The organism is Desulfovibrio sp. JC010, from assembly GCF_010470675.1.
In the GTDB taxonomy this organism is placed as follows: Bacteria; Desulfobacterota; Desulfovibrionia; order Desulfovibrionales; family Desulfovibrionaceae; genus Maridesulfovibrio.
Map to the genome: position 1 here is coordinate 1 of NZ_VOIQ01000016.1, position 54,478 is coordinate 54,478.

Genomic DNA, 54,478 nt, shown 5'->3' on the forward strand with positions numbered 1-54,478 from the left:
TTCTCCAAAATAAACACAATTTTCCCTTCTGATCCCAAATCTGACTTTGGTCGCACAAACTTGAGCTTTTCAAATTAAATCGAACGGAAGAAAGCATAATAAAACCCCGCTTTCCGAGAAAAGCGGGGTTAGTCAGCAATCTGAGCCCGTCTTTTAATACAAAGACGGGCTTTAAATTTGTGAGCAAGAATCAAGACTTTTTTATTTTTTTACCCAGCCTTTTGCGCTCATGCAGCGTTGAAAGACTTTGGCTTCACCGGTGGATCGGCTCTGGTCGTGGCTGTAGGTCCTCCGGGGCAGGTCATTGTCCGGGGCGGCGTGGGTTCTTTTCTGGGCCCGTTCGCGGCACTGGTCACGGTCTGCTTGAAAACGTTCGCTTCTGTTTACGGACATATCAAGGGTCGGGTTCTGCCATGATGTGCAACCGGCCAGCAGAAGCAGTGCGGTAATGATTACATAACGCATGTTTAAGTCCTCGATCAGGCTTTTACAATGAAGCCCGCGTTTCTCAGGTTTTCTTTGTTGTAGGGAAATTCTTTTCCATCCAGCCCCAGCATGCTTCCCCCGGCTGCTTCTACTATGGCCTGCCCTGCAGCAGTGTCCCATTCCATGGTAGGGTTGAAGCGGGGATATTGGTGTGCTTTTCCTTCAGCCACAAGGCAGAATTTGATGGCACTTCCTGCCGGAGTCATTTCTTTTACATTCAGGGTCTCCAGATATTCGGCCAGTGCGGGAGCGGGGTGCGATCTGCTGCCGACAATATTAAGTCCTTCTCCCTCAGCTGGCGGGGTGGTGGAAATTGAGACGGGTTTTTCTCCCTTTCGGCTGACCTGTGCCCCGGTTTCAATGCTTCCGGTATAAAGCGTATCCTGTGTAGGGGCATAAACCACTCCCAGCACCGGGCGGTTTTCACGCATGAGTGCGATACACACGCAGAATTCACCGTTGTCTTTGATGAATTCCTTGGTGCCGTCCAGCGGGTCCACGAGGAAGAAATCCTTCCATAGTTTGCGTTCTTCATAAGGAATCTTGGTTCCTTCTTCCGACAGGACCGGGATTTCCGGGTATAGTTCTGCCAGATGTTTTGCTATAACCTTATTGGACGCAATGTCTGCTGCTGTAACCGGGGATTTGTCATCCTTGTTCAGGACGTCGAATCCCTTACTGCGCACTTCCATAATGGCAGCCCCGGCTTCGCGGGCGATATTTGAGAGATTTGTAATCATTTTCTTCATGGGCACAGCTGTACCAGACCTTGGTTGATGTGTCATCTGTTCCGTCTTGCCATGCTGTTAATTTTGACTTGCACGGCCTGCGCGCCTATCATTTGCTGTCTATAAAGGGGGAAAGATGAGTATCGATTTAAAAGTCAAGGAATTGCTGGCTGACCGTTTTATCCTTAAAAGCTTTGCTTCCGGTGAAAGTGTGCGTGTTGCTCCCCATGCTGCTATCCGTGAAATTTCACGGGACCTCGGGCTTGATCTTAATTGTGTTGAACGGGCAGTATTTTCCGTTGAAGCGGTTCCGGAGCGTTATGTCCGGAACCTTTCCACCTTCAGTGTTGAAGAGCAGCGCAGGTTGTTTTTTTCCAAAGTTGCCATGGTGGGGCTGGGCGGTCTGGGAGGGCATCTGCTGGAGTCTCTTGTGCGCTGCGGGGTGGGGCATATTGTTGCCTGTGACGGAGATGTTTTTGAGCCTTCCAATCTGAACAGGCAGCGGCTGGCTGCCGAAAATTCCCTGTACAGCAAAAAAAGTGATGCTGCTTTTGAGATGGCTCGCGAGGTCAATCCAGCTGTGTTTCTGGATGTGCGTTCCGATTTTATAGGAGCGGACGGTTTTGAATCGTTTATTTCCGGGGCAGATCTGGTGGCTGACTGTCTAGGAGGACTTGAGTTTCGGGAACCGCTGAAGAAGGCTGCTGCAAAGCTCGGTATCCCCATGGTGACTGCGTCTGTTGCCGGGTGGGCCGGAGTGGTTTCGACCGTTTATCCCGGAGACAGGTCTCCGGCGGATTTTTTCGGTTCGGATAACGGCTTGGAAGAGGAGTTAGGCACTCCGGTTTCTGCAATTACAACAGCTGTGGGAGTTCAGAGCAGCGAGATTTTAAAGATACTCAGCGGAAAAGGGGCAGTTCTTTCCGGTAAGGCCATTATGTTTGACCTTGGGAAAATGTATTTCGATACCGTAATGATCTAAAAGTAAGACAGATAGGGATAAAGTAAGGCTGTGAAGTAATTTCTATCGAAAGCTATTGTGTCATAAAGCTCGAAGCATGATTTAATTGTGCTTCGGGCTTTTATTTTGCGTAAAAAAACAGCAATTGTTGTTTTGTAGTTGTTTATATTAAAGTATTTTACTATGTGATTAGTGTTATATTCGGCTGGTTAAACTGTTTTGTGTGAGTGTGTTTGTGTTCTTAAATGTTAATTCCAAATTTATGGTAAAACTTTTTAAAATATTAAATTGCATAAAGGTGTGCAAATAGGCTGATCTATTGGAAAAAATTTAAAATTATATAGACAGAATAGCTTTTTATATATATTTATACGTTAAATTTTGATTCTGAATCGAAAGTATACGTATGGAGGATATATATGAATGAGTCTTTTGAGGACGTTGTTACAGAAATTAATAGTATTTCAGAGGCTCTGGATTTCATAAGTGAATCCATTGAGTGTCATGCATCAGAGGGTAAAAAAATAAATCTCTGCGGACTTGCCTATCTGACCAGATTGCTGGGCGGCAGGTCTTCCGGTGCTGCTGATAGCTGCTGGGGGATTTGTACAGATAACGGTCAGGAGAAATCCGGGGGGCATGATTCGTAAATATGATCCTGTTTATACTACATTATCATTTTGAGTTGTGGTATTGTTCCGGCATACTCGGTTTGATGTTGACGTGATGGTCCAATTAATGTCTCGGAGGTTGCAGGTGAGTGATGATTCCCTTGTAAAGACGGATGAAGAGATTCCCAAAATTCTTGTAGTTGATGATTCTGCTACCATGAGGAATTTTTTGACCCGTGTTCTTGAAGGCGACTATGATGTGGATACCGCCTCCGATGGGGTTGAGTGCATTACTCAATATATGAAGGTTAAGCCCTGTGTCATCCTGCTGGATCTGCTTATGCCGGGTATGGACGGCTTTGCTGTTATTGAAAAAATTCGCAATGTAATAAAGGATCAGGAGGTCATCATCATTGTCCTCACCGGACAGGATGAGCAGGAGATCAAAGCCCGTGCATTGAACAGCGGGGCCAATGATTACCTTACAAAGCCTTTTCATGTGGTTGAACTCAAGGCGAGGGTGGGGGTTGCCATCAGACAGGTCATGCTGACCCGCCAGTTGCAGGCGGCCAATACCAGTCTGCAGAAAGCATATAATATTATTGACGACGAAGTTAAGCTGGTCGCCCGGTTGCAGGACAAGCTGCTGCCCACGGTCGTTCCGGTTATTGAAGGGCTTGATATCAAAAGCATGTATCGCCCTTCCGGACGGGCCAGCGGTGACTATTACGATGTCTTCGGCCTTGAAGAGGGTGTGGTCCGGGTGATTATGGCCGATGTCTCCGGGCATGGTCCGCAGGCAGCATTTATCATGGCCATCGTGCGTACGCTTTTCAAGGCTGATGGTGCCAACCACAATGATCTTTCCGACAGTCTGAACCAGATCAATTCCCATCTGCTGGATTTGATAGGCAAGGACAGTTACTTTGTTACCCTGTTCGCCGCTGATATTGATTTCAATAAAGGTGTGATGAAATATATGAGTGCCGGGCATTGCCCGACCCTTGTTATGCTGGACGGAAAGATGAGTGATCCTCTTGTTGCCGAGGTCCCGCCCTTTGGTTTTTTTCCGGTTGATGTAAACCTTTCTGAGTGCAGCTTTTCATCTTCGCTGCGACTGTTTTTGTTCACTGACGGGTGCTATGAGTGGCGTATGGCTGATGATTTTTTCAGCCTTGAGCCTTTTGTGGAGATCGCTGAGGAATTAATGCTTGAAAATTCACTGCAGCTGGACGGGCTTGAAGATATTCTTGAAGAGAAGACCGGTGTGCGGCCTGTTTTTGATGACGATGTTACCGCCCTTTCTATTAACTGGTCCGGTGCTGTCGGCAGTTAGGCTTGTGTAAATATTTTCCCTTTCAATGCTTTTAGTGCAACCATTATTTGGGTCCGGTGCAGATAGCCCATAACCAGCAGGACCAGTCCTGTAACTATGCCCGCTGTTCTGCGGTGATTATCGTCTTTGCCTTTCAGGTCCAGCCATTTTTGAAGAATAGCCTTTTTTCTTTTCCGGGGTATTGCCGCGATATATAGATTTATCCTTTTGATCAGTTTCGGGTTACGCTTGCTTACCGTGGGGTAAATGTCTCTGGTATATAATTTTTGCAGACATTGAAATCTGTCGGTAATGCCCAGAGTGTGCAACTGGTATGCAGCTACCGGAAAATCCGCAACGAACAGCTTCAATCTGCCTTCGGCGGCAGCATGATACATATCCCATGCGGAATTATAAATTATGAGCGGGGTAAACGGATATTTTTCCTGCATGAAAATTTTTGAATATCCGCCCTTGATGACCCCGCAGCTCTCTTTTCGGTTCAGTATCTTGCTCCCGACCATGTCTTTGGCTGCAAACAGTCCGCCTTGAATGTGAAAAATATAGTCTCCGAAGATCATTTCCCGGGCACGCGAACTGGAATAATACATTCCGGCATTAATGTCCGCGTCTCCATCTATGGTCTGCTGTACGGAATTCTTCCATGGCAGGAGCTTGAATTTTATGTCGATGCCGGATTGTCTGGACCATTCATTCCAGAAATCAATAAGAAGCCCGTCAGGTTCTCCTTCATCGTTGATGAATGAGATCGGGGGCATGCTCGAAGAGTGGGTGATGATCAGGGGGGAGGAAATACTTACTTCGGCAGGGGTCAAAAGAAAAACGACTGCAAGGATGATGAATAATTTGCTGAGTCGTTTTGTCATCGCACCGTCGTTTGTTTTGGTTTTAATAATATCGCTTTCAAAATCGGTTAATTAGCAATAATGTCTGGTTTAATCCACTAAAAATCCTTTTTTTGTGTTAGTTTTGGTCTAATTCCGGTTAGCTGGCAGTTGACAGTTCCATCAGCTTCGCAAAGCTTTCATCTATGGTCTGCTTGTCTTCAATCAACTGTTGCAGAAATTCATTGATGGCCGGAACCATCTGGATGGCGGTGTCGATTTCCGGGTTGGCACCTTTCTGATAGGCTCCGATATTAACCATATCTTCTACTTTGCGGAAAGTAGCCAGCTGCCCGAGAACCTTGCGCCCTGCGGCAACAATTTCTCCCTGCACAATATCTCCGCGTACACGGCTGACGCTTTTGAGAACATCGATGCACGGGTAGTGGCCCTGATCTGCAAGGTCACGGGTGAGTACGATGTGTCCGTCAAGGATTGAGCGCACCGCATCGGCAATGGGTTCGGTGAAGTCGTCACCGTCAACAAGTACGGTGTAGATTCCGGTTATGGAGCCGTGCTGGTTTTTACCGGCGCGTTCCAGCAGCTTAGGGAGCTGGGCAAATACTGACGGGGTATAACCGCCACGGGTGGGAGGTTCGCCTGCTGCAAGTCCCACTTCACGACCGGCCATGGCGAAGCGGGTGACCGAGTCCATCATCAGCAGGACATCTTTATTTAAATCACGGAAATATTCAGCAATGGCGGTGGCGGTGTATGCCGCACGCATACGGATGAGCGGGCTTTTATCAGAGGTGGCGATAACCAGTACTGAACGGGCAAGTCCTTCCGGGCCGAGATCGCGCTCAATGAATTCAACTACCTCACGGCCGCGCTCGCCAACCAGAGCGATAACATTGATGTCGGCCACAGTGTACCGGGCCATCATTGAAAGCAGTGTCGATTTACCGACGCCTGAACCGGCCATGATGCCCATGCGCTGACCTTTGCCCAATGTCAGCAATCCGTTAATGGCTTTAACTCCCACATCAAGCGGTTCATGGATGCGCGGGCGTTCCAGCGGGTTGGGAGGGTCACGGTGCAGGTCGTTGTATGCTTCGGGAATGATCGGACCTTTGCCGTCAATAGGTTCTCCGAAGGCATCCACGGCCCGGCCCAGCAGACTCATGCCTACCGGTATTTTGGGCGGGGTGCTGGAGTTTTCAATCAGGCTTCCGGGACTGATGCCGTGCATTTCCCCGTAGGGCATGAACAGGCAGGCACCGTCGCGAAAACCGACTACTTCTGCGGCGATGGGTGATTCTTTATCTTCGGGGATGAGGTGGCAGACCGAGCCCAGCGGGGCTTTGATGCCCTTACCCTCGGCAATAAGGCCGATAACCTTGCTGACCCGACCGTAGCTGCGGCAGGGGTCGATTGCGGAAAGAAGTCTAGTGCAGCCTTTCATGTCGGCCATGGTTATTCTCCTGTTCCGGGTGCCAGCTGACCGAGAATTTCCTGCACTCCTTCCCAGCGGGAGGTGACGGTGTTCTCAATCATGGCATCAGCTGCTTCAACAATAATTCCGCCGTTATCAATGGCCGGATCGGCTTTGATCCGCCACTTTGCGAGGTCGGGGTGTTCTGTCTTGGCATGTTCCAGCAATGGTCCGATTATGTCGCTGTCAGCAGGGGAGACTTTGATGACCAGTTGGGTCAGGGAGTCAATGCGGTTCAGGGCTTCATCAAGCAATGCGCCGAGAATTTCCTGCCTGCGGGATTCCATTTCCACGGCCAGTGTCTTTTCGATGACCATGAATACCAGCGAGATTGCATCTGCGGACTGGGCCATCATTATATTATGTGACTGGTCCTGAATAGCCTGCAGAGTCTGGCCCACGTTCTGGCTGAAGCCGATCATGTGCTGCTCGGCTTCCTGAGCTGCCTGCTGCTGGCCTGCGGCATAACCTTCAGCCTGAGCATTGGCTTTAATGGTTTCCGCCTCAGCCATGGCCTTGGCAATAATTTCCTTGGCCATGTTCTGGGCTTTAACCTTGACCCGCTCATAATATTCGCGGTCGGTGTCTTCGTTCCAGGTCGGCTTTTTCTTGCCTTCCATTTCCTGTATGGTCATCTCCTGAGTCTTGTTATTGGAATCAAGACCCATGATTACCCTACCGGTGTAGAACTTGTCTTCTTCTGCGTTAGACAAAGACATCTCCTGAACCTCTGCTGATCATGATCCGGCCCTCGTCCTCGAGGCGGCGGATGTTTTTAACGATATTCTGCTGTGCGCCTTCCACATCGGAAAGTTTCACAGGTCCCATGATTTCGAGGTCTTCGCGGATCATGTTGGAAGCACGCTCGGACATGTTCTTGAAGAAGAGCTCCTGTAAATCGTCGGAGGCACCCTTGAGTGCGGTGGTGAGCTCTTCGTTGGAAACTTCCTTGAGCAGTTCGCGGATCGCGCGGTCGTCCAGCCCCTTGATGTCTTCGAAAACGAACATGAGGTTCCTGATTTCTTCGGCCATCTGGGTGGATTCTTCCTCGATTTCTGAAAGAACTTCCTCTTCTGTGGAGCGGTCTACGGCGTTGAGGATTTCCGCTACTGCGGGTACGCCGCCCACTTTCTTGCCTTCCTTGCCGCCCATGGCGATGAGCTGACTCTGCAGCACCCGGTCCACTTCCATGAGCATTTCTTCTGCAACAGCCTCCAGCTTGGCAAGTCTCATGAGCACTTCGGCTCTTACGCCGCCGGGCAGGTTGGATATAAGGTCCGCTGCCTGATCCGGGTGCAGATGGCCGATAATGAGGGCCAGCGTCTGCGGGTGCTCGTTTCTGAGTATCTGGGCCAGAATCTTGGGGCTGACATTCTGGAGTTCCTGAAACGGGGCCGGGCCGCTTTCAAGGTCAAGTTTATCCAGAATGTATTTGGCGGTTTCCTCATCAAGGGATTTGCTGAGCAGCCTTTTGACCTGATCGGCTCCGCCCATGAGGAGTTCTGCACCGTATGCCAGAGTTTCGTTGAACTCTTTGAGTACTTCCAGAACCTGTTCTTTGGGAACTGAATCCATCTCCAGCATGGCTTTTGACACGTCGGCAATTTCCTGACGGTTCATGCGTTTGAAGGTTTCAGCAGTAAACTTGTCCCCGAGGGCAAGAAGTACGATTGCTGTTTTCTGGTTACCGGTGAACGGCGTAGACAATTTAAGCTGCCTCCTGCTGCTTCAGCCAGCTCTTCAGCACCTGCACAGCCTGATCCATGTTCTTTTCCGAGAGTTGCAGAGCCTGAGCCTTGGCGTTCTCCAGTCTACGTGCCGTATCAAGAGCCTCTTCGTCAAGGTCGCTTTCATCAATTGCGAGTCTTTCGCCTGCTTCGGGCAGTCCTGCGAATTCGTCAATCTCTTCTTCAGCCACACGGGGCTTGATCAGAGCCATGACTACCGGGCGTACCACGAGGATCAGGAAGAGGAAGATCAGGAGGCCGTTGAGGAAAGGCTTGCCGAGACGCTGTGCGTATTCGAGCATGGTGCGCATGAGGCCTTCGTCGCCGAACATATCCTGCATGCCGAAGGACATATTGGAAACCTCTACGATGTCACCGCGCACTTCATCATATCCTACTGCGGAGCTGACCAGTTCCCGGATGCGCTGCATTTCTTCTTCAGAGCGGGGTACGTAGGTCATTTCACCTGTATCGGGGTCTTTTACATATGTTCCGTCAACAACAACCGCTACGCTGAGACGTTTCAGTTCGCCTACAGGAACGATGATCTGCTGTTCTTCTTTGTTGATTTCATAGTTGGTGGTGCGGGTTTCACGGGTGGAGTCCTGAGTTGTAGCAGTTCCGGTGAAACCGTCACCGCGAAAGTTTGCTTCGGGTACGCCGCCATCTACGTTGGCGGTGCCGCGGGTGGTTTCTTCACTGGTCTGTTCAGAGCGAGCCACCTGACCGTCCGGATCGTATGCTTCTGTCTTGATGGTGCGCTGTCTGAAATCGAGATCCGCGTTAACCTTGGCAATAACTTTGTCCGGGCCGACGATGGGCATGAGCAGACGCTGGATGCGCTGTTCGATTTTTGACTCAAGGCCGGACTTGTATTCAAGCTGGCTGTTGGTGATGTTCAGGCCCAGTCCGCCGTCATCTTCAGGCTGGTAGAGAACCTGTCCGCGCATATCAGTAATAGTTACATGTGCGGGCTTAAGTCCCTCAACAGACATGACCACGAGGTTAAGAACACCCTTGATCTGCTTGTCGGCAAGTTTTTCGCCTTCCTTGAGCTTAAGTACTACGGAAGCGGAAGGATCAACCTGTTCTTCAATAAAGAGGGACTTGGAGGGAAGTACCAGATGGACTCTGGCCCGCTCAACCTGCGGAAATTCACTGATTGTACGTGCCAGTTCACCCTGCAGGGCGCGCTGGTAGTTTATTCGCTGAATGAAATCCGTCTGTCCGATCTGGACCTCATCGAAAATTTCATAACCGATTCCCTGACCGTGAAGTGCGCCTTCACCGGCGATTTTCAGACGCAGGTCGTAAACCCTGTCTGCGGGAACCAGAATTGTGGAGCCGTTGTCCTGAATTTTGTAGGGCTCTTTGGTGGACTGCAGGATGGAAACAACGCGGGATGCGTCTTCTGCGTAGAGCTTGGTGTAGAGGACCCGGTATTCGGTCTGGTTGAGCCAGAAAACCATGAGGATGAAGGCGATTACAACTGTAGCCGCCAGTCCGCCGATCATGATCCGCTGCGAAACTGTGCGGTCAGACCAGAAACCTTGAAACTTACTCAGATACTCGGTGATGAAATTTGGCATACTTAAACTCCTGACGATTTTTCATTTGTTTAAGCAACTTGTGGGCCAGTGGCAAGATGTTTTGTTATTTTATGTGTTTATGTCGTTTTTTTTTGAGGTAGAAAAGATGTGGTGAGAGCGAGTGACAAAAAAATGTCTAATCAAAATCGGGATGTATAAAAGCTACCACGGGACCCTTCCATGATGGAATTCCCGTGGTAGCGATATTTTTGTGACAGATAAAGGAGCGTGTCTGTCAAGTTTTCAGCAGTCTTAGAAAGGCATTTTCATGACTTCCTGATACGCAGTCATTACTTTGGTGCGTACAGTACTGGTCATGGTCATGGCAACGCTGGCTTTTTGCATAGAGATCATGAGTTCATGGACGTTCTGGGTTTTGCCGGAAGCAAATTCTTCGATCATCTGTTTTTTCTGGCCCTGCAGGTCGTTAACACCCTGGATGGAGTTGGTCATTGTTTCGGCAAAAGAGTTCGGCTCGGGCTTGTGAAGGTCCATGGTCTTGTCGAACTTTTTGTCAAACTTCTGCTGGTTCTGGATGGCATTGGTGTATGCCTGCATTGCTACGTTTCTAATGGACATATTTTGCTCCTTTTATCGAAAGTCGAAGATCCGTCGTTTAATCAGCAGCCGGATGCTACTGGCCCATTCCTATGCGCAGTGCGCGGTTGAACATTCTTTTGGCGGAGTCAACAGACTGCGCATTGGCTTCGTATGATCTGCTGATGTTGATCATGTTGACCATTTCTTCAACCACGTTGATGTCCGGATATCTGACGATTCCTTTTGAGTTCGCGTCCGGGTGGTTGGGTTCATATACTTCCTTGAAGGGGCGGGTGTCGGAAACAATGCCCCTGACGGTTACGCCGCGAAGCTGCTGATTCATCTGCTGGTTCATGGCGGTTTCAAAAGGGGAGAGTACAGGGCTGGACTCCATGGAAACACTTTTACGGCGGTAGGGGCCGCCCTCGGCTGTCCGTGTAGTCCTGGCGTTAGCCATGTTCATGGATACAACGTTCAGGTACTCCCTTTGGGCTTTCAGCCCTGAAGCTCCGATATCAAGTGCTGTGAAGAAGTTCATTATCTTGCTCCGCTCTGGATGATCTTGTTCATGCCCTGAAAATTCTTCCCGATGACCTGGGAGAGGGCATTGTAGTACAAGGTGTTTTTGGCCATGGCGACCATTTCTTTATCCATATCGACCCGGCTTTCACCGTGGATGACTCTGGGTTCGAAGTTGGAAAGAACATCCCCGGAAAATTTGTCTGCATCAAATGCATTGGGGATATGCATGTTGCTGGTTCTGGTCATTTTCCCTTTGGCATCAAGGCCCATTGCTTTTTGAAGGTCTTCTTCAAATTCAAGGCGTTTCTCCTTGTATCCTGGGGTGTTGACGTTAGCCAGATTGGAGGAGACGAGGTTTTGACGCTGGAGTCTCAGGTCGAGTACTTTGCCTGTCAATTCTATGTGGCTTCCGAAAAGTCCTTTCATTTTTATATCCTCCTGCAAAAATTTCCCGGTGTCCCCGTTGAGGCGGGAAACTTGTTGGTTTCGTTGTGATTTGTATTTAGCAAAAGGCGTTCCAAGTTTGTATCTATTTGAAATTACGGACTTAAAGTTGAAAATAAGATGTTTTGCGGGAGTGGGTGTCGGAAATCAGGCGCATCAATATATTCCCCATTATATAATGTAGGGATGTTGTTTTGGGTTTTGGCACGTGAAATGCATTAAATTTGGCAGACCCTTAGGGGTCGAAAAAAATGCCGCTTTGGATTGTCCGGCGGTAAATAAAATTTCCGGAGGGGAATTATGAGTCATTTAGATTATGAAATTAACAAGGAACTCGGTGAGTGTTATCTGTTCATGGGTGAACTGGATAAGGCTGAAGATTACTACAAGAAGGCTGCCGGCTCCAACGGCGTGCATCCCGATCCTTACATCGGTCTTGCAACCATCGCGGTTCAGCGTGGCGAGTATGACGCTGCCATGTCCCTGTACGAAAAAGCTCACCAGGTAGAAGCTACCGACAAGAGCTTTGCCGGTATGGGACTGATTCAGATGGAAACCTCCCGTCAGGAAGAAGCTTTTGAAAACTTTTCTCAGGCACTTGACAGCAACATCAGCAACATGGTTGCTCTTTTCGGTATGATCAGGATTGGTCACGAGGCTGAAAGAATGGCTGAAGCTGTTCCTTACCTCGAAAAATTCCTTGAAGTTGATCCTGAGAAGCACGAAGTCCGTTACTCCCTCGCAGGTCTTTACATCTGCATGGAGCAAAAGGACAAAGCTGTCGAGCAGCTTGAAATGATCCTTGAAAAGGATCCCGCAAATGAAGCGGCTAAGGAACTGCTGAGCCAGATTTAGCTCACACAGATCCTTTATATATAGCCGACTCCCCTCCCGGTTGGTCCCGTCCCTGTTCGTGTGGTTCGGGGACGGGGACCAGCTACCGGCGAGAAACTGCGGTCCGGAACTTGCCTTTACGGCATAAATCCGGCACAACTCCACAAAAACCAAACTGGAGATGTGTTATGGATATGTTGCCTGTAAAGCGCGGAGTGCTCAGTGTTACTGATAAATCCGGGCTTGCTGAATTTGCGGCTGAGTTGGCTGGCTTCGGTGTGGAACTCATCAGCACCGGCGGTACCAAGAAAATGCTTCTTGATGCCGGTCTTGAGGTCAAGTCTGTAAGTGATGTTACCGGCTTCCCTGAAATTATGGGCGGTCGTGTAAAGACCCTGCATCCCAGCGTGCATGGCGGAATCCTTGCGGACAAGGATAACCCGGAACACCTGTCGACTCTCGAAGAACATGGAATCGAGACTATCGATATGGTCTGCGTTAACCTGTACAATTTTGCCAAGGCTGTTAGCGAAGGGCAGGACCTGAGGAACGCTGTCGAGCAGATCGACATTGGCGGTCCCACTATGCTGCGTGCTTCAGCGAAAAATTTCCATTCCGTTCTGGTTGTCCCCAGTCCGGTACATTACCCCCGTATTCTTGAAGACATGAAGAAGAACGACGGCAAGGTTTCTCTCGCGCTCAGAAAAGATCTGGCCGCGGAGACTTTTGCGCTTGTCTCTGAATACGATTCCATGATTGCCAAATATCTGGCAGATCACGACGCTTAATGTTTTTTAGCGGGATGTCATTTTTATGGCATCCCGTTTTCTATTAATAATTGAAAGACAATCCTGTCTCAAAAGCGGCGAAGCCTTAATAAAAGGTTTTGGGATTCTTAAACCCTTTTGCAAAAGGGTTTGAGGCCCCCGGCAGGGCCGCCGGAGGCATAGCAATGGAGAATTCCCATAGCTCTTAAAGCCAAAGGTAATACTCAGGGTTTGAAGCCCAGTGAGTTGAAACGCATCAACCGTCTCGCGGACCGCCGTTACAACGACCCCAACGGGTTCACCAACGAGCAGGCCCGTGAGCTTTCTTTTCTCAGCCACGAAATCGGACGCCAGATCGGTCTGCTCGTTAACAGACAGGGCAAACCGGAAATGATTCTGGTGGGTGATCCCGGTTCCATCTACATTCCCGAACTGCCGCGTGCCCGCCAGTCCGAAGGACGTCTGCGCGGTTTGCGGCTTCTGCATACCCATATTTCCGGTGAAAACCTGTCCGAGGAAGATCTCATGGATATGGTTTTCCTGCGTCTGGACAGCGTAACCGTTGTTGCTTCCGATCCGTATGGCGAGCCTGATTTTGTGCAGTACGCTTACCTGCTTCCTCCCGGAGCCGGAACCAAACCGTACGAGCAACTGCCCCCCGTGCGCTGGGACCGTGCGGACATGGATCTTCCGGGCCAGATCAAGGCCCTTGAAGATGAATTTCGCCGGGCGGACCGCACTCGCGACACCACGGATAAGCGCGAGCGGGCCATTGTTGTCAGTGTTTCGCAGGACCCCAAGTCCGTGCAGGAACGCTCCCTTGATGAACTGGAAGACCTTGCCGATACCGCAGGTCTGAAAGTGGAAGGACGTCTGGTGCAGCGTATCCGCAAGCTCAATCCTAAATTTATCATGGGTAAGGGGAAGCTGGCCGAGCTGGAAGTTATTGCCTTGCAGGCCGATGCGGAAGTGATCCTTTTTGACCAGGAACTTTCTGCCGCCCAGATGCGCAACCTCGCCAAGCTCACCGAACGCAAGGTTCTGGACCGTACCCAGCTTATTCTGGATATTTTTGCCCAGCACGCCACCACCCGCGCCGGTAAATTGCAGGTGGAAATGGCACAGCTGAAATACACCATGCCCAGACTGGTAGGTAAGAACCGGGCCATGTCGAAGCTCATGGGCGGAATCGGCGGTCGCGGTCCCGGTGAAACAAAGCTGGAAATTGACCGCCGCCGTATCAAGGACAAACTGACCAAGCTGGGCAAGGAACTTAAGAAAGTCAGCCGCCAGCGCGGTTTCACGCGAGAACGGCGTGCCCGTGCCGGGGTTCCGGTGGTCTCACTGGTGGGCTACACCAACGCAGGTAAATCGACCCTGCTCAACACCCTGACCAACAGCGGGGTGCTGGCTGAAGACAAACTCTTTGCCACCCTTGATCCCACCAGCAGGCGTATCCGTTTTCCCCGTGAGCAGGAGTTGATCCTGACCGATACGGTTGGATTCATCCGCCAGCTGCCTGTGGAATTGAAAGAAGCTTTCCGGGCCACCCTTGAAGAACTTGAGGCTGCTGATGTGTTGCTCCATGTCTGTGATTCATCGCATCCCGAAGTGGGAGAACAGATTGCAGCGGTGGATAATATCGTGGCCGATATGAATCTCGGTGATGTGACCACCATCCTTGTGCTCAACAAATGGGATAAGCTTGATGAGGAACAGCAGGAACTTATGCGCAGTACCTATCCGCAGGGCATCCCCTCCAGTGCCCTGAATCGTCGCTCGCTTAATGTTCTGGTGGAAGAAATATTAAATGCCATTGATCGGTTGGGGCATCAGTTCTAAAGTTCTGATGCGCTGCGCGCTTTTAAGAATCCCAAAACCTTTTAGTAGTGTGAAAAACGTAGGGCTTTATTTATTACCTTAATACCTGTAGATTGGTAGAATATCTGCAAAGCAATAGTACTGGCGACGGAGGAAGCCATGGCTAAAGAAGAAGGTATTGAAGTAGAGGGTATAGTTCAGGAGGCATTGCCCAATGCCATGTTCAAGGTTGAACTTGAGAACGGGCATGTTATTCTGGGACATATTTCCGGGAAGATGCGTAAGTATTACATCCGGATTTTACCGGGGGACCGGGTCAAGGTGGAGCTTTCGCCATATGACCTGACCCGTGGGCGGATTACCTTCCGCATGAAATAATTTTTGCACGCGCTTCCAGTCTTGTTCCGACTGATGAGGATTGTATGAGTTTAAAAGGTGTAGTCAGCTGGTTCAACGATATCAAGGGATTCGGTTTTATCGAAGATGAAGCCGGGCGGGATATCTACGTCCATTATTCCGAAGTGCTGCGTGACGGTTTCAAAACTCTCAACGTAGGCGAGAAAGTCGTCTTCGAAGTCATTGACGAAGATACCGCGCCCAAAGCTACTGCTGTTAGAGTGATAAATTACTAAGTTTATGCATGCCTCCGGCGGCTTAAACCCTTTTGGAAAAAGGGTTTGTTTCACTGTCGTTATCCCTAAGACTCGAAGCAAAGCTTCTCGCCTAAGGGCTAATGCAAGAATCCCAAAACTTTTTATTAGGCTTCGCCGCTTTGTTTTGGAAAGTGTGCAAATAATAAATCGCAATATCTTGGAAGATGTTGCGATTTTTAGTTTGAAAATGGTTGAGCCAAGATATTTGCGAAGCATATCGAAAGGTTTTGAAAGGGATGGGGTCTGGGGAAGGCTTCTTTATCTCTGCCCGGCTTCGTTCTTGGTTGGCTCGAGGACAGCGTCCACGTTGACTTCGCGTTCGGTCATTTTGTTGTTTTCGATTTCGTAGCGGGTCAGCTTCCAGTCCACGTGATCGATGAAATCTACTTTGGCCCAACCTTCGGGCGGCAGACGCTTGATCATTTCTTCCAGAAAATCATCAATATCAATGTAGTGTCCTTCGTAATCAACGTTGAGGACCTTGTCTTTGTAGACGATTTTTTCAAAGGGCAATTCCAGCTTGAGGTCTTCGAAATCTTCTTCGGACAGCCCGTGCACATCACCGTAAATTCTAACGTCTTCCATATTTATTTCTCCATAGAGGGATTGTTTATTTTATTCTGAAAAGGAAAGATATTGACTCATTAAAATTCATGCAAGAAAAAACGGCCCTCATGAATGTGAAGGCCGTTTGCTGAAAAAGTCTAGCGAAGTCTAGCAAGGTCTAGTTGGATTATTGCTATTTCCGGCTTTCAATCAGGCGGATGGCCTTTTCGGGAAGCAGATGCAGGTCCGGTTTGGAAATCTGGTCGTTAGCACCAACGGATTCTCCTTTGTGCCGCAGTTCCTTGGTGATGATGGAAGAGTAGAGGATGATGGGCAGATCCTTCAGGTCCGGGTCTTCACGTATCCATTTGGCGAGGCTGAATCCATCCATGAGCGGCATTTCAATGTCTGAGATTACGATTTCCACGTAATCTTTGACCGGGCGGTTTTCCTGCTGCGCTACTTGTTTAATCTGTTTGAGTGCATTTTGGGCTTCTTGGCCGTTGTGGAGGATGGTGTGCCGGAAATTTGCCTTTCCGAGGCTTTTCTCCAGCATGGCCCGGATGGTGGGGGAGTCGTCGCAGACCAGTGCATTGTACGCCTCGGTAGCTATCGCCGAGGGTGCGTCAAAATCGCCGCCCAGTGTGGGGTCAAGGTCGGCAAGGATGGATTCAAGGTCGAGCAGCTGAATGAAACGGTCTTCGCGTTCAACAATGCCGACAATGCAGCTTTCGTCGAAACTGGACATGAATTTGTCCGGGGAAAGGACCTGCTGCCAGCCCACGCGGTGGATTTCGGTTACTCCGCTGACCTGAAAACCGGAAACAGTCTGGCTGAATTCGGTGACAATTACGATGTCGTATTTGTCCTTTTTGCGTTCCATGCCCAGCCAGACCGCAAGGTCAAGTACGGGCAGGATATGGTTGCGCAGAGGGATAGTGCCCATGAAGCATGGGTGTTCTGCGGATTCCGGGTGTTCCAGTTCCGGGCTTTCAATAACCTGCATGACCTTGGCTACGTTGACCCCGAAATGGCATCTTTCTTCCGGGCCGTCTTCCGATTCGGACAGGTCGATATAAAATTCCAGTATTTCAAGTTCGTTGGTTCCGGTTTCAAGCAGGATGTCAGTTTTAGCCATGAGAGCGGCTCCTGATAATATAATTATAATTAAGTTGTTTAAGTTCTTATTCTAGTAAGTTACAATATTCAAAAGGTCAGGTCCATAGATTTTGAAAAGAATGTATCGCTTTCGGATGGTTGATTACACTTTACAAATGCGGTGTGTTTGGCTTAGGCAATACAGAATCAGTAAATCAAATGAAGAGGGGTTCATGCATAAAATATTGATAGCTGAAGATGATAAAATTTCACAAAAACTTGCAGCGAAGTTTGTGGAGGATCTGGGGCATATTCCTGTTGTCAGCCCTCACGGTAAGCACGCTTATGAAGCATTGAAAGCTGAAAATAAGTTTGATGTCCTTGTTACCGACATTATGATGCCTGAAATGGATGGACGTCAGTTGGTGCAGACCTTGAGAGGCGATTCCCAGTTCATGGATCTGCCTATCATCATCATGTCCGCAGTGGTCGGAGTTTCCGATATTTCCAATCTGCTGGCCCTTGGGGCGACCTATTTCATGACCAAGCCCATCGATAAGTCAGAATTTAACGAAGTGATCAGCCGGTGTCTGAAGTAGCCCGGACAATTTTCCTGATTTTCAAAGACTCCTCCCGTTGGCGGGGGGAGTCTTTTTTTGTGCAAAATATCCGGGATAACGGGCTTGTTACTAAACGTGAATGGGTATAATGAGAACAAAAGCTTTATGAATAACAAGGTTATATCTGCGTGTGTGTTGTATAATCTGTTTGTGGAATTGTTAACTTTGGGGGTGCTCCTTGTCGTTTGAGATTTTGGATAAATTTAACGACCCTGAACTCTGTAAAGACCTGCTGGCCCGCTTGCGGGATGAGCTGGATGGGGAAATACGGTTCATGGAGGTCTGCGGGACGCATACGGTTTCGATATTTCGCAGCGGGCTGCATTCGGTATTGCCGGAAGAGGTGGTCCACCTCAGCGGGCCCGGCTGTCCGGTATGCGTGACCCACGAATCAGAGGTGAATGCTTTTCTTGATCTGGCAGGAAAGGAAGGGGTTATCGTGGCTACCTTCGGTGACTTGATCAAGGTTCCCGGCGACAAGGGACACTGTCTGAAGAATGCGCAGGCTGACGGCGCACGGGTGGAAATAATATATTCGCCTTTTGATGCGCTGGATCTTGCGCGCAACAATCCCGACAGCACGGTTGTTTTTCTTGGTGTCGGCTTTGAAACCACCGCCCCGACTATCGCGGCTACCGTGCTCATGGCCCAGCAGCAGGGGCTGGAAAATTTCAAGGTTCTTTCATTCCACAAGCTGGTTCCGCCTGCACTGGATATTCTTGTTTCCGATCCCGACACCCGTATTGACGGGTTCATCCTGCCCGGTCATGTTTCCACTGTAATCGGTATTCATCCTTACGATTTTATCGGGGAAAAATACGGCAAGCCCTCGGTTGTTACCGGATTTGATCCTGTAGACATCCTGCAGGCCCTGCTGATGATGGTCCGTGCCTCCAAGGAAGATCATCCGGTGGTACAGAACCAGTATGTGCGCGGGGTTTCCGAGAATGGCAATCCCAAGGCTGTGGAAGTCATGTATCAGGTTTTTGAGGAGTCTGATGCCCTCTGGCGCGGGATCGGGAAGATACCCGGCAGCGGTCTTGAATTCCGTAAGGAATTTGAAAAGTATGATGCTAAAAAAATCTTTGATCTCAATATCGGGGAATGTCCGCCGCTTAAAGGCTGCAAGTGCGGGGAAGTGCTCAAGGGTAAAATGACCCCTGAGAAATGTCCCCTGTTCGGTAAAGCCTGTACCCCGGCAAAACCCGTAGGCCCTTGCATGGTTTCAACTGAAGGCAGCTGCGCCGCTTACTTCAAATACAAAGTAGATTAATATGTCCTCAGATAAAGTTTTACTCGATTACGGTTCTGGCGGAAGGGCTTCCCAGAGGCTGATTTCCGAGCTTTTTCTTAAGCATTTTGCCAACGATGAACTGGACAGGCTCAACGATGCCGCCACCCTGAATCTGCAGGGCAGGATTTCCATGAGCACTGACAGCTTCACCGTGGACCCCATCTTTTTTCCCGGCGGGGATATAGGTTCGCTGGCCGTGCACGGTACGGTGAATGACGTGGCCATGCTCGGTGCAATTCCGCGTTACATGACCTGTGCCTATATTATTGAGGAAGGATTGCCCATGGATGATCTGGAAAAGATCGTCAAATCCATGGGTGAAGCCTGCCGTCATGCCGGGGTTAATATTGTCACCGGAGATACCAAGGTTGTGCCCAAGGGTATGGTTGACAAGATTTTTATCAACACCACCGGGGTAGGTGAGATTATAGCTGACCCGGCTCCCAGCGGAGACCGCGCCGCAGTGGGTGATGCTGTGCTGGTCAGCGGAACCATGGGCGACCACGGGCTGACCATTCTCGGTACCCGCGAAGGTCTTTCCCTTGAATCCAATGTTCAGAGCGACAGTGCCGCCTTGAACCATCTGCTGGTCAAGCTGGTGCAGGAAATTCCGGATATCCATGTCCTTCGTGATCCCACCCGCGGCGGTCTGGCAACTACCTTGAATGAGATCACGGTTTCCTCCAATGTCTGTTGCGAGCTGGAAGAATCAAAGGTTCCGGTGCTGCCTGAAGTGGCAGGCGGATGTTCTTTCCTCGGACTTGATCCGCTTTATCTTGCCAATGAAGGCAAGTTTCTGTGCATCCTGCCGCAGGAGCATGCGGAGCAGGCTCTTGAAATCATGCGCGGGGACGAGCTTGGTAAAGATGCCTGTCAGGTGGGAACCATCACCGATGCCAATCCGGGCAAGGTGATCATGGTCACCCCGCTGGGCGGGCGCAGGTTGCTGAATATGCTGGAAGGAGAACAGCTGCCAAGGATTTGCTAGAGGCAGTTGTATAAGTAGCTTTTTAAAGGCTCTCCCAAACGGGGGAGCCTTTTTTCTTGTCTGAAAGGGTGTGAATTACTTGCTGAACCATGCTATGCTCATATCAAATAGATAAGGAGTGCAGCGTGGAAAATGACATCAAAAGTTGCATTACAGCTATCAGCAAGGTTGTTACTGAAGACAGCATTACTATTTACTTTCAGCCTGTGGTTTCCCTGCTCTCTCGAACAGTGATCGGTTTTGAGGCTTTTGCGCGCGGGGTGGATGAAACCGGGGCGACTCTTGCCAGTCCGGCCTGTCTTTTTAATGCCTCCCTGCCCATACAGGCCCAGCTCAAAGTTGAGGAAGTCTGCCTCAAAAAAGGGTTTGAGGCTTACATGCCCCTTTATGAAAAATACCGGGACATACTTCTCTTTCTTAACATCAATTCCGGAATTTACAGCCGTGACGAGTACAAAGTCCGCAGTCCCCATCAGCAGGCAGAACCTTACAGGTACTCCCCGCGCATGATCACTTTTGAAATGGATGCAGCCCAGCTTAAGCAGGATGTGCCGCTGGAAATGATTCGTAAGGTTCGTGAGAATAAGTACAGAATTTCTATTGATAATGTGGACGGGTCTATTGATTGTGCGGAACGTCTTTTTGCTATCAAACCGGATTTCGCAAAGCTGGACTCGAAATTTTACAGGGGAATTGAAGAGTCGGAAGGGATCAAGCAAAAGGTCGGTGCCATCGCTGAGACTCTTATCCGTTGCGGTGTTATGCCTGTTGCCAAAGGGGTGGAAACAGAATCCGAGGCAATAGCACTGGCTCGCTGCGGCTTTTATCTGCAGCAGGGGTTCTTTTATGCTGACAGTGCCGATGAGGGAGCTAAAAATGATTCCTTCGGTGATAAAGTCGGACGGGTCAGCAATGCTTTTCGGGAAAGCAGGAAGAAAGGCGTTAAGCGGTCTCAGGAATCATTCAGGGATATTCATCTTCTGCTTAAAAGCACAATGACCAGATTGCAGCAGGAAGAAGACGGGGAAATGAACCGGATTCTTGATGAGCTGCTTAAAAAGAATGATAATCTGGTTTCTGCATATATACTTGATGCCGCCGGCAAACAGATCAGTAAACGGCTTGCCGGGAAGTCTGCAGATCCGTTCGGACTGCGTATACTGGCTTCAGCGGTGGGCAGCGACCATAGTGACAATGAAATCTTTGTCTATTTGAATTCAGGCTTTGAAAAGACCTCCGGGTTTACCGGGCCGGACTCTCTATGCCGCGATCCCTACAGATATCTGGCGGGGTTTTATTATAAAGAAGGCAGCCGCCGGGGCCGCATACTCATCCTTGACTATATTGATGTGCAGGAAACAGAGGAACAGGACTAGATCGCAGAAGAGATGATTTTGTTTTTGACTCTTTTGCGGCGGAATATTTTCATGGCGTCCTTGGATTTGATTATTCCGGCCAGAGTGTTGTCTGCATTTACCAGCGGCAAGAATGAAACCCCGGTCCGTTCAAATTTCAGGATCGCCTCTTTGAGGTTGGAATCAGCCGGAAGGAAGACCACAGTCCGGACCATAAGGGTATCCACCACTTCGGCTCCGCCTTTTAGGTCCTGAGCGTTTTTCAGGAAAGCACGCATGTCGCGCAGGGTCAGTATTCCGGCCAGTTTTTCTTCTTCATCAAGTACCGGGAAATGCGGGAATTCGGAATTCAGGACCATGTCTGCGGCTTTTTTCAGGCTGTCGGTTGTTTTCAGGCAGTCGAATTCAGTGTCCATGACATCTGCCAGCGGGACATTGACCATAACTGATTCATCATGACCGCGCAGAATGTTGATTCCCTGACGCAGCAGTTTGGCTTCATATACTGAATATCCGCCGAGTATACGCACCACCAGCGCGCTGGTAATGCAGCCGACCATCATGGGCAGGATTATTTTATATGAGTAGGTCAGTTCAAAAACAGTCAGCACTGCAGTGATGGGGGCGAGGGTTGTTCCGGCCACTACCGTGCCCATGCCTACAAGTGCGTATTGCCCGTGGGTAAGGGCCAGTTCCGGGAAGACCATGTTGATGGTGGAGCTGACCGATATCCCTAATGCCGCTCCCAGCACCAGCGAGGGCGCGAAGATACCGCCGCTCATGCCCGAACCGATACAGAGTGAGGTTGCAACAAGTTTGGCACCCAGCAGGAGTAGAGCCAGATCAAGAGGCAGCACTCCGGTCAGCCCCATGTTCACTGCTTCGTAGCCCACACCGAGTACTGCCGGAATTTTAAGGGCCATGGCCCCAAGCAACAGACCGCCGAGGCCGGGTTTTACCCATTCAGGGATAGGAATGCGGTCGAAGGTGAATTCACTGAGCCTGATCATTTTTACAAAAGTGATGGAGACCAGTCCTGCCAATATTCCGAGCAGGAAGAATATGATCAGTTCCTCGAAATTGCTGAAAAGAAATTTGGGCGCGTCAAAGGTGGGGAAATCTCCCCAGAAGAATTTGGAAAGGGCGGATGCTGTCACTGAAGCCACGATAATGTGGCTGACGTAGGACATTTCCGTATCCAGCAGCAGGATTTCAATAGCGAACAGTGTCCCGGTGAGCGGAGCGTTGAAGGTCGCCGATATCCCGGCTGCAGCACCTGATGCCACACAGACCGGAAGCATGGACGGATCGAGCCTGAATATACGTGCGGCGGAAGAGCCTAAAGAGGCCCCGATCTGGACCACCGGACCTTCTCGGCCCACGGAAGCTCCGCAGCCGATAAGCAGGCTGGTGACCAGTGCTTTAAGGAAGGTTATGCGGTGGCGAATTACCCCTCCGCGTACGGCAAGGGCCTTGATAACTTCCGGTACACCCGGACCGCGAGCTTCGGGTGCCCAGTTGGTGATGATTATCCCGGCGATAAGCCCGCCGATACAGGGCAGGAAGAGTACCAGCCACCATGGCGAATTTGCGGCCATGTCCAGAAAGGAGTGGCCGCCGGACCAGAAAAGATGCTGGAAATTTTCAATCAGCCAGCGAAAAAGGAATGCCCCGCCCGCAGCAGCCATCCCGATAGCCACGGAAAAGGACATAAGTAAAACGTACTGAATCCTCGGATTAAATGAGGCTTCAGTACGTTTCTTTTTGTAGGACTCAGAGGAGGAACCCATGAGGATTTCCGTCCGGATTATTTTTCGATCAGGGCAATGGAGCGTTGGGCCAGTTGAGTTACTTCCGGTTTGGAAATCTGATCGTCGGCACCGACAGCTTCGCCCTTATGGCGTAACTTATCAGTAATGATGGATGAGAAAAGGATTACCGGCAGTTGCTTGAGAACTTCGTCAGCCTTGATGCGCACGGTAAGGTTGTGTCCGTCCATGACCGGCATCTCAATATCTGAAATGACGATGTTGACAAAGTCGCTGATGGGCCGTTTTTCCTCAATGGAGCGTCGTTTGTACTCCTGCAGTTTATCCCAGCAGGCCCGTCCGGTATTGGCCATTTCCACAGAGAATTTGGCCCGGACCATCATTTCATGCAGCATCTCCCTGATCAGGGTGGAGTCATCAGCAATGATGGCTTTATAGCCGGCGTGGTTGGCCCAGTCGATGGAATCATCAAGCTGCAGTCCGAGGTCCGGGTTCAGTTCGGCTACGATCTTTTCAAGGTCGAGAATGAGTGAAATACGGTCTTCGAATTTAACAACCCCGGTGATGGAATCTTCGGAGAGGGTGGATACGTAGTTGGAAGGAGCCTCGACCCTTTCCCAGCTGATCCTGTGGATGCGGGTTACCCCGGAAACAAGAAACGCGGAGGAAACGTTGTTGAATTCGGTGACGATTACCTTGGGAGGCTCGGTTTCAACACGTGGTTTTTTGAGCCAGTGGCTCAGGTCAACAAGGGGAATAACCTTGTTCCGCAGGTTGAATGTACCCATGATGGCCGGGTGGTGAACTTTGGGCAGTTTGGTGATTTTTTCAGGAATCCTGATGATCTCCAGAACTTTCGCAACGTTGACACCGTAAAAGCCACGATAGTTTTCTTCGCCGTCTTCGCGGGGTTCTTCTTCAAGCCAGAACTCGACAATTTCAAGTTCATTGGTTCCCGCTTCGAGCAGAATATCGGTCTGGGCCATGTGTTTCTCCGGTTAAATTCAGATTCTATAATTTGATTACACGCTTATATTAAGCCTTAAAGAGCATTATCGTCAACAATCGCTTAAAAAAAATAAACAATTAGCAGCGCTCGCGGGTTAATGTAGAGATTTCACGGGCGGCAGCAAGCAGTTCCTCCCAGTTCTCACAGGCGGTAAGCTTGGTCCTGATGGCCCTTATTCCATCCATCCCCTTGGCATAGCGGGGCAGGATAGAGCGTATTTTTCTGAAGGAGCGGTTGCTGCCGTCAAAGTCACGGGTCATGTTGATATGCTCTTCCATGGTCTTGCCGAGATCAAAGGGCGGCAGATCTGCACATTGCGGATCATCAAGCAGCTTCAGGTAGCGTCCAAAAATCTCGGGGTCGAAAAGGGCTCCCCGGGCGAACATGATTCCGTCAATGCCGGTCTGCCTGATGCATTCCATGCCCGCTTCAGCTGTAAAGAGATCACCGCTGCCTATTACAGGTATGGAAACATTCTGTTTCAAAATTGCGAGTTTGGACCAGTCGGCATCGCCGGAAAACATCTGCTTGGCATAGCGGGGGTGCATGGTCAGCCATGCAACACCTGCGTCCTCAAGCCTTTGGGCGATCTCAAGGTAGTTGTCCTCGCCCATCATGAAGCCCAGCCTTATCTTGACCCCCACCTTGCCTTCTCCCGCAACACGGACCATGGCGGTGGCAGTTTCGACCAGACGGTCAGGGTCGAGGTGCAGGGCTGATCCACCTCCGGTTTTGAGTACTTTCTTGACCGGGCAGCCTGAGTTTAAATCAAAAAAAGAGTAGCCCTCGTCTATCAGTTGGGGCATAGTATCTGAATAGTCCTGCGGCTCCCCGCCGAAGAGCTGGACCACCAGCGGAGTGTCTTCCGGGCAGGTTGCGAGCAGGGCTTTTGTTCCTTTGCCGTCGTACTTCAGTCCTTTTACACTGACCATCTCTGTGCAGGCCACCGCGCATCCTCGGTTGCGACAGAGCATGCGGAAAGGGAGGTCCGAATATCCGGCAAGGGGTGCCAGCCAGGGTTTATCTGGGCTTATTGGAAGTGATTTCATATGCTTATACCTGAGAATGTAGTATTCTTATTTTATTCGGCACCATATGCCGAGGGCAGTGAATTACGTACAATCATACGCAAAGTCAAAACCTACCTGCGTTTGTAGCACATAATACGCAGGTTATTTTCGGAAAAATTAAAAAAAGATGAAAAAAGGTATTGACTTGCAAGGCGATTTCCATTTAAACCCCGCTTCGTTGCTTCGGCGGATCACGGGCTCAATTAAGTTTTCAGGCCGGGAGCGGATTTGAAAAATAAATTTCAAAAAAGTTCTTGCAATTTGAAAACAGAGCTTGTAGAAAGATTCGCTCACGAGGGCTGGCGTAGCTCAATTGGTAGAGCAGCTGATTTGTAATCAGCAGGTTGCGGGTTCAAGTCCCATCGCCAGCTCCAGTAAAGTGACAATTATATATAATGGTGGGGTTCCCGAGTGGCCAAAGGGAACAGACTGTAAATCTGTCGGCAACGCCTTCGGAGGTTCGAATCCTCCCCCCACCACCATTAAATTTGTAAATCGCGCTGTAGGAGGCAGGTAGGCCTGCTGTTAAACTACGGACATAGGGTGCGGGAATAGCTCAACGGCTAGAGCATCAGCCTTCCAAGCTGAGGGTTGCGGGTTCGAATCCCGTTTCCCGCTCCAATTTGGTACTTACCCTAGTCCAAACCTGCGCGTTTATAAGAGGATGCCCACGTAGCTCAGTCGGTAGAGCACTTCCTTGGTAAGGAAGAGGTCACCGGTTCAAGTCCGGTCGTGGGCTCCATACATTTGTGTAGTATGACCTTTGACGCTTTAAATCATTAAAAACTCTATTAGATTAGGGGGATTTATCATGGGTAAGGCTAAATTTGAACGCGGTAAGCCTCACGTTAATATCGGTACCATCGGTCACATTGACCACGGTAAAACCACTCTGACTGCTGCTATCACCAAGATCGCTGGTCTTGCTGGTAACGGCGACTATGTAGCTTTCGACGAAATCGACAAAGCTCCTGAAGAAAAAGAACGCGGTATCACCATTGCTACCGCTCACGTAGAATACGAAACCGAAGCACGTCACTACGCTCACGTAGACTGCCCCGGTCACGCTGACTACATTAAAAACATGATCACTGGTGCTGCTCAGATGGACGGCGCAATCCTCGTTGTTGCTGCTACTGACGGTCCCATGCCTCAGACTCGTGAGCACATCCTGCTCGCTCGTCAGGTTGGTGTTCCCGGAATCGTTGTATTCCTGAACAAGTGCGACATGGTTGACGACGAAGAACTCCTCGAGCTCGTAGAAATGGAAGTTCGTGAACTTCTCTCCTCCTACGAATTCCCCGGCGACGATCTTCCCGTTGTACAGGGTTCCGCTCTGAAAGCACTCGAGTGCGACAGTGCTGATGATGACGCTGCAAAGCCCATCCTCGAACTCCTCGCTGCTTGTGACTCCTACATCGAAGAGCCCGAGCGCGACATCGACAAACCTTTCCTCATGCCCATCGAAGACGTTTTCTCCATCTCCGGTCGTGGTACCGTTGTTACCGGTCGCGTAGAACGCGGTGTGGTAAAAGTTGGTGAAGAAGTTGAGATCGTTGGTATCCGCGAAACCACCAAGACCACTTGTACTGGTGTTGAAATGTTCCGCAAACTCCTCGACCAGGGTCAGGCTGGCGATAACGTTGGTGTTCTCCTTCGCGGTGTTAAGCGTGAAGATGTTGAGCGTGGACAGGTTCTCTCTGCTCCCGGCTCCATCAACCCCCACACCAAGTTCAAAGCAGAAGTATACGTTCTGTCCAAAGACGAAGGTGGACGTCACACTCCTTTCTTCTCCGGCTACCGTCCTCAGTTCTACTTCCGTACAACTGACATCACCGGTGTTGTAACTCTCGACGAAGGCGTTGAAATGGTTATGCCTGGCGATAACGCTACCTTCAACGTTGAGATGATCAACCCCATCGCTATGGATCCGGGTCTGCGCTTCGCTATTCGCGAAGGTGGCCGTACCGTAGGCGCAGGAGTTGTTACTGAGATTCTGGAGTAAGACATGCGTGTCAAAGTTCAGATGCAGTGCACCGAGTGTAAGCGTCGTAATTATTCGACGATGAAGAACAAGAAGAACACTACTGGTCGCATCGAGCTGAAGAAGTATTGCCCTTTTGATAAGAAGCATACTCTTCACAGAGAGTCCAAGTAGTTTCTATAAATAAGCAGGCCAGTAGTTCCAACGGCTAGAACGTCGGTCTCCAAAACCGAATGCTGGGGGTTCGAATCCCTCCTGGCCTGCCACTTCATTTATGGGAAATCAATATGGCCAAGAAGAAAAATAAAGGTGCGGGAGTTCAGGCCAAGGCTGAAACTCAGGGTGCAGGTGGCAAGATTAAACAGTTCACCGAATTCCTTGAGCAGTCCAAGGTCGAGATAAAGAAGGTCGTATGGCCTACTCAGAAAGAGACTATACAGACCTGTACCGCCGTCTTGGTCCTTGTCGTAGTCATGTCGCTTTTTCTGGGTGTTGTTGACATGGGTCTCAGCAAGCTTGTTGAGACAATCCTGTCTTAAATCAACCCACAAAAAGGAAAGAGCTCCATGAACGCAGACGCTGAAAAACCTCAGGGAAGAAAGGCCCGCTGGTACATTGTTCATACCTATTCAGGTTTTGAACAGCGGGTCGAGCAGACTGTTCGTGAGATGATGAGAACCGGTCAGGACAAAGGACTGATCGAAGAAGTTGTCGTCCCCACGGAAAAAGTTGTCGAGCTGGTTAAAGGGGAAAAAAGAACATCTACCCGGAAATTTTATCCGGGTTATGTCATGATCAAAATGATCATGGAGGATGAATCATGGCATCTCATCCAGTCTATTCCCCGTGTTACCGGATTCATCGGTGGTAAAAACCGCCCGACTCCAATGCGTGACAGCGAAGCAGCCAAAATCCTGAGCCTGATGGAAGACCGTCAGGAACAGCCGAGACCCAAGTTCAACTTTGATCGTGGCGATGATGTCAGGGTCATTGATGGACCTTTCAGCGGTTTCAATGGCGTTGTAGAAGATGTGAACTACGATAAAGGCAAGCTTCGGGTGTCAGTCTCCATTTTCGGCCGCCAGACCCCGGTGGAACTTGACTTCGTTCAGGTTACAAAAGGGTAGTCCTGACCGCACTGCTGCATATTCATTTCCGACAGTGAGTCTTCCTCACTGGAATTTAATATAGGACATAAAGCGATGGCCAAGAAAGAAATAGGCAAAATCAAGCTTCAGATACCTGCTGGCTCTGCAAACCCGTCCCCTCCGGTCGGTCCTGCACTGGGTCAGCATGGTGTAAATATAATGGAATTCTGCAAGGCGTTCAACGCCAAGACGCAGGATCAGAAGGGCATGATCATTCCGGTGATCATCACTGTCTACCAAGACAGAAGCTTCTCCTTCATTACCAAGACTCCGCCGGCATCCACCCTCCTGCTCAAGGCTGCAAAGCTGCAGAAAGGTTCCGGCGAGCCTAACAAAAACAAGGTCGGTAAAGTTACCAAAGCTCAGGTTAAAGAAATTGCCGAGCTCAAAGCTCCCGACCTGACTGCTGCCGATACTGAAGCTGCCATGAAATCCATCATGGGAACAGCCCGCAGTATGGGCATTGAAGTCACAGACTAGGTAAGGGGAATAGATCATGCCTAAGCACGGAAAAAAATACAGAAAAGCAACAGAAGGTACCGAACAGCTCGGTCTTACCGTCGAACAGGCGGTAGCTTCTGCTGTAGATAAGGCATATGCCAAATTCGACGAGACTGTTGATGTTGCCATCAACCTCGGCGTAGACCCCAAATACTCCGACCAGATGATCCGCGGTGCAGTATCCCTGCCCAACGGTCTCGGTAAGGAAATTCGCGTAGCTTGCTTCGTGAACGGGGAGAAAGAAGCGGAAGCCAAGGAAGCCGGTGCTGACTTTGTCGGCGGCGATGACCTGGTTGCCAAAGTTAAGGACGGATGGCTCGATTTCGATAAAGCTATCGCAACTCCTGACATGATGGCTAAAGTCGGTCAGATCGGCCGTGTGCTCGGACCCCGCGGTCTGATGCCCAACGCCAAGACCGGCACCGTTACTTTCGACGTGGCAAAAGCCGTTACTGAACTTAAAGCTGGACGCGTAGAATTCAAGGTCGACAAGGCCGGTGTTCTGCACGCGCCCATCGGAAAGGTTTCCTTCGGAGCTGAAAAGCTTCTGGAAAACCTGAAAACCCTGCTGGAAACAGTGAACAAACTGAAACCTTCCTCTGCGAAAGGTACCTACATGAAGGCTGTTGCCGTAGCTACCACCATGGGACCCGGTTTCAAGATTGATCCTCTGGCAGCTAGAAAATACTCTGAGTCCTAAAAACATCACAGGCCGCCCGCAAGGGCGGCTGTTGATGTATTAAATACACGGGAAGTTTAGTCGAAGACGGCAGGAGGGATGGTCCCTTAATATCCTGCTTAGACAACACTTTGACTTGCTTTCCGGGTCAAATCATTAGGAGTGTCACGGTGAACAGGCAAGAAAAAGCCCAGATTATTGAGCAGCTTAAAGACAGAGCTGAAAGGGCGAGTATTGCCATCGTTACCGATTTCAAAGGCCTTGAAGTAGAAGAGTTCACTCGTCTGCGCGCAAGCCTGAGAAGTGTCGGTGTCGATTGCCAAGTCGTCAAGAACACTCTGGCCCGGTTGGCTTTCACTGGTACTGATCATGAAGTACTGGCTGACAAATTCAAGGAAAACTGCGCAGTTGTAACCGGATATGATGATCCTGTTGCAGCAGCAAAAGCAGTTGCTGATTTCGCTAAAGAAAGCAAGACTTTCGAAATGCGTTTCGCATCCCTTGAGGGCAAATATCTTGACGAAGATGGCGTGAAGGCGCTTTCCAAGCTCCCGAGCAAGGAAGAGCTCCTCGGCAAAACTCTGGGTACAATGAATGCAGTACCCACCAACTTTGTGAGCTTGCTCGCAAACGTACCCCGCGGTTTCCTGAACGTTCTTTCTGCACTGAAAGATCAGAAAGAAGCTGCATAACAGCCTAGTCAAGGCAATTCAAAGTTAATTCCCAGGAGGAAATTTCCATGGCAGATATCACCAAAGATCAGGTAGTTGAGTTTATTTCCAACATGACCGTTCTCGAACTCTCCGAGTTCATCACCGAACTGGAAGAGAAATTCGGCGTTTCCGCTGCAGCTCCCGTAGCAGCAGTAGCAGCTATGCCCGGCGCAGCAGGCGGCGAAGCAGCAGCTGAAGAAAAAACCGAATTCGACGTTATCCTCAAAGGTGCAGGCGGCAACAAAATTGCTGTAATTAAAGCAGTTCGCGCTCTGACCGGTCTCGGCCTCAAAGAAGCCAAGGCTAAAGTAGACGAAGCTCCCGCAGCTATCAAAGAAGGCGTAGAAAAAGCAGAAGCAGAAGAAGCTCTCAAGCAGCTTGAAGAAGCCGGTGCTGAAGCCGAAATGAAGTAATTCAAGCGAATTTATCGCTAATGCAAGAGGAGCGCAAACCCCTGTAAAACGGGGTTGCGCTCTTCTCGCTGTTAAAAAGATTGACAAAATTGCCTGATCAATTATTTTGATAGGATTCGGAAAAGGCGCAGCCGAATCTTTTAGCGCGATCAAAATAACCTTCAAAAATTTCTTTTCAGGCATGTTGTTCTGCCGCCTACGTTTATCTTGTACTTTTTGACTTGTAACTGACTATTTATTGGTTGATGTTCGTCAAATTGCTTCATTCCAACCCTAACCTTCTCACTTGATTGAGGATACGATGGGTCAGCTCAGAAAAATATTTGGAAAGATCAAAGTCACTCTGCCGATTCCCCACCTGCTTGAACTGCAGGTGGATTCCTTCAAAAAATTCCTTCAGGAAGGCGTAGCCCCCGCAAGCCGGGCGGACGTCGGTCTCGAAGGGGTTTTTCGTTCGGTTTTTCCGATTGAAGATTTCAACAAAACTGCAAGCCTTGAATATGTCAGCTATGACATCGGCGAGCCTAAGTACGATATGGATGAGTGTATCTCCAAGGGCCTCACTTATGAAGCCCCGATCCGTATCAAGGTTCGTCTAGTTGTTTTTGACGTAGACGAAGAGACTGAAAGCAGAACTATCCGCGACATTAAAGAGCAGGATATCTATTTCGGAACCGTTCCGCTCATGAGTGAGCAGGGTACATTCATTATAAATGGTACTGAACGCGTTATCGTTAACCAGCTTCAGCGTTCCCCCGGTATCATCTTTGAACATGATTCCGGTAAAACCCATACCAGCCGCAAGGTTCTTTACAGCTGCCGCATCATTCCCATGCGCGGTTCCTGGCTGGATTTCGACTTCGACCACAAAGACATTCTCTATGTGCGCATCGACCGTCGCCGCAAAATGCCTGCGACTGTTCTGCTTAAGGCCATGGGCCTCTCCAAGCAGGATATTCTCGACTACTTCTATGAAGTGGAAGAGTTCCAGATTGATCGCCACATTGTGCGCCGCAAGGTTGTCGAGAACCAGTACCGCAAGGAAAATGCATGGGTTGACCTCTGTCTCGAAGACGGCAAGGTCATCATCAAGCGTGATAAGCCGATAACCAAGTTCGGCTGGAAGAAGCTTGTCCGCGGCGGCGTTGAGTACGTTGAAGTAGATCCCAAGTCCATTGTGGGCCAGTTCGCCTTCAACGACATCACCGATCCCGATACCGGTGAAGTTATTGCCGAAGCTGCTGACGAGATCACTGAAGAAATCTTCGAACGCATTCAGGAAGTGGGTATCAAGGACGTCAAAGTCCTGCACACTCAGGGTGCTGATGTTTCTTCCGCACTGCGCGATTCCATGATGCTGGACAAGACCACTGATGTTGAGTCCGCACAGATTGAAATCTATCGCAGATTGCGTCCCAGTTCTCCGCCCACAGCTGAAATTGCTGCGAACTTCTTCGAAAACCTGTTCCGCAGCTCCGATTACTACGACCTTTCCAGTGTCGGTCGCTACAAGCTGAACGCGCGTCTCAATATTGAGACCCCTCTTGAACTGCGCACCCTGACCAACGAGGACATCCTCACTGCGGTCAAGGTTCTCTGCAAACTCAGGGACAGCCACGGCCCCGCTGATGATATTGATAACCTCGGAAACAGACGTGTCCGTCCTGTTGGCGAGCTGGTGGAAAACCAGTACCGCATCGGTCTGGTGCGCATGGAAAGAGCCATCAAGGAGCGCATGAGCCTCCAGGAAGTGGCCACTCTTATGCCCCATGATCTGATCAACCCCAAACCGGTAGCAGCTGTACTCAAGGAATTCTTCGGAACTTCCCAGCTCTCCCAGTTCATGGACCAGACCAACCCCCTTTCCGAAGTTACCCATAAACGCAGACTTTCCGCTCTGGGACCCGGTGGTCTTACCCGTGAACGCGCAGGCTTTGAAGTCCGTGACGTACACGTATCCCACTACGGACGTATCTGCCCCATTGAAACACCTGAAGGCCCGAACATCGGTCTGATTGTTTCTCTGACAACTTACTCCAAGGTCAACGATTTCGGTTTTATTGAAAGTCCCTACCGGACAATCAAAGATTCCACCATGACCGACGAGATTTTATATTATGATGCTACCCGCGAAGTAGGGCACGTTGTCGCACAGGCAAACGCTCCTATCGACGAAAAGGGCTCATTCAGTAATCCTTTGGTTACCTGTCGTCTTAACGGTGATGTCTCCATGCACCCCCGTGAAGATGCTACGCTCATGGATATCAGCCCCAGCCAGACCGTTTCCGTGTCTGCGGCACTGATTCCGTTCCTTGAGCATGATGATGCGAACCGTGCACTCATGGGTTCAAACATGCAGCGTCAGGCTGTGCCCCTGCTGAAGACCTCCCAGCCTCTGGTCGGTACCGGCATGGAAGCCAACGTTGCACAGGATTCCGGTAGCTGCGTTCTCGCAGAGAATGACGGCGTCATTGATTACGTTGATGCTGAACGTCTTGTTGTTCGTTATGACGACGGTGTCTATCCTGATACCGGCGGCATCAAGCACTACGAGCTGCAGAAGTGGCACAAGTCCAACCAGAACTCCTGCTACGGTCAGCGTCCCCGTCTGCCCATCGGTACCCGCGTTAAAAAAGGCGATGTCCTTGCTGACGGTCCCGGTATTGATGACGGTGAACTCGCCCTCGGTAAAAACCTCCTCGTAGCGTTTATGCCCTGGTGCGGTTACAACTTTGAGGATTCCATCCTCATCTCTGAGCGTGTTGTTAAGGAAGACGTGTTCACCTCAGTTCATATTGAGGAATTCGAACTGGTCGCCCGTGACACCAAGCTTGGGCCCGAAGAAGTAACCCGCGACATTCCCAACGTAAGTGAAGATATGCTTAGCAACCTCGACGAATGTGGTATCATTCGCCTCGGTGCACGTATCGCTCCCGACGATATTCTCGTCGGTAAGATCACTCCCAAGGGTGAAACTCAGCTTACTCCTGAAGAAAAGCTGCTTCGCGCCATCTTCGGTGATAAGGCCCGCGATGTGAAAAACACATCCCTCAAGGTTCCGCCGGGAATCGAAGGTACCATCGTTGACGTTAAGGTCTTCAACCGCCGTTCCGGTGAAAAAGATGACCGTACCCGTAATATCGAAGATTTCGAGCTTGCCAAACATGACATGAAAGAAAGCAAGCACATCGAATCCTTGACCAATAAAACCCGCGTCAAAATCGCGGAAGTGGTCGCCAACAAGCAGATCGCCCAGACCCTCATGGGTCGCAAGAAGGGTGAGGTACTTGCTGAATCAGGACACATCATCACTGATGATATCCTCGCTGAAGTACCCCTCAAAAAGCTGGGCGGACTCTTTGCAGATAAAGATACCAACGAAGCAGTTAAACAGCTGCTCGCTGAATACGATAAGCAGATTCGCATCATCAAAGGCATTTACGATGTGAAACGCGAAAAAGTTACCGAAGGTGACGATCTGCCCCCGGGCGTAATCAAAATGGTCAAAGTCTACATCGCTGTTAAGCGTAAGCTCAGCGTAGGTGACAAAATGGCCGGTCGCCACGGTAACAAAGGTGTTGTCTCCAACATCCTGCCCGAACAGGATCTGCCGTTCTTTGCTAACGGTACTCCCGTGGACATCGTGCTGAACCCCCTTGGTGTTCCTTCACGTATGAACATCGGTCAGATCATGGAAACACATCTCGGCTGGGCCGCTCTCGCACTGGGACAGAAGTTCGCAGCCATGCTTGATACCGGTGAAGCCCTCGGCGTTATCCGTCAGGAGATCAAGGACACCTTTGATTCCGAAGATGTCTATGAACTGATCGACTCTCTGGATGATGAAGACTTCAGATTGGCAGTCAACAAGGCACGTGACGGTATTGTCACCAAGACCCCGGTCTTTGACGGTGCTACCGAAGAAGAAATCTGGGATCTGGTCGGTAAGACCGGTATCGGCGATGACGGTAAGGTCACCCTGTACGATGGACGTACCGGTGATCCTTTCCACAACCGCGTTACCGTCGGTGTCATGTATATCCTCAAGCTGCATCACCTTGTTGATGAAAAGATTCACGCCCGTTCCACCGGTCCTTACTCGCTGGTAACCCAGCAGCCTCTCGGCGGTAAGGCACAGTTCGGTGGTCAGCGTCTCGGTGAGATGGAAGTATGGGCTCTTGAAGCGTACGGCGCAGCCTACCTGCTTCAGGAATTCCTGACCGTCAAGTCCGATGACGTAACCGGTCGTGTCAAGATGTACGAAAAAATCGTCAAGGGAGATAACTTCCTTGAAGCCGGTCTGCCTGAATCATTTAACGTTCTGGTCAAGGAACTTATGTCTCTTGGTCTCGATGTTAACCTGCTGCAGGACGAAGCTGAAGAAGCTGCTGCCGACAAGAAATAATGAACGCGGGGGGCTGAAAAAAGACCCCCGCGACTAAATAAACCTTTTCATGTAAGGGGTATATTAATGAGTCTGGACGAACTGTTCACTATGCGTAGAACATCCGGCGCAGGTCTCGCAGGACGCGGCCTCAAAGGTATTCAGATTTCCATTGCTTCTCCCGAAAAGATCCGTGAATGGTCTTTCGGTGAAGTCAAGAAGCCCGAGACCATCAACTACAGGACTTTCAAGCCGGAAAGAGATGGTCTTTTCTGCGCTAAAATTTTCGGACCCGTAAAAGACTACGAGTGTAACTGCGGTAAGTACAAGCGCATGAAACACCGCGGCATCGTATGTGAAAAATGCGGCGTTGAAGTTATCGCCTCCAAAGTCAGACGTGAACGCATGGGCCACATAGAGCTTGCCGCTCCTGTAGCCCATATCTGGTTTCTGAAGACACTGCCTTCCAAGATCGGTACCCTGCTTGATATCACCATGGCCGACCTTGAAAAAGTACTGTACTTCGATTCCTATATTGTACTGAATCCCGGCGATACTCCGCTCAAGCAGTACCAGATTATTTCCGAAGACCAGTATTTTCAGGTTATCGACCACTACGGCGAAGAAGCCATTGAAGTGGGTATGGGGGCTGAGACCATCAAAGGTCTGCTGGCCCAGATCGATATGCCTGCACTCAGGCACGAACTCCGTGAAGAGTCCCTGACCACCCGTTCCCAGACCAAGAAGAAAAAGCTGACCAAGCGTCTTAAGATCGTTGAAGCTTTCCTTGAGTCCGGTAACGATTGCCAGTGGATGATCATGGACGTTGTACCGGTCATTCCGCCTGAGCTTCGTCCTCTGGTTCCCCTTGATGGCGGACGTTTCGCAACTTCCGACCTCAACGACCTCTACCGTCGAGTCATCAACAGGAACAACCGTCTGAAGCGGTTGATTGAACTCGGTGCTCCGGATATCATTATCCGCAACGAAAAGCGTATGCTGCAGGAATCCGTTGACGCTCTGTTCGACAACGGTCGCCGTGGTCGCGCCATCACCGGTACCAACGGTCGTCCCCTGAAATCCCTTTCCGATATGATCAAGGGTAAACAGGGGCGTTTCCGTCAGAACCTGCTCGGTAAACGTGTTGACTACTCCGGTCGTTCCGTAATTGTTGTCGGTCCGAAGCTGAAATTGCACCAGTGCGGTCTTCCCAAGAAGATGGCTCTGGAGCTGTTCAAGCCCTTTATTTACGCAGAACTTGAGCGCAGGGAAATCGCCACAACCATCAAGAGTGCCAAGAAGATGGTTGAACGTGAAGACCTTGTTGTCTGGGATATCCTTGATGACGTTGTCCGCGAATACCCGATCATGCTTAACCGTGCTCCGACCCTTCACCGTCTCGGTATCCAGTCTTTTGAGCCGACCCTGGTAGAAGGTAAGGCGATTCAGCTGCATCCGCTGGTATGTTCCGCATACAACGCTGACTTTGACGGTGACCAGATGGCTGTTCACGTACCTCTTTCTGTTGAAGCACAGATTGAGTGTCGTGTTCTGATGATGTCTTCAAACAACATCCTGTCCCCTGCAAACGGACAGCCCATCATCAACCCCTCTCAGGATATCGTCCTCGGTCTTTATTATCTGACCGTAGAACGCTCCTTCTCCAAAGGGGAAGGCATGACCTTCACCGCTCCGTGGGAAGTTATTGCCGCACTGGACTCCAAAGTGGTCAGCATGCATGCCAAGATCAAGGTGCGCGTTGAAGGCGAACTGGTTGAGACTACTCCTGGACGTATCCTTGTAGGTGAACTTCTCCCCGAAGGTATGGGCTACGAGTTCGCCAACGTGGTCATGACCAAGAAAAACATCGCCAAGCTGGTTTCCAGTGCTTATCGCAGCGCAGGTTCCAAAGCGACTGTTATTCTTTGTGACCGCCTCAAGGACCTCGGTTACGAGCACGCTACCCGCGCTGCGGTAACCATTGGTGTTAAGGACCTGACCATTCCTGCCAAGAAGGCCGGACTGCTCGATGATGCTTACGCTGAAGTTGAAGACATTGAATCCCAGTACCGCGAAGGTATCATCACCCGTACTGAGAAGTACAACAAGGTTGTCGACGTTTGGACCAAGGTTACAAACGATGTTTCAACTGAGATGACCAGCGAAATGTCCACCGATGTGATTGTCGATCCTAAAACCGGTAAAGAAGTAACCAACTCTTCTTTCAACCCGGTATTCATGATGGCTCACTCCGGTGCTCGTGGTAACCAGGACCAGATGCGTCAGCTCGCAGGTATGCGTGGTCTGATGGCGAAACCTTCCGGTGAAATTATCGAAACCCCGATTACTTCATCCTTCCGCGAAGGTCTGTCCGTTCTGCAGTACTTTATTTCTACTCACGGTGCTCGTAAGGGTCTCGCGGATACCGCGCTGAAAACAGCGAACTCCGGTTACCTGACCCGTCGTCTGGTTGATGTTGTTCAGGATGTTACCATTGCTGAACACGACTGCCGCACTGTTGACGGTCTTGAGCTGACCCACTACATCAAGGGTGGCGAAATCAAGGAAAGACTTTCAGAGAAAGTCCTCGGCCGTGTATCCATCTATGACGTTGTCAGAGAAGGTACCGGAGAGATCCTTGTTCCTGCCGATACCCTCATTGATGAAGCGGCTGCCAAGATCATTGATGAAAACGGCATCAACTCCATGACTGTCCGTTCCCCGCTGACCTGCCGTTCCAAGCACGGCGTCTGCGCCATGTGTTACGGCCGTGATCTCGCAAGGGGCCATGTCGTAAACGTCGGTGAAACCGTAGGTATCATCGCTGCGCAGTCCATTGGTGAACCGGGAACACAGCTGACAATGCGTACCTTCCACATCGGTGGTACCGCATCCCGTGAAATTCAGCAGTCATCTTTTGAAGCACAGCATAACGGTTCTGTTGTCCTGAACCGTATGCGCTCCGTCCGTAATGCTGACGGCCACCAGATGGTCCTTGGCAAGAGCTGCCAGATCGGTATTGTGGACGAGCAGGGCAGGGAACGTGAAAAGTACGTTCTCCCGCTGGGTGCTAAACTTTTCGTTGAAGAAGGACAGCAGATCACACAAGGAACCATGCTGGCCGAGTGGGATCCGCTTGCAGAACCCTTCATCACGGAAGTAACCGGTACGGTTAAGTTTACCGACCTCGTTGAAGGTAAAACTTATCAGGAACGTGTTGACGAAGCCACAGGACAGGCTACTTACACAATTCAGGAATACCGTACCACCAACTTCAAACCGTCAATCTCCATCTGCGACGAAGAGGGTGAACCCCTGACCCGTCCCGGATCCACACTGAAAGCGATTTACCCGCTGCCGGTCGGAGCGATTTTGATGGTTAAAGACGGTAATGTCGTCAATGCTGGTGAGATTATCGCTCGTAAGCTTCGCGAAACCTCAAAGACCAAAGACATCGTTGGTGGTCTTCCCCGAGTTGCGGAGCTGTTTGAAGTGCGTAAACCAAAGGAACTTGGAATCATTTCGGAGATTGATGGTGTGGTCTCCTATGGACCTGAATCCAAAGGCAAGCGCAAGATTATTGTTACCCCTGAGGTAGGCGAAACCAAAGAATACCTCGTGCCCAAGGGCCGCCATATCACAGCACAGGAAGGCGACTTCGTAGAAGCCGGTGACCTGATGACTGAAGGCCTGCCCGAACTGCACGACATCCTCAAGGTCAAGGGCGAGAAATTCCTCGCACGTTTCCTCGTGGAAGAAATTCAGGACGTTTACCGTTTTCAGGGTGTTGGAATTAACGATAAGCACATCGAAGTTATTGTCCGCCAGATGCTCAAGAAGGTCAGCATCGTTGATCCCGGTGAGACCCATTTTCTTGTGGGCGAACAGGTGGACAAGCAGCGTTTTATGGAAACCAACCAGGATGCTGTCGCCAACGGACTTAAAGCCGCTACCGCACAGACTCATGTTCTCGGTATTACTCAGGCTTCACTTTCAACCGCGTCCTTCATTTCTGCTGCATCATTCCAGGAGACTACCAAGGTTCTTACCGAGTCTTCCCTGTGCGGCAAGAAGGATTATCTGCGCGGCCTGAAAGAAAACGTCATTGTCGGTCGACTTATTCCCGCAGGTACCGGTTTCCGCAAGTACGCACGCACAGACATCATCGTACCCGATCAGCCTGAACGTGCGGATAAGTTCCTTGAAGAACTGGAAGAAGAACCGCTGCTGGTTAACGAAAGATAGTGCCGGCGCCTATGCGCAGTACCGGTCCAAGAGCAGGTGGTTGCAGCCTGACTCAAGTGACAACGGAGAAAATATTTCACAATTTGTCTTGACAAATTGTGAAATATTAGTCTAACTGCGTCGGTCTTTGTAATTAAACTTAATTTGGAGGGTTCATGCCAACCATCAATCAGCTTATAAGAAAAGGGCGTGAAAAGCAGCTCAAGCGTAAGAAAACTCCTGCGCTTCAGGCCTGCCCCCAGCGCCGTGGCGTGTGCACCCGTGTGTACACCACCACCCCTAAGAAGCCTAACTCCGCACTGCGTAAGGTCGCTCGTGTGCGTCTGACCAATGCCATCGAAGTTACTGCATACATCGGTGGTGAAGGTCATAACCTTCAGGAACACTCCGTGGTACTCATCCGTGGTGGTCGTGTAAAAGACTTACCCGGTGTTCGTTACCACATTGTTCGCGGCTCCCTCGACACCGCCGGTGTTGCAGATCGTCGTCAGGGTCGTTCCAAGTACGGCGCAAAGCGTCCTAAATAGCATTAAATTCCAAGGAGTATACCAATATGCCTCGTAAAGGTCCGGTACCCAAAAGACAGATTCTTCCCGATCCGGTATACGGTTCTCAGCTCGCTACCAAGTTCATGAACAGACTCATGTACGATGGTAAGAAGAGTGTGTCTGAAAATATATTCTATCAAGCTCTTGAATTCCTCGGTGACAAAACCCAGGAAGATCCTATCAAGGCTTTTGAAAAGGCAGTGGAAAACGTTAAGCCTCACGTGGAAGTTAAGTCCCGTCGTGTCGGTGGTGCTACTTATCAGGTACCCGTTGAAGTCCGCCCTGAGCGTCAGGTCTCCCTGGCTATCAGATGGCTGATCAACCAGGCACGTTCCAGAGGCGAGAAGGGCATGGTTGCCCGTCTTAGCGGTGAGTTCCTCGATGCTTTCAATAAGCGTGGCGGAGCTGTGAAGAAAAAGGAAGACACCCATCGTATGGCCGAAGCCAACAAGGCTTTTGCTCACTACCGTTGGTAATCGGAGTACAAAGTGGCTAGAAAGGTTGCTAGAGATAAACAGCGTAACATTGGTATCATGGCCCACATTGATGCGGGTAAGACTACCACTACTGAGCGCATTCTTTTCTATACTGGTGTTTCTCATAAAATCGGTGAAGTTCATGACGGCGAAGCCACCATGGACTGGATGGTCCAGGAACAGGAGCGCGGCATTACCATTACCAGTGCTGCTACCACCTGTATGTGGAAAGATCACCGCATCAACATTATTGATACTCCCGGTCACGTTGACTTCACTATGGAAGTTGAACGTGCTCTGCGCGTACTCGACGGCGCAGTAGCCGTTTTCGACGCAGTAGCCGGTGTTGAGCCTCAGTCTGAAACCGTATGGCGTCAGGCTGACAGATATAAAGTTCCCCGTATGGCTTTCGTTAACAAGATGGACCGTATCGGAGCAGATTTCTTCCGTTGTGTAGAAATGCTCAAGGACCGTCTCGGTGCTAAAGCTGTACCTCTTCAGATTCCCATCGGAGCTGAAGATGAATACAAGGGTGCGATTGACCTCGTAACCGGTAAGGCTTTTACCTATACTGATGTCATGGGCAAGGATTACGCAATCGAAGAGATCCCTGCTGAATACATGGAACAGTACGAGGCCATGCGTCTCGAAATGATCGAAGCCATTGCCGAAGAAGATGAAGAACTCCTCGATAAGTACCTCGGCGGTGAAGAACTCACTCCCGAAGAAATTATCAAGGGTATCCGCACAGCCACAATCAACCTGACCATCTGCCCTGTTCTTTGCGGTACCGCATTCAAGAACAAAGGTGTTCAGCCCCTGCTTGACGCTGTTGTTGATTATCTTCCTTCTCCCATGGATATTGCTGCGATTGTCGGTGTTGATCCTCACAGTGACGAAGAAATTCCTTGTCCTTGTGATGACGAACTGCCTCTGTCAGCTCTCTCCTTTAAGCTCATGACCGACCCCTTTGTCGGTCACCTTACCTTCCTGCGCCTGTACTCCGGTAAAATTGAATCCGGTGCTACTTTCATCAATGGCGCAACCGGTAAAAAAGAGCGTATCGGACGTCTCCTGAAGATGCACGCTAACAAGCGTGAGGAAATCAAGGAAGCGTATGCAGGGGATATCGTCGCTGCTGTAGGCCTGAAAAACATGGCCACCGGTGACACTCTCTGCGAACAGAAGAACGCAGTTGTGCTCGAATCCCTCGATATTCCCGAGCCGGTAATTGAGGTTGCTATTGAGCCCAAGACCAAGGCTGACCGCGATCTGCTCAGTCAGGGACTTGCCAAACTTGCCAAGGAAGACCCCTCTTTCCGCGTCCAGGGTGACGAAGAAACAGGTCAGACCCTTATCGCAGGTATGGGCGAACTTCACCTCGAAGTTATTGTTGACCGCCTGCTGCGCGAGTTCAACGTAAACGCAAATGTCGGTGCACCCCGTGTTTCCTACCGTGAAACAATCACCAAATCCGTTGAGTCCAACCTCAAGTACGCTAAGCAGTCCGGTGGACGTGGTCAGTACGGTCATGTCGTTGTTACCATCGAGCCGAACAAAGAAAGCGAATACGAGTTTATTGACGAGATTAAGGGTGGGGTTATTCCGAAAGAATACATTCCCGCAGTCGACCGTGGTATTCATGATGCCATGAAGAACGGTGTTATCGCCGGATTCCCGCTTGTGGACATCAAGGCAACACTGACTTTTGGTTCCTACCACGACGTTGACTCCTCTGAACAGGCATTTTACATTGCCGGTTCTATGGCACTTAAGGATGCAGTTAAGAAAGCTGGTCCGCAGCTGCTCGAGCCTATCATGTCTGTTGAAGTTGTTACTCCTGAAGAGTACCTCGGCGACGTCATGGGTGACCTCAATGGTCGCCGCGGTCGTGTCGGATCCATGGAAGCCCGTGCCAACGCACAGGTTGTAAAGTGCGACGTACCTCTTAGCGAAATGTTCGGTTACGCAACTGACCTTCGCTCCAAGACTCAGGGTCGCGCTACTTTCACCATGCAGTTCGATCACTACGAGCCTGTTCCTGCTTCCATCGCAGAAGAGCTGATCAATAAAAATTAGACAAAATATAAAATTTATCTGATTTTTACTTGACAACTGCGCTGAAAAAGCAATATACCTCCCGGACCTCATACGAGTTCGGGAGGTTCTTTTTTTACGGGAACCACCCGTGAAACCACAGAGATAAGGTATAAGGTTCGGCATGCTGGCTGGACGACCATACCAGGCCAGGAAGGATTACCTCACACTCCTTCTTACTGTTGCAAGCTAAAGGCCGTCTCTGAATTCATTTAGGAGAAATTAACATGGTTTCTATGACTAGTGATCGAATCAGGATCAAGCTCAAGGCGTACGACTACCGTATCCTTGATAAAGCAGTTACCGAGATTGTGGATACTGCCCGCAATACCGGCGCTGCTATCGCAGGTCCCATCCCTCTGCCCACACAGATCAGCCGTACTACCATTCAGCGTTCTGTGCACGTCGACAAAAAGTCCCGTGAGCAGTTTGAGATGAGAATCCACAAGCGTCTGCTTGATATTCTTGAACCCACCCAGCAGACCGTTGACGCACTCGGCAAGCTCAGCCTGCCCGCTGGTGTTGACGTTGAAATCAAGCTGTAAGGGAGGGATTCAACATGGCAAAAACTATCGGTTTACTCGGTAAAAAACTGGGCATGACCCGCGTCTTCGCAGACGACGGTTCTATCGTGCCCGTCACTGTTCTCGAAGTAGGTCCTTGTCCTGTTATGCAGGTCAAGACTGAAGAGAAGGAAGGCTACAACGCCATCCAGCTCGGCTACGACGCTCTTCCCGAGCGCAAGGTTAACAAGCCCGCTAAAGGTCATCAGGAAAAAGCCGGTAAAGGCTACTTCCGTCACCTTCGTGAGTTTCCCCTTGAGTCTGTAGCTGACTACGAACTGGGCCAGGAAATCTCCGTGGACATCTTTGCTGCAGGTGAAAAGGTAAAAGTTACCGGCACCTCCAAGGGTAAAGGTTTTCAGGGTGTAATGAAGCGCTGGAACTTCGCTGGTTCCCGTGCCTCTCACGGTGCTGAAAAGGTACACCGTTCTCCTGGTTCCATCGGCCACGCTACTTTCCCTGGCAAAGTATTCAAAGGCAAAAAAATGCCCGGTCAGATGGGTAATGAGCGCGTTACTGTTTCCAACATCGAAATCGTAGACGTTCGCACCGACGAAAACGTTCTCGTGGTCAAGGGACAGGTTCCCGGTCCTAAGAACGGTCTGGTGATGATCCGCAAGACCAGCTAGAGGAATTAAAAAATGGCTACCATTACTATATATGATCAAACTAAAAAGGAAGTAGGGAGCATGGATCTTGCTCCGGAAGTTTTCGAAGTTCCGGTCAAGCCTGAAATCCTGCACCTCGTAGTACGTTCCCAGCTTGCAGCCAAACGCCAGGGTACTCATGCCACTAAGACTCGTGGTATGAAACGCGGCGGTGGTGCAAAGCCCTGGCGCCAGAAAGGCACCGGTCGTGCACGTGCAGGCTCCACCCGTTCACCTCTGTGGCGTGGTGGTGGAACCACTTTCGGTCCCCAGCCCCGCGACTACTCCTTCAAGGTAAATAAAAAGGTCCGCCGTCTGGCTCTCAGAATGGCACTGACTTCCCGCCTCAGCGAAGAAAAGCTGATGGTTGTGAAGAACATCGACCTTCCCGAGATCAAGACCAAGCTCTTCGTAGAAGTAGCTGAAGCTCTCGGACTGAACAAAGCCTTGGTTATCGTCAAGGATGCTGATAATAAACTCCTCCTTTCTGCGAGGAATATCCCTGGCATCAAGCTCATCTCTGCCGATCAGCTGAATGTTTATGACATTCTGAAACATCGTCAGGTTGTTATGCTTGAGAATGCAGCACAGGATCTGCAGGAGAGGTTGAAATAGTCATGGACTATACTCAGATTCTTATCAAACCGGTCATTTCGGAAAAGGCCACTGACATTAAAGAGTCCTCTAACCAGGTCGCTTTTTATGTGCTGCCTTCTGCCAACAAGACTGAAGTCAAAAAAGCTGTTGAATCCGCTTTTGACGTAAAGGTTGATTCCGTACGTATCGTACGTAAAAGACCTGGTCTGCGCAGAAAGTTCGGCCGTGTTGTCGGTAAATTGTCCGGCTACAAGAAAGCTTACGTTAAGCTTTCAGCGGGCGAAAAAATCGAATTCTTCGAAGGAGTTTAAGAGATGGCTACTCGTAAGCTGAAGCCGACCTCCCCCGGTCGCCGGTTCCAGACTATCTCCACCTTTGAGGAGATCACCAAGTCTACTCCGGAAAAGTCCCTTACCAAGGGGCTGACCAAGAAGGCCGGTAGAAACAATAACGGCCGGATTACTTCCCGTCGTCGTGGTGGCGGTACCAAACGTTTGTACCGTATCATCGACTTCAAACGTAACAAAGTGGAAGTACCCGCAACTGTTGCTTCAATCGAATATGATCCCAACAGGTCCGCTCGCATCGCTCTGCTGCACTACGCAGACGGTGAAAAGCGCTACATCCTTTGTCCTGTAGGACTGAACAAGGGTGACCAGATTCTCGCTGGTGAGAAAGCCGACATCAAACCCGGTAACGCTCTCCTGCTGAAGAACATTCCTGTTGGTACTATCGTTCACAATATCGAATTGTATCCCGGAAAAGGCGGCCAGTTCTGCCGCGCTGCCGGTACCTACGCACAGCTCATCGCGAAAGAAGGCAAATACGCTCTTCTGCGCATGCCTTCCGGTGAAGTCCGCAAGGTGCTCGCAACCTGCTGCGCAACCGTAGGTCAGGTTGGTAACATCCACCACGAGAACATTACCCTCGGTAAGGCCGGCCGTAACCGCTGGCTGGGTCGCAGACCCAAAGTTCGCGGTGTTGCCATGAACCCGATCGATCACCCCCTCGGTGGTGGTGAAGGCCGTAGTTCCGGTGGTAGACACCCCTGTTCTCCTTGGGGCATGCCTGCTAAGGGATACAAGACCCGCAGTAAGAAGAAACCTTCTTCCAAGCTCATCGTTAAACGCCGCGGGCAGAGGTAGGAGACTGTAATGCCAAGATCACTGAAAAAAGGCCCGTTTATTGACGATCATCTGCTTAAAAAGGTCGTAAAAGCTCAGGAATCAGGCGACCGTAAGGTCATCCAGACCTGGTCCCGCCGCTCCACTATCATCCCCGAGATGGTAGGTCTGACCTTCGCAGTACACAATGGCCGCAAGTTTATCCCTGTCTTCGTGACCGAAAACATGGTAGGACATAAGCTGGGCGAATTCTCCCCCACCCGTACCTACTACGGCCACGCTGCTGATAAGAAAAGCAAGGCCAAACGCTAGAAGGTGTTGAGCAATGGAAGCAAGAGCTATTGCAAAATATATGCGCATTTCCGCTAGGAAAGTGCGCTTGGTAGCGGAAAACATCAAGGGAAAGCCGGTTGAGGAAGCCCTCAACATTCTGAAGTTCACCCCCAAGAAGGGTGCTGATATGCTCAGTAAAGTGCTTTACTCTGCAGTGGCAAACGCCGAGCAGATTCCCGGAGTGGATGTTGACTCTCTCTGCGTAGACGTTGTCAAAGTTGACGAAGGTCCTACCTGGAAGAGAATTCAGCCCAGGGCTATGGGTCGTGCGTATCGCATTCGCAAGCGCACCAGCCATATAACCGTCGTAGTAAAAGAAATGTAGGGTAGTGTCATGGGTCAGAAAGTACATCCATACGGCTTCAGACTTGGATACACCAAGAACTGGCTTTCCAGATGGTTCTCCAGTAAGGACTATCCCGCTTTCGTCTACGAAGACGACAGCATTCGTAAATATGTAAAAGAGAAGATCTTTCACGCAGGCGTCTCCAAAATCGAGATCGAGCGTGCAGGTGGCAAAATCCGCCTGATCATCCACACCGCACGTCCCGGTATTATCATCGGCCGCAAAGGTGTTGAGATTGAAAAGCTCCGTGAAGACCTTCGTAGAAAATTCAATAAAGAATTCGCTCTTGAAGTTAGCGAAATCCGCCGTCCCGAAACCGACGCGCAGCTCGTTGCTGAGAATATTGCACAGCAGCTTGAGCGCCGTGTGGCTTTCCGTCGCGCTATGAAGCGCATTGTGGGCCTTGCCCGCAAGTTCGGCGCAGAGGGTATCAAAGTTGCTTGTGCCGGCCGTCTTGCCGGTGCTGAAATCGCACGTACCGAATGGTACCGCGACGGCCGCGTGCCCCTTCAGACTCTCAGAGCTGACATCGACTACGGTGTAGCACGTGCTAACACCACCTACGGTGTCATCGGCATCAAGGTCTGGATCTTCAAAGGTGAAATTCTCGACCACGAGGTGGAACAGTAATGCTATCACCTAAGAAAGTTAAATTCCGTAAACGTCAGAAAGGTCGCCTGAAAGGTAAAGCTCAGCGCGGTTCCACTATCGCTTTCGGCGATATTGCAATCAAGACTCTGGAACACGGAAAACTTACCAACAACCAGATCGAAGCAGCTCGTGTCGCGATCATGCGTCACATCAAGCGTGGCGGTCAGGTATGGATCAGGGTTTTCCCCGACATGCCTATCACTGCCAAGCCTGCTGAAGTCAGACAGGGTAAAGGTAAAGGTTCCCCGGTTGGTTGGGTTGCCCCGGTTAAACCCGGTCGCATTCTGTACGAAGTGAAAGGTGTAGACATTGAACTGGCCAAAGAAGCTTTGGTCCGTGCATCTCACAAGCTTCCCGTCAAAACTACCATCGTAGTCAAGGAGGGATTGTAAAATGAAAGCCAAAGAACTTCGTGAACTCGACAACGCTGCTCTGAATGAGAAGCTTGCAGAAGCCCGTCAGGAGCTTTTCAACCTTCGTTTCCAGCACGCTACTGCTCAGCTGGAAAACACCCAGAGACTGTCCGATGTTAAAAAAGACATCGCAAAGATCCTCACCGTGCAGCGTGAAAAGGAACTGGGAGCATAAGCCATGGCAGAGCTTAATCTGAAAGGAAACAGGCGCGTGCTGACCGGCGTTGTTGTCTCCGACAAGAACGACAAGACTATTGTTGTTCGTTGTGAGACCCTCGTTAAGCACCCCCTGTATAAAAAATTCATCCGTCGCCACACCAAATTCATGGCACATGATCCTGCCAATGAGTGCGGTATCGGCGATAAGGTGCAGATTGTTGAATTCCGCCCCCTTAGCCGGCGCAAAAGGTGGCATCTCGATAAAATTCTGGAAAAAGCAGTTTAGGGGTATTAGCTATGATTCAGGTAGAATCCAAACTTGACGTAGCGGATAACTCTGGTGCCAAGAAAGTATCTTGTATCAAGGTACTGGGCGGTTCCAAGAGACGCTATGCCAGTGTCGGAGACATTATTGTGGTTTCCGTTAAGGAAGCGATGCCCCATTCCAAAGTGAAGAAGGGCGCTGTGATGAAAGCTGTCGTTGTTCGTACCAAGAAAGAAATTGGTCGTGCTGACGGTTCTTACATCAAGTTCGACAATAACTCTGCCGTTCTTCTTAATAACTCAAGTGACCCGGTAGGGACCCGTATTTTCGGGCCCGTAGCTAGAGAACTCAGAGCCTGCGGGTTCATGAAGATCGTTTCTCTGGCACCCGAGGTACTGTAATCCTTATCACAAGAAGGTAAACGGCATGAACAAGATACATGTTGATGACAAAGTAATGGTCATCGCCGGCAAGGATAAGGGGAAGATCGGCAAGGTCCTTAAGATCAACCGCAAAAAGGACGTAGTCCTTATCGAGCAGGTTAATATGGTTTCCAGGCACACCAAGCCTAATCCGTATGCCAACCAGCCCGGCGGTATTGTTGAGAAAGAAGCCCCTATTCACATCTCCAACATTCAGGTTGTGTGCCCCGCTTGCACAAAAGCAACCCGCGTTGGCGTACGTGAGACCGAAGACGGAAAGAACATCCGTTTTTGTAAAAAATGTAACGAAATCATCGACTAGGGTTTTGCGATGACACGTCTCGAACAAATATATACGGACAAGGTCGCCCCGGCTCTTAACAAAGAGTTCGGGTACAAGAGCTCGATGGAGATTCCCGGTATCAAGGCAATCTCTCTTAACATCGGACTCGGTGAAGCAAGCCAGAACGCTAAGCTCATCGACGGTGCTGTGGAAGAACTGACCGCTATTGCTGGTCAGCGCGCAGTCGTCACCAGAGCGAAAAAGTCAATTGCAGCTTTTAAGCTGCGCGAAGGAATGCCTGTAGGTTCCCGTGTAACTCTTCGCAGAGATCTCATGTGGGACTTCCTGGACAAGCTGATCAGCTTTGCACTTCCTCGTGTACGCGACTTTCGCGGTATTCCTGACAAAGGCTTCGATGGACGCGGTAACTTCACCCTCGGAATCAAGGAACTGACTATCTTTCCTGAGATTCAGCTCGATAAGATCGAGATCACCAAGGGTATGAACGTGACTATCGTCACCTCAGCTAAAACTGATAAAGAAGGCAAGATGCTCCTCGAGCTTCTTGGTATGCCCTTCAAGAAATAGGAGGATATCGTTTTGGCCAGGACAGCTTTAAAAGTTAAGGCGAAACGTAAGCCTAAGTTCAAAGTGCGCGAATATAACAGATGCCCCATCTGCGGTCGTCCTCGTGCATTCCTGCGCAAATACGGCATCTGCCGTATCTGCTTCAGGGAAAAGGCCCTTGCGGGTGAACTTCCCGGCGTGCGTAAAGCCAGCTGGTAATATAAGGAGTTTAAAATGCCTGTTGTCGATCCTATCGCCGATATGCTGACCCGCATTCGCAATGCTCACGGTGCTTATCACAAGACCGTGGCCATTCCCGGGTCCAAGATCAAAACAGCAATCGCCGGGATTCTGAAGGATGAAGGTTACATCGTTGACTTCACTGCTGAAGATAACGAAATTAACGTCACCCTCAAGTATGTTGATGGAAAAGCCCTTATTAGCGGCATGAAGAAAATCAGCACACCCGGTCGTCGCGTGTTTGTAGGCGTTGAAGATATTCCCTCTGTCCTTAACGGACTCGGGATTTGCATACTTTCCACTTCAAAGGGCGTAGTTGACGGCGTTAAAGCGAAAGAGCTTAACGTTGGCGGCGAACTCTTGTGCGAAATCTGGTAGAGAGGTTTTATTATGTCCAGAATTGGAAAAAAACCTATTGAGATACCTTCCGGAGTGGAAGTAACTGTTGGTGCTGACGTGGTTTCCGTAAAGGGCCCCAAAGGCACCATCACCACACCGGTACACCCCATGGTCAGCTTCACTGTTGCTGATAATGTGGTCGAGGTGAAGAGGTCTGGCGATTCCCGTCAGGAACGTGCTCAGCACGGCCTGCATCGCTCCTTGCTTTCCAACTGCATTGAAGGAGTCTCCAAAGGCTTCTCCAAGACTTTGGAAGTAGTCGGTGTAGGTTACAAGGTTAACGTACAGGGTAAGAACATCGTTTTGAACGTTGGTTTCTCCCACCCCGTTAACTATGAACTGCCTGCTGGAATCGAAGCTAACGCAGAAGGCAACACCAAACTCACCATCAGCGGCGTAGATAAGCAGCTGGTCGGTGAAGTTGCTGCGCAGCTTCGTCGTGTACGTCCGCCGGAGCCTTACAAAGGCAAAGGCATCAAGTACATTGATGAACAGATCAGACGCAAAGCCGGTAAGTCCGGTAAATAGTAGGGTAAAGCCATGAAAATGACTAAAGAACAGGCAAGACAGCGTAAAAAGATCCGCATCCGCAAGAAAATCAGCGGTACTGCAGCTCGCCCGCGTCTTGTTGTATTCCGTTCAAATAAGCACATCTACGCTCAGCTCGTGGATGATCTGATTGGCAAAACCGTGACCGCTTCTTCTTCCAAAGCCCTCGCCAAAGATGGTGAAGCTCTTAAGCTCACCTGCGAGACTGCAGCTCAGGTCGGTAAAGACATCGCTGCCAAGGCTAAGGAACTGAAGATCGAAACAGTCGTATTCGACCGTAGCGGTTATATCTATCACGGCAGGGTCAAGGCCCTGGCAGACGGCGCTCGTGAGGGTGGCCTGAAATTCTAAACTTATGGGAATATCCATGGAACAGAATGATCTGGGTCTGATTGAAAAAATCGTTTACCTCAACCGAGTTGCTAAAGTTGTAAAGGGTGGTAGAAGGTTCTCCTTCAGTGCCCTGGTTGTGGTAGGTGACGGTAAAGGTCAGGTCGGTTTCGGACTTGGTAAGGCAAACGAGGTTCCGGAAGCTATCAGAAAAGCTTCTGAGAAAGCTCGCAAAGAAATGATCACCGTACCTCTTCTGGACGGTACTCTTCCTTACGAAGTTCTCGGCCGTTACGGTGCAGGACGCGTAATGCTCAAGCCCGCTTCCAAGGGTACCGGTATCATCGCCGGTGGTCCCGTGCGTGCGGTACTTGAAGTTGTAGGCGTACACGATATCCTTACCAAGGCTATCGGCACCAACAACCCGCATAACGTCCTTCGCGCGACTGTCGCCGGTCTCGCTTCTCTGCGCAGCGCAGAAGAAGTAGGCCAGCTTCGCGGGAAGAAAGTTGTGACTCCCAGAAAGTAGGAGGACATAGTTATGCTTAAGGTAAAACTCGTTCGCAGCATGATCGGCTGCAATCCCAAACAGCGTGCCACTGTTAAGGCACTGGGACTGCGTAAGATCAGACAGGAAAAAAGCTTTGAAGATACTCCCGTTATCCGCGGGATGATCAAAAAAGTTGAGCACCTTGTGGAGGTAACTGAATCATGAGGCTGCACGAAATATATCCGTTCCAAGAGGAACGTAAGAATCGCAAGCGCGTAGGTCGCGGCGGCGGCTCCGGCTGGGGTGGAACCTCCGGCAAGGGTCACAAAGGTCAGAACGCCCGCTCCGGCGGCGGTGTTCCCGCCTGGTTTGAAGGTGGTCAGATGCCTCTGGCTCGTCGTCTGCCTAAGCGCGGTTTCAAGAATCCTTTCCGCGAAGAGTACGTAGCTCTCAACGTAGGTCAGATTCTTGGTGCCTTCGAAGGCAAAACTGAAATCTCCCTTGAGGACATGTACGAAAGAGGTCTTTGCAAAAAAGGTGCTCTCGTAAAAGTTCTCGGCATGGGCGAAGTAAGTGCTGCTGTTACCATCGAAGCACACCGCTTCAGCGCATCTGCGACTGAAAAGATCACAAAGGCAGGTGGTACTGCCAAAGCCCTGGAAGGATAAAACGTGGCATTGTCTGGAGTTGATAATCTTTCCCGACTGCCGGAACTGAAGAAAAAGCTCCTTTGGACTTTTCTTCTTCTGGCTGTCTACCGGATCGGGATTCACATCCCGGTCCCGGGCGTAGACAGCGCAGCATTGGCCGATTTTTTTGAGAGTGTTTCCAACACTCTCTTCGGCCTTTTTGACATGTTCTCAGGCGGCGGGTTGCGTAACTTGTCCATATTCGCGTTGGGTATTATGCCCTACATCTCCGCGTCTATTATCGTTCAACTTCTAGGTGTGGTTAGTCCCACCATTAAGCGACTTCAGGAAGAAGGGGCTCAGGGACGCAAGAAGATTACGCAGTACACCAGATACGGCACTGTACTGATTACTTTGGTTCAGGGTTTCGGTATCGCAGTTGGTCTTGAATCCATGACCAGCCCCACCGGAGCACCCGTAGTACTGCATGCAGGATGGGCCTTTAGAGGAATCACTATCCTGACTCTGACAGCAGGTACTGTTTTCCTGATGTGGCTCGGTGAACAAATGACCGAGAAAGGCATTGGTAACGGTATCTCCATGATCATTTTTGCCGGTATTGTTGCAGGTCTTCCGTCTGCAATTTTCAATACCTTCAGGCTGATGCAGGCCGGAGAGATCACTCTCTTTCTGCTTCTGTTTGTTATGGCATTCATGGTCGCCATTCTCGCTTTTATCGTTTATATGGAGCGCGGACAGCGCAGGATTCCAATTCATTATGCCAAGCGCATGATGGGACGCAAAATGATGGGCGGCCAGACCACACATCTGCCGCTGCGAATCAACACCGCCGGTGTTATTCCCCCCATTTTTGCTTCCAGTATATTGATGTTTCCCGCAACCTTGGCGAATTTCTTCCCCGGAAATGAAATTCTGTCACAGGTTTCAGTGCACTTCTCTCCGTCTTCCGTAGTATATAACGTAGTATACATCGCCCTGATTATCTTTTTCTGCTATTTCTACACAGCGATCATGTTTGATCCCAAAGGAATTTCAGAAAATATTCAGAAGCAGGGCGGTTTTATCCCCGGTATTCGTCCCGGTACCAGAACCCGTGAATATATTGACCGCGTTCTGACCAGGATCACCCTCTGGGGTTCTCTGTACGTAGCTGCTATCTGCGTACTGCCTATGATTCTGATTGCACAGCTCAACGTACCTTTCTACTTCGGTGGAACCGCACTGCTCATCGTAGTCGGTGTGGCCATGGACTTTATGGGCAAGATCGAATCCTACATGATCTCTCGTCAGTACGAGGGGCTCATGGGTAAGGGCAGCAAGATCAAGGGCAGGTAGGCGCGTTGAAAAAGTACAGAGGTATCTACCTCAAGAATGACAAGGAGATTGGCCTCATGCGTGAGGCCAATCGTCTTGTTTCTACCATTCTGGATATGCTGGGCGAAGCCATCAAGCCGGGTATCACCACCATGAGCCTTGAAGAAATCGCCTGCAAAGCCTGCGAAGGTTACGGCGTGAAGCCGGCTTTCAAAGGTTACCACGGGTTCCCTTTTGCCCTTTGCTGCTCCGTGAACGAGGAAATTGTTCACGGATTTCCTTCTGAGAAGAGGGTTCTTGAAGAAGGGGATATCGTCAGCATTGACATGGGAGTCATTTATCAGGGATTTTACGGGGATTCTGCCCGTACCTACCCTGTTGGCAATATTGCCGAAGGCACCCGTAAGCTTCTCGATGTCACCCGCGAATCTCTTATGCGCGGCATCGATAAAGCCTTGCCTGGCAACAGTCTTTATGATATTTCCCGGGCGGTTCAGGAACATGCAGAAGGAGCCGGATACGGAGTTGTGCGTCGATTTGTGGGGCACGGCATCGGACGCAACCTTCATGAAAAGCCTGAAGTCCCTAATTTTGTACCATCAGGTCTTCCCGGTGTGCAGCTCAGAACGGGAATGGTCATCGCCATCGAGCCGATGGTGACCGAAGGTTCACATGATATCGAAATTCTCGACGATAAGTGGACTGCTGTGACCAAGGACAGGAAGCTGTCCGCCCATTTCGAGCACACCATTGCCATTACTGCAGACGGGCCTCAAATATTAAGCCTGTCCTAATTTATTTTTTTTAGGTAGTCTCTAGGGGTTGATTTTTTCAAAATCCTCTTGTAGATTGCACGTCTTGAATTTCGCGGCAACGAAAGACTGGCATGGTACAGTTTTCCACTTGTGGAAGGCTGAGGCATAAGGCCACAATCGGCTAGCTCCCGATTGTTGAAACTGTTTAACTGCATTATTTGGAGACGGTCATGAAAGTAAGACCATCTGTTAAGAAGATTTGTCCCAAATGCAAAGTAATCAGACGCAAGGGTGTTCTGAGGGTTATTTGTGACAACCCCAGACACAAACAGCGTCAAGGATAGAGAGGTATAACTGTGGCTCGTATCGCTGGAGTAGACCTTCCGAAAAATAAGCGTTTGGATATTGCACTGACTTACATCTACGGAGTAGGTCGGACTACCGCTCTCAAGATTCTTGATACTGTTGGTATCGACTGGACACTCAAAACTGATGACCTCAGTGGCGAGCAGGTCAACACCATCCGTAAGGAACTTGAAGATAATCATAAAGTTGAAGGTGACCTTCGCCGTGATCAGATCGCAGACATTAAGCGCCTGATGGATATCGGATGTTACCGTGGACTGCGTCACCGCCGCGGACTGCCCGTGCGTGGTCAGAGCTCCAAGACCAACGCGAGAACTCGTAAAGGTCCCCGTCGCTCTGTAATGAGCAGAAAGAAGAAATAATTCAATCCGCAGTTTTCAGACCATGTAACGGTCTTCGTGCTGCTGATATAAATTCATTCTGGAGAGAATGGTATGGCTAGACCTCGCCGTTCCGGCAAGAAAAAAGAGAAGAAGAATGTTCCCGTGGGCATCGCTCACGTAAAAGCAACATTCAACAATACCATCATTACCTTCACTGACCTGAAAGGTAACGTGATCAGCTGGGCTACTTCCGGTGCTTCCGGATTCAAGGGTTCCAGAAAATCAACTCCTTTTGCTGCACAGGTAGCTGCTGAAACCGCAGCCCGTAAAGCTCAGGACCAGGGTATGCGTACCGTTGGTATTTTCGTCAAAGGCCCCGGCTCCGGTCGTGAAGCAGCTATGCGCGCCATCGGTAAC

At 50.2% G+C, this 54,478-nt stretch carries 66 protein-coding genes and 5 tRNA genes (1 of these 71 cut by a window edge); 56 read left to right on the forward strand and 15 right to left on the reverse strand.

All coding sequences use genetic code 11. From position 1 onward, the window contains the following. Positions 1-201: 201 nt before the first annotated feature. Positions 202-465: a hypothetical protein gene (locus FMR86_RS16520; RefSeq protein WP_163352517.1), complete on the reverse strand. Its 264-nt coding sequence runs from the start codon at positions 463-465 to the stop codon at positions 202-204. Between the two features lie 14 nt (positions 466-479). Continuing rightward, complete coding sequence (gene cysQ, locus FMR86_RS16525) at positions 480-1,235, reverse strand: 3'(2'),5'-bisphosphate nucleotidase CysQ (RefSeq protein WP_163352518.1); 756 nt, start codon at positions 1,233-1,235, stop codon at positions 480-482. Between the two features lie 115 nt (positions 1,236-1,350). Here cysQ and FMR86_RS16530 point away from each other — a divergent pair, with 115 nt between their 5' ends. The 3 genes from FMR86_RS16530 to FMR86_RS16540 all read left to right on the forward strand — a co-directional run bounded on the left by FMR86_RS16530 (position 1,351) and on the right by FMR86_RS16540 (position 4,122). After that, on the forward strand, positions 1,351-2,196 hold the full coding sequence (locus tag FMR86_RS16530; protein WP_163352519.1) for a ThiF family adenylyltransferase: 846 nt from the start codon (positions 1,351-1,353) through the stop codon (positions 2,194-2,196). A 398-nt stretch (positions 2,197-2,594) separates the two neighbouring features. Then, positions 2,595-2,825 carry a hypothetical protein gene (locus tag FMR86_RS16535; RefSeq protein WP_163352520.1) on the forward strand — a complete coding sequence of 77 codons (231 nt, stop codon included), beginning with the start codon at positions 2,595-2,597 and terminating at the stop codon, positions 2,823-2,825. Positions 2,826-2,931: 106 nt separating this feature from the next. Then, positions 2,932-4,122: a SpoIIE family protein phosphatase gene (locus FMR86_RS16540; protein ID WP_163352521.1), complete on the forward strand. Its 1,191-nt coding sequence runs from the start codon at positions 2,932-2,934 to the stop codon at positions 4,120-4,122. Here FMR86_RS16540 and FMR86_RS16545 read toward each other — a convergent pair. The 8 genes from FMR86_RS16545 to flgB all read right to left on the reverse strand — a co-directional run bounded on the left by FMR86_RS16545 (position 4,119) and on the right by flgB (position 11,245). Continuing rightward, complete coding sequence (locus FMR86_RS16545) at positions 4,119-4,988, reverse strand: transporter substrate-binding domain-containing protein (RefSeq protein ID WP_163352522.1); 870 nt, start codon at positions 4,986-4,988, stop codon at positions 4,119-4,121. The two genes, FMR86_RS16540 and FMR86_RS16545, sit on opposite strands and share 4 nt — an antisense overlap. A gap of 118 nt (positions 4,989-5,106) precedes the next feature. Then, a complete protein-coding gene (locus FMR86_RS16550; RefSeq protein ID WP_163352523.1) occupies positions 5,107-6,420 on the reverse strand; it encodes a FliI/YscN family ATPase in 1,314 nt (437 codons plus the stop codon). A gap of 2 nt (positions 6,421-6,422) precedes the next feature. After that, positions 6,423-7,160, reverse strand: a complete 738-nt coding sequence (locus tag FMR86_RS16555; protein ID WP_163352524.1) for a FliH/SctL family protein — start codon at positions 7,158-7,160, stop codon at positions 6,423-6,425. Continuing rightward, positions 7,147-8,148 carry a flagellar motor switch protein FliG gene (gene fliG / locus FMR86_RS16560; protein ID WP_163352525.1) on the reverse strand — a complete coding sequence of 334 codons (1,002 nt, stop codon included), beginning with the start codon at positions 8,146-8,148 and terminating at the stop codon, positions 7,147-7,149. The genes FMR86_RS16555 and fliG overlap by 14 nt, the downstream gene beginning before the upstream one ends. Before the next feature lies 1 nt (position 8,149). Then, complete coding sequence (fliF, locus tag FMR86_RS16565) at positions 8,150-9,757, reverse strand: flagellar basal-body MS-ring/collar protein FliF (RefSeq protein ID WP_163352526.1); 1,608 nt, start codon at positions 9,755-9,757, stop codon at positions 8,150-8,152. A gap of 252 nt (positions 9,758-10,009) precedes the next feature. Further along, positions 10,010-10,336 carry a flagellar hook-basal body complex protein FliE gene (fliE, locus tag FMR86_RS16570; RefSeq protein WP_163352527.1) on the reverse strand — a complete coding sequence of 109 codons (327 nt, stop codon included), beginning with the start codon at positions 10,334-10,336 and terminating at the stop codon, positions 10,010-10,012. A gap of 55 nt (positions 10,337-10,391) precedes the next feature. Next, positions 10,392-10,835: a flagellar basal body rod protein FlgC gene (flgC, locus tag FMR86_RS16575; RefSeq protein WP_163352528.1), complete on the reverse strand. Its 444-nt coding sequence runs from the start codon at positions 10,833-10,835 to the stop codon at positions 10,392-10,394. After that, complete coding sequence (flgB, locus tag FMR86_RS16580) at positions 10,835-11,245, reverse strand: flagellar basal body rod protein FlgB (protein WP_163352529.1); 411 nt, start codon at positions 11,243-11,245, stop codon at positions 10,835-10,837. Before flgB ends, flgC begins: the two co-directional genes overlap by 1 nt. Before the next feature lie 318 nt (positions 11,246-11,563). Here flgB and FMR86_RS16585 point away from each other — a divergent pair, with 318 nt between their 5' ends. The 5 genes from FMR86_RS16585 (at position 11,564) to FMR86_RS16605 (ending at position 15,317) form a co-directional block, all read left to right on the forward strand. After that, entirely contained in the window at positions 11,564-12,118 is a 555-nt protein-coding gene (locus tag FMR86_RS16585; protein WP_203544961.1) for a tetratricopeptide repeat protein, read from the forward strand. A 167-nt stretch (positions 12,119-12,285) separates the two neighbouring features. After that, positions 12,286-12,885 carry an IMP cyclohydrolase gene (locus FMR86_RS16590; protein WP_163352530.1) on the forward strand — a complete coding sequence of 200 codons (600 nt, stop codon included), beginning with the start codon at positions 12,286-12,288 and terminating at the stop codon, positions 12,883-12,885. Positions 12,886-13,110: 225 nt separating this feature from the next. Beyond that, positions 13,111-14,706, forward strand: a complete 1,596-nt coding sequence (hflX, locus tag FMR86_RS16595) for a GTPase HflX (protein ID WP_163352626.1) — start codon at positions 13,111-13,113, stop codon at positions 14,704-14,706. 138 nt (positions 14,707-14,844) lie between these two features. Next, the gene (gene infA, locus FMR86_RS16600) at positions 14,845-15,063 is read left to right on the forward strand and encodes a translation initiation factor IF-1 (protein ID WP_136674433.1); all 219 of its coding nucleotides are present in this window, start codon (positions 14,845-14,847) and stop codon (positions 15,061-15,063) included. A 44-nt stretch (positions 15,064-15,107) separates the two neighbouring features. Then, a complete protein-coding gene (locus FMR86_RS16605; protein WP_163352531.1) occupies positions 15,108-15,317 on the forward strand; it encodes a cold-shock protein in 210 nt (69 codons plus the stop codon). Positions 15,318-15,596: 279 nt separating this feature from the next. On the opposite strand, the gene FMR86_RS16610 is transcribed toward FMR86_RS16605, so the two are convergent. Beyond that, positions 15,597-15,923, reverse strand: a complete 327-nt coding sequence (locus tag FMR86_RS16610; protein WP_163352532.1) for a hypothetical protein — start codon at positions 15,921-15,923, stop codon at positions 15,597-15,599. Between the two features lie 154 nt (positions 15,924-16,077). Continuing rightward, positions 16,078-17,022, reverse strand: a complete 945-nt coding sequence (locus FMR86_RS16615) for a chemotaxis protein (protein WP_163352533.1) — start codon at positions 17,020-17,022, stop codon at positions 16,078-16,080. A gap of 193 nt (positions 17,023-17,215) precedes the next feature. On the opposite strand from FMR86_RS16615, the gene FMR86_RS16620 reads away from it, so the two are divergent. The 4 genes from FMR86_RS16620 to FMR86_RS16635 all read left to right on the forward strand — a co-directional run bounded on the left by FMR86_RS16620 (position 17,216) and on the right by FMR86_RS16635 (position 21,260). Then, positions 17,216-17,581 carry a response regulator gene (locus FMR86_RS16620; RefSeq protein WP_163352534.1) on the forward strand — a complete coding sequence of 122 codons (366 nt, stop codon included), beginning with the start codon at positions 17,216-17,218 and terminating at the stop codon, positions 17,579-17,581. A gap of 199 nt (positions 17,582-17,780) precedes the next feature. Further along, the gene (gene hypD, locus FMR86_RS16625; RefSeq protein ID WP_163352535.1) at positions 17,781-18,875 is read left to right on the forward strand and encodes a hydrogenase formation protein HypD; all 1,095 of its coding nucleotides are present in this window, start codon (positions 17,781-17,783) and stop codon (positions 18,873-18,875) included. A 1-nt stretch (position 18,876) separates the two neighbouring features. Continuing rightward, positions 18,877-19,884, forward strand: a complete 1,008-nt coding sequence (hypE, locus tag FMR86_RS16630) for a hydrogenase expression/formation protein HypE (protein ID WP_163352536.1) — start codon at positions 18,877-18,879, stop codon at positions 19,882-19,884. 125 nt (positions 19,885-20,009) lie between these two features. Then, complete coding sequence (locus FMR86_RS16635; protein WP_163352537.1) at positions 20,010-21,260, forward strand: EAL domain-containing protein; 1,251 nt, start codon at positions 20,010-20,012, stop codon at positions 21,258-21,260. Here FMR86_RS16635 and FMR86_RS16640 read toward each other — a convergent pair. The 3 genes from FMR86_RS16640 to FMR86_RS16650 all read right to left on the reverse strand — a co-directional run bounded on the left by FMR86_RS16640 (position 21,257) and on the right by FMR86_RS16650 (position 25,066). After that, the gene (locus FMR86_RS16640; protein WP_163352538.1) at positions 21,257-23,029 is read right to left on the reverse strand and encodes a chloride channel protein; all 1,773 of its coding nucleotides are present in this window, start codon (positions 23,027-23,029) and stop codon (positions 21,257-21,259) included. The genes FMR86_RS16635 and FMR86_RS16640 overlap by 4 nt on opposite strands. A gap of 17 nt (positions 23,030-23,046) precedes the next feature. Further along, positions 23,047-23,994, reverse strand: coding sequence for a chemotaxis protein (locus FMR86_RS16645; protein ID WP_163352539.1), 948 nt, complete (start codon positions 23,992-23,994; stop codon positions 23,047-23,049). A 100-nt stretch (positions 23,995-24,094) separates the two neighbouring features. After that, complete coding sequence (locus tag FMR86_RS16650) at positions 24,095-25,066, reverse strand: tRNA-dihydrouridine synthase (RefSeq protein WP_163352540.1); 972 nt, start codon at positions 25,064-25,066, stop codon at positions 24,095-24,097. Positions 25,067-25,385: 319 nt separating this feature from the next. On the opposite strand from FMR86_RS16650, the gene FMR86_RS16655 reads away from it, so the two are divergent. From FMR86_RS16655 to rpsK, 44 genes are all read left to right on the forward strand, one after another. Continuing rightward, positions 25,386-25,461, forward strand: a tRNA-Thr gene (locus tag FMR86_RS16655). Positions 25,462-25,484: 23 nt separating this feature from the next. Further along, positions 25,485-25,569: transfer RNA gene (locus FMR86_RS16660), tRNA-Tyr, on the forward strand. A gap of 63 nt (positions 25,570-25,632) precedes the next feature. Further along, positions 25,633-25,708: transfer RNA gene (locus tag FMR86_RS16665), tRNA-Gly, on the forward strand. A 45-nt stretch (positions 25,709-25,753) separates the two neighbouring features. Then, positions 25,754-25,829: transfer RNA gene (locus FMR86_RS16670), tRNA-Thr, on the forward strand. A 69-nt stretch (positions 25,830-25,898) separates the two neighbouring features. Beyond that, positions 25,899-27,092, forward strand: coding sequence for an elongation factor Tu (gene tuf, locus FMR86_RS16675; protein WP_163352541.1), 1,194 nt, complete (start codon positions 25,899-25,901; stop codon positions 27,090-27,092). A gap of 3 nt (positions 27,093-27,095) precedes the next feature. After that, positions 27,096-27,245, forward strand: coding sequence for a 50S ribosomal protein L33 (gene rpmG, locus FMR86_RS16680; RefSeq protein WP_015851054.1), 150 nt, complete (start codon positions 27,096-27,098; stop codon positions 27,243-27,245). Positions 27,246-27,260: 15 nt separating this feature from the next. Further along, a tRNA-Trp gene (locus FMR86_RS16685) sits at positions 27,261-27,337 on the forward strand. A gap of 21 nt (positions 27,338-27,358) precedes the next feature. Beyond that, the gene (gene secE, locus FMR86_RS16690; protein ID WP_163352542.1) at positions 27,359-27,610 is read left to right on the forward strand and encodes a preprotein translocase subunit SecE; all 252 of its coding nucleotides are present in this window, start codon (positions 27,359-27,361) and stop codon (positions 27,608-27,610) included. 27 nt (positions 27,611-27,637) lie between these two features. After that, positions 27,638-28,198: a transcription termination/antitermination protein NusG gene (nusG, locus tag FMR86_RS16695; RefSeq protein WP_163292203.1), complete on the forward strand. Its 561-nt coding sequence runs from the start codon at positions 27,638-27,640 to the stop codon at positions 28,196-28,198. A 75-nt stretch (positions 28,199-28,273) separates the two neighbouring features. Further along, positions 28,274-28,699, forward strand: coding sequence for a 50S ribosomal protein L11 (gene rplK, locus FMR86_RS16700; protein ID WP_163352543.1), 426 nt, complete (start codon positions 28,274-28,276; stop codon positions 28,697-28,699). A gap of 16 nt (positions 28,700-28,715) precedes the next feature. Beyond that, positions 28,716-29,420, forward strand: a complete 705-nt coding sequence (rplA, locus tag FMR86_RS16705; RefSeq protein ID WP_163352544.1) for a 50S ribosomal protein L1 — start codon at positions 28,716-28,718, stop codon at positions 29,418-29,420. A 149-nt stretch (positions 29,421-29,569) separates the two neighbouring features. After that, positions 29,570-30,091: a 50S ribosomal protein L10 gene (gene rplJ, locus FMR86_RS16710; protein ID WP_163352545.1), complete on the forward strand. Its 522-nt coding sequence runs from the start codon at positions 29,570-29,572 to the stop codon at positions 30,089-30,091. Between the two features lie 47 nt (positions 30,092-30,138). Next, positions 30,139-30,525 (forward strand): 50S ribosomal protein L7/L12, encoded by a 387-nt coding sequence (rplL, locus tag FMR86_RS16715; RefSeq protein ID WP_163352546.1) that lies wholly within the window; start codon positions 30,139-30,141, stop codon positions 30,523-30,525. A gap of 301 nt (positions 30,526-30,826) precedes the next feature. Then, positions 30,827-34,930 carry a DNA-directed RNA polymerase subunit beta gene (gene rpoB / locus FMR86_RS16720; RefSeq protein WP_163352547.1) on the forward strand — a complete coding sequence of 1,368 codons (4,104 nt, stop codon included), beginning with the start codon at positions 30,827-30,829 and terminating at the stop codon, positions 34,928-34,930. Between the two features lie 66 nt (positions 34,931-34,996). Further along, positions 34,997-39,154, forward strand: a complete 4,158-nt coding sequence (rpoC, locus tag FMR86_RS16725) for a DNA-directed RNA polymerase subunit beta' (protein ID WP_163352548.1) — start codon at positions 34,997-34,999, stop codon at positions 39,152-39,154. Positions 39,155-39,309: 155 nt separating this feature from the next. After that, positions 39,310-39,681, forward strand: coding sequence for a 30S ribosomal protein S12 (gene rpsL / locus FMR86_RS16730; protein ID WP_015851063.1), 372 nt, complete (start codon positions 39,310-39,312; stop codon positions 39,679-39,681). Positions 39,682-39,707: 26 nt separating this feature from the next. Continuing rightward, a complete protein-coding gene (gene rpsG, locus FMR86_RS16735) occupies positions 39,708-40,178 on the forward strand; it encodes a 30S ribosomal protein S7 (protein ID WP_163352549.1) in 471 nt (156 codons plus the stop codon). A 12-nt stretch (positions 40,179-40,190) separates the two neighbouring features. Continuing rightward, the gene (gene fusA / locus FMR86_RS16740) at positions 40,191-42,257 is read left to right on the forward strand and encodes an elongation factor G (protein WP_163352550.1); all 2,067 of its coding nucleotides are present in this window, start codon (positions 40,191-40,193) and stop codon (positions 42,255-42,257) included. Between the two features lie 245 nt (positions 42,258-42,502). Next, a complete protein-coding gene (gene rpsJ, locus FMR86_RS16745) occupies positions 42,503-42,820 on the forward strand; it encodes a 30S ribosomal protein S10 (protein WP_015851066.1) in 318 nt (105 codons plus the stop codon). 14 nt (positions 42,821-42,834) lie between these two features. Further along, positions 42,835-43,467, forward strand: coding sequence for a 50S ribosomal protein L3 (rplC, locus tag FMR86_RS16750; protein WP_163352551.1), 633 nt, complete (start codon positions 42,835-42,837; stop codon positions 43,465-43,467). 12 nt (positions 43,468-43,479) lie between these two features. Further along, the gene (rplD, locus tag FMR86_RS16755) at positions 43,480-44,100 is read left to right on the forward strand and encodes a 50S ribosomal protein L4 (protein WP_163352552.1); all 621 of its coding nucleotides are present in this window, start codon (positions 43,480-43,482) and stop codon (positions 44,098-44,100) included. Between the two features lie 2 nt (positions 44,101-44,102). Then, the gene (gene rplW / locus FMR86_RS16760) at positions 44,103-44,393 is read left to right on the forward strand and encodes a 50S ribosomal protein L23 (RefSeq protein ID WP_163292213.1); all 291 of its coding nucleotides are present in this window, start codon (positions 44,103-44,105) and stop codon (positions 44,391-44,393) included. Positions 44,394-44,396: 3 nt separating this feature from the next. Beyond that, positions 44,397-45,227 (forward strand): 50S ribosomal protein L2, encoded by an 831-nt coding sequence (gene rplB / locus FMR86_RS16765; RefSeq protein WP_163352553.1) that lies wholly within the window; start codon positions 44,397-44,399, stop codon positions 45,225-45,227. 9 nt (positions 45,228-45,236) lie between these two features. Next, positions 45,237-45,518: a 30S ribosomal protein S19 gene (gene rpsS / locus FMR86_RS16770; RefSeq protein WP_015851071.1), complete on the forward strand. Its 282-nt coding sequence runs from the start codon at positions 45,237-45,239 to the stop codon at positions 45,516-45,518. A 13-nt stretch (positions 45,519-45,531) separates the two neighbouring features. Next, entirely contained in the window at positions 45,532-45,864 is a 333-nt protein-coding gene (gene rplV, locus FMR86_RS16775; RefSeq protein WP_163352554.1) for a 50S ribosomal protein L22, read from the forward strand. A gap of 9 nt (positions 45,865-45,873) precedes the next feature. After that, on the forward strand, positions 45,874-46,515 hold the full coding sequence (gene rpsC / locus FMR86_RS16780) for a 30S ribosomal protein S3 (RefSeq protein WP_015851073.1): 642 nt from the start codon (positions 45,874-45,876) through the stop codon (positions 46,513-46,515). Further along, a complete protein-coding gene (gene rplP / locus FMR86_RS16785) occupies positions 46,515-46,928 on the forward strand; it encodes a 50S ribosomal protein L16 (RefSeq protein WP_163352555.1) in 414 nt (137 codons plus the stop codon). Before rpsC ends, rplP begins: the two co-directional genes overlap by 1 nt. A 1-nt stretch (position 46,929) precedes the next feature. Next, positions 46,930-47,124 carry a 50S ribosomal protein L29 gene (rpmC, locus tag FMR86_RS16790; RefSeq protein WP_015851075.1) on the forward strand — a complete coding sequence of 65 codons (195 nt, stop codon included), beginning with the start codon at positions 46,930-46,932 and terminating at the stop codon, positions 47,122-47,124. A gap of 3 nt (positions 47,125-47,127) precedes the next feature. Next, the gene (gene rpsQ / locus FMR86_RS16795) at positions 47,128-47,394 is read left to right on the forward strand and encodes a 30S ribosomal protein S17 (protein WP_163352556.1); all 267 of its coding nucleotides are present in this window, start codon (positions 47,128-47,130) and stop codon (positions 47,392-47,394) included. A gap of 11 nt (positions 47,395-47,405) precedes the next feature. Next, a complete protein-coding gene (gene rplN, locus FMR86_RS16800) occupies positions 47,406-47,774 on the forward strand; it encodes a 50S ribosomal protein L14 (protein ID WP_163352557.1) in 369 nt (122 codons plus the stop codon). A 25-nt stretch (positions 47,775-47,799) separates the two neighbouring features. Further along, complete coding sequence (gene rplX, locus FMR86_RS16805; RefSeq protein WP_163352558.1) at positions 47,800-48,117, forward strand: 50S ribosomal protein L24; 318 nt, start codon at positions 47,800-47,802, stop codon at positions 48,115-48,117. Between the two features lie 9 nt (positions 48,118-48,126). Beyond that, entirely contained in the window at positions 48,127-48,666 is a 540-nt protein-coding gene (rplE, locus tag FMR86_RS16810; RefSeq protein ID WP_163352559.1) for a 50S ribosomal protein L5, read from the forward strand. Between the two features lie 12 nt (positions 48,667-48,678). Next, positions 48,679-48,864, forward strand: coding sequence for a type Z 30S ribosomal protein S14 (locus FMR86_RS16815; RefSeq protein ID WP_015337847.1), 186 nt, complete (start codon positions 48,679-48,681; stop codon positions 48,862-48,864). Between the two features lie 15 nt (positions 48,865-48,879). Then, positions 48,880-49,263, forward strand: a complete 384-nt coding sequence (gene rpsH, locus FMR86_RS16820; protein WP_163352560.1) for a 30S ribosomal protein S8 — start codon at positions 48,880-48,882, stop codon at positions 49,261-49,263. Positions 49,264-49,275: 12 nt separating this feature from the next. Beyond that, the gene (gene rplF, locus FMR86_RS16825; RefSeq protein ID WP_163352561.1) at positions 49,276-49,812 is read left to right on the forward strand and encodes a 50S ribosomal protein L6; all 537 of its coding nucleotides are present in this window, start codon (positions 49,276-49,278) and stop codon (positions 49,810-49,812) included. A gap of 12 nt (positions 49,813-49,824) precedes the next feature. Continuing rightward, on the forward strand, positions 49,825-50,184 hold the full coding sequence (gene rplR, locus FMR86_RS16830) for a 50S ribosomal protein L18 (protein WP_163352562.1): 360 nt from the start codon (positions 49,825-49,827) through the stop codon (positions 50,182-50,184). Positions 50,185-50,200: 16 nt separating this feature from the next. Then, complete coding sequence (gene rpsE, locus FMR86_RS16835; RefSeq protein WP_163352563.1) at positions 50,201-50,692, forward strand: 30S ribosomal protein S5; 492 nt, start codon at positions 50,201-50,203, stop codon at positions 50,690-50,692. A 12-nt stretch (positions 50,693-50,704) separates the two neighbouring features. Further along, positions 50,705-50,878 carry a 50S ribosomal protein L30 gene (gene rpmD / locus FMR86_RS16840; protein ID WP_163352564.1) on the forward strand — a complete coding sequence of 58 codons (174 nt, stop codon included), beginning with the start codon at positions 50,705-50,707 and terminating at the stop codon, positions 50,876-50,878. Continuing rightward, entirely contained in the window at positions 50,875-51,321 is a 447-nt protein-coding gene (rplO, locus tag FMR86_RS16845; protein ID WP_163352565.1) for a 50S ribosomal protein L15, read from the forward strand. Before rpmD ends, rplO begins: the two co-directional genes overlap by 4 nt. Positions 51,322-51,324: 3 nt before the next feature. Beyond that, on the forward strand, positions 51,325-52,638 hold the full coding sequence (gene secY, locus FMR86_RS16850) for a preprotein translocase subunit SecY (protein WP_163352566.1): 1,314 nt from the start codon (positions 51,325-51,327) through the stop codon (positions 52,636-52,638). A 5-nt stretch (positions 52,639-52,643) separates the two neighbouring features. Beyond that, positions 52,644-53,411 carry a type I methionyl aminopeptidase gene (gene map / locus FMR86_RS16855; RefSeq protein WP_163352567.1) on the forward strand — a complete coding sequence of 256 codons (768 nt, stop codon included), beginning with the start codon at positions 52,644-52,646 and terminating at the stop codon, positions 53,409-53,411. A gap of 191 nt (positions 53,412-53,602) precedes the next feature. Then, the gene (gene rpmJ / locus FMR86_RS16860; protein WP_015851088.1) at positions 53,603-53,716 is read left to right on the forward strand and encodes a 50S ribosomal protein L36; all 114 of its coding nucleotides are present in this window, start codon (positions 53,603-53,605) and stop codon (positions 53,714-53,716) included. A gap of 12 nt (positions 53,717-53,728) precedes the next feature. Next, on the forward strand, positions 53,729-54,100 hold the full coding sequence (gene rpsM / locus FMR86_RS16865) for a 30S ribosomal protein S13 (RefSeq protein ID WP_163352568.1): 372 nt from the start codon (positions 53,729-53,731) through the stop codon (positions 54,098-54,100). Between the two features lie 72 nt (positions 54,101-54,172). Beyond that, a protein-coding gene (rpsK, locus tag FMR86_RS16870; RefSeq protein WP_015851090.1) for a 30S ribosomal protein S11 crosses the window boundary here: on the forward strand, positions 54,173-54,478 show its 5' portion. 84 nt of this gene lie beyond the right edge of the window; the window shows 306 of its 390 coding nt (coding positions 1-306); it begins with the start codon at positions 54,173-54,175; its stop codon lies off the right edge, out of view.

Excerpts from the sequence above, each read along its gene's own strand:
- FMR86_RS16520 (WP_163352517.1), bottom strand. The coding sequence starts at position 465 with ATGCGTTATGTAATCATTACCGCACTGCTTCTGCTGGCCGGTTGCACA.
- cysQ (WP_163352518.1), bottom strand. The coding sequence starts at position 1,235 with ATGAAGAAAATGATTACAAATCTCTCAAATATCGCCCGCGAAGCCGGG.
- FMR86_RS16530 (WP_163352519.1), top strand. The coding sequence starts at position 1,351 with ATGAGTATCGATTTAAAAGTCAAGGAATTGCTGGCTGACCGTTTTATC.
- FMR86_RS16535 (WP_163352520.1), top strand. The coding sequence starts at position 2,595 with ATGAATGAGTCTTTTGAGGACGTTGTTACAGAAATTAATAGTATTTCA.
- FMR86_RS16545 (WP_163352522.1), bottom strand. The coding sequence starts at position 4,988 with ATGACAAAACGACTCAGCAAATTATTCATCATCCTTGCAGTCGTTTTT.
- FMR86_RS16550 (WP_163352523.1), bottom strand. The coding sequence starts at position 6,420 with ATGGCCGACATGAAAGGCTGCACTAGACTTCTTTCCGCAATCGACCCC.
- FMR86_RS16555 (WP_163352524.1), bottom strand. The coding sequence starts at position 7,160 with ATGTCTTTGTCTAACGCAGAAGAAGACAAGTTCTACACCGGTAGGGTA.
- fliF (WP_163352526.1), bottom strand. The coding sequence starts at position 9,757 with ATGCCAAATTTCATCACCGAGTATCTGAGTAAGTTTCAAGGTTTCTGG.
- fliE (WP_163352527.1), bottom strand. The coding sequence starts at position 10,336 with ATGTCCATTAGAAACGTAGCAATGCAGGCATACACCAATGCCATCCAG.
- flgC (WP_163352528.1), bottom strand. The coding sequence starts at position 10,835 with ATGAACTTCTTCACAGCACTTGATATCGGAGCTTCAGGGCTGAAAGCC.
- flgB (WP_163352529.1), bottom strand. The coding sequence starts at position 11,245 with ATGAAAGGACTTTTCGGAAGCCACATAGAATTGACAGGCAAAGTACTC.
- FMR86_RS16585 (WP_203544961.1), top strand. The coding sequence starts at position 11,564 with ATGAGTCATTTAGATTATGAAATTAACAAGGAACTCGGTGAGTGTTAT.
- FMR86_RS16590 (WP_163352530.1), top strand. The coding sequence starts at position 12,286 with ATGGATATGTTGCCTGTAAAGCGCGGAGTGCTCAGTGTTACTGATAAA.
- infA (WP_136674433.1), top strand. The coding sequence starts at position 14,845 with ATGGCTAAAGAAGAAGGTATTGAAGTAGAGGGTATAGTTCAGGAGGCA.
- FMR86_RS16605 (WP_163352531.1), top strand. The coding sequence starts at position 15,108 with ATGAGTTTAAAAGGTGTAGTCAGCTGGTTCAACGATATCAAGGGATTC.
- FMR86_RS16610 (WP_163352532.1), bottom strand. The coding sequence starts at position 15,923 with ATGGAAGACGTTAGAATTTACGGTGATGTGCACGGGCTGTCCGAAGAA.
- FMR86_RS16615 (WP_163352533.1), bottom strand. The coding sequence starts at position 17,022 with ATGGCTAAAACTGACATCCTGCTTGAAACCGGAACCAACGAACTTGAA.
- FMR86_RS16620 (WP_163352534.1), top strand. The coding sequence starts at position 17,216 with ATGCATAAAATATTGATAGCTGAAGATGATAAAATTTCACAAAAACTT.
- hypE (WP_163352536.1), top strand. The coding sequence starts at position 18,877 with ATGTCCTCAGATAAAGTTTTACTCGATTACGGTTCTGGCGGAAGGGCT.
- FMR86_RS16640 (WP_163352538.1), bottom strand. The coding sequence starts at position 23,029 with ATGGGTTCCTCCTCTGAGTCCTACAAAAAGAAACGTACTGAAGCCTCA.
- FMR86_RS16645 (WP_163352539.1), bottom strand. The coding sequence starts at position 23,994 with ATGGCCCAGACCGATATTCTGCTCGAAGCGGGAACCAATGAACTTGAA.
- FMR86_RS16650 (WP_163352540.1), bottom strand. The coding sequence starts at position 25,066 with ATGAAATCACTTCCAATAAGCCCAGATAAACCCTGGCTGGCACCCCTT.
- tuf (WP_163352541.1), top strand. The coding sequence starts at position 25,899 with ATGGGTAAGGCTAAATTTGAACGCGGTAAGCCTCACGTTAATATCGGT.
- rpmG (WP_015851054.1), top strand. The coding sequence starts at position 27,096 with ATGCGTGTCAAAGTTCAGATGCAGTGCACCGAGTGTAAGCGTCGTAAT.
- secE (WP_163352542.1), top strand. The coding sequence starts at position 27,359 with ATGGCCAAGAAGAAAAATAAAGGTGCGGGAGTTCAGGCCAAGGCTGAA.
- nusG (WP_163292203.1), top strand. The coding sequence starts at position 27,638 with ATGAACGCAGACGCTGAAAAACCTCAGGGAAGAAAGGCCCGCTGGTAC.
- rplK (WP_163352543.1), top strand. The coding sequence starts at position 28,274 with ATGGCCAAGAAAGAAATAGGCAAAATCAAGCTTCAGATACCTGCTGGC.
- rplA (WP_163352544.1), top strand. The coding sequence starts at position 28,716 with ATGCCTAAGCACGGAAAAAAATACAGAAAAGCAACAGAAGGTACCGAA.
- rplL (WP_163352546.1), top strand. The coding sequence starts at position 30,139 with ATGGCAGATATCACCAAAGATCAGGTAGTTGAGTTTATTTCCAACATG.
- rpoB (WP_163352547.1), top strand. The coding sequence starts at position 30,827 with ATGGGTCAGCTCAGAAAAATATTTGGAAAGATCAAAGTCACTCTGCCG.
- rpoC (WP_163352548.1), top strand. The coding sequence starts at position 34,997 with ATGAGTCTGGACGAACTGTTCACTATGCGTAGAACATCCGGCGCAGGT.
- rpsL (WP_015851063.1), top strand. The coding sequence starts at position 39,310 with ATGCCAACCATCAATCAGCTTATAAGAAAAGGGCGTGAAAAGCAGCTC.
- rpsG (WP_163352549.1), top strand. The coding sequence starts at position 39,708 with ATGCCTCGTAAAGGTCCGGTACCCAAAAGACAGATTCTTCCCGATCCG.
- rpsJ (WP_015851066.1), top strand. The coding sequence starts at position 42,503 with ATGGTTTCTATGACTAGTGATCGAATCAGGATCAAGCTCAAGGCGTAC.
- rplC (WP_163352551.1), top strand. The coding sequence starts at position 42,835 with ATGGCAAAAACTATCGGTTTACTCGGTAAAAAACTGGGCATGACCCGC.
- rplD (WP_163352552.1), top strand. The coding sequence starts at position 43,480 with ATGGCTACCATTACTATATATGATCAAACTAAAAAGGAAGTAGGGAGC.
- rplW (WP_163292213.1), top strand. The coding sequence starts at position 44,103 with ATGGACTATACTCAGATTCTTATCAAACCGGTCATTTCGGAAAAGGCC.
- rplB (WP_163352553.1), top strand. The coding sequence starts at position 44,397 with ATGGCTACTCGTAAGCTGAAGCCGACCTCCCCCGGTCGCCGGTTCCAG.
- rpsS (WP_015851071.1), top strand. The coding sequence starts at position 45,237 with ATGCCAAGATCACTGAAAAAAGGCCCGTTTATTGACGATCATCTGCTT.
- rplV (WP_163352554.1), top strand. The coding sequence starts at position 45,532 with ATGGAAGCAAGAGCTATTGCAAAATATATGCGCATTTCCGCTAGGAAA.
- rpsC (WP_015851073.1), top strand. The coding sequence starts at position 45,874 with ATGGGTCAGAAAGTACATCCATACGGCTTCAGACTTGGATACACCAAG.
- rplP (WP_163352555.1), top strand. The coding sequence starts at position 46,515 with ATGCTATCACCTAAGAAAGTTAAATTCCGTAAACGTCAGAAAGGTCGC.
- rpmC (WP_015851075.1), top strand. The coding sequence starts at position 46,930 with ATGAAAGCCAAAGAACTTCGTGAACTCGACAACGCTGCTCTGAATGAG.
- rpsQ (WP_163352556.1), top strand. The coding sequence starts at position 47,128 with ATGGCAGAGCTTAATCTGAAAGGAAACAGGCGCGTGCTGACCGGCGTT.
- rplN (WP_163352557.1), top strand. The coding sequence starts at position 47,406 with ATGATTCAGGTAGAATCCAAACTTGACGTAGCGGATAACTCTGGTGCC.
- rplX (WP_163352558.1), top strand. The coding sequence starts at position 47,800 with ATGAACAAGATACATGTTGATGACAAAGTAATGGTCATCGCCGGCAAG.
- rplE (WP_163352559.1), top strand. The coding sequence starts at position 48,127 with ATGACACGTCTCGAACAAATATATACGGACAAGGTCGCCCCGGCTCTT.
- rpsH (WP_163352560.1), top strand. The coding sequence starts at position 48,880 with ATGCCTGTTGTCGATCCTATCGCCGATATGCTGACCCGCATTCGCAAT.
- rplF (WP_163352561.1), top strand. The coding sequence starts at position 49,276 with ATGTCCAGAATTGGAAAAAAACCTATTGAGATACCTTCCGGAGTGGAA.
- rplR (WP_163352562.1), top strand. The coding sequence starts at position 49,825 with ATGAAAATGACTAAAGAACAGGCAAGACAGCGTAAAAAGATCCGCATC.
- rpsE (WP_163352563.1), top strand. The coding sequence starts at position 50,201 with ATGGAACAGAATGATCTGGGTCTGATTGAAAAAATCGTTTACCTCAAC.
- rpmD (WP_163352564.1), top strand. The coding sequence starts at position 50,705 with ATGCTTAAGGTAAAACTCGTTCGCAGCATGATCGGCTGCAATCCCAAA.
- rplO (WP_163352565.1), top strand. The coding sequence starts at position 50,875 with ATGAGGCTGCACGAAATATATCCGTTCCAAGAGGAACGTAAGAATCGC.
- rpmJ (WP_015851088.1), top strand. The coding sequence starts at position 53,603 with ATGAAAGTAAGACCATCTGTTAAGAAGATTTGTCCCAAATGCAAAGTA.